Here is a 44564-nt window from a genome sequence, read left to right on the forward strand (position 1 = left end):
AAAAATCAATCCATTTTTTTCAAAAAGTCTTTGCATTTCAATAGGAATTCCATTACAATAGGGAACGATGCTAAAAATGACAGCTTTAACAGAAAGGATGATCTGCATGCTAGACGTTTTACTCGACGCAGTTCTTGATTCTCTGAAAACCCTGCCCTTCCTTTTCGGCGCTTTCCTTCTGATGGAAGCCGCAGAAAAGCATTATGGAAAACATATGGACACGATCCTGAAAAAATCCAAATGGGGCGGCCCTCTGGCCGGGTCCATTCTCGGCTGTATCCCACAGTGCGGTTTTTCCGTCATCGCCTCCAACCTCTACGCCGGAGGTCTGATCACACTCGGAACCCTTCTTTCCGTCTATCTCTCCACCTCGGACGAGGCCATCATTCTTCTGCTGGCCGATTCCAGCCGGGGAAACGATATCCTGAAGCTCATGGTCACGAAGGTCATCATCGGTATCATCGCCGGTTATCTCGTGGATCTGATCTTCTTCAAACAGCGCCAGGGACGGAATATGGATCAGATCTGTTCCGACTGCCACTGTGAGGAAGAAACCAGTATCCTGAAACCGGCCCTCCATCACACCGTTCACCTCTTCGTCTGGCTTCTGGCTCTGACCCTGATCCTGAACGTCGTCATGGAAGTTGCCGGCGCAGACCGGATCTCCGCCTGGCTTCTGGGAGACACAGTGTTCCAGCCGGTTCTGGCCGCTCTCATCGGCCTGATCCCCAACTGTGCGGCCTCCGTAATCCTGACCCAGCTTTACTTAAGCGGAGCCATCAGCTTCGCCTCCGTCGTGGCCGGGCTCTGTACCGGCGCAGGCGCGGGCCTTCTCGTGCTTTTCAAAATGAATAAGGACAGAAAAGAAAATTTAAAGGTGCTCGGCCTTCTCTATGTGATCGCCGTCATCGCAGGAATTGTTCTCGAACTCTTCGCCTGAAAAAAAGGCTGCCTCTCCATGATCGTGGAAAGGCAGTTTTTTTATCTTTTTATTTTTCCCAGCGTCCGGAGGCTCCGCAGGGCAACACCAGACCGGTCTTTGTCACCGGCAGGCCGATTTCCTGGGAATCCACATGGCCGCCGAAACGTTTCAGCTCCGTGGAGAGCATGTAGGTCAGCACCGCGGGAGCCAGCCCTGTGGTGTAGGAATTGACCAGGAAGAACAGCGGGGCGTCGCTGAGGATCTGGGTGCAGAGTTTGATGAAATCGTAGATGGAATCCTCGATCTTCCAGATCTCGCCTTTCGGTCCTCTTCCGTAGGAGGGCGGGTCCATGATGATGCCGTCGTAGTGATTTCCGCGGCGGATCTCCCGCTCCACGAATTTCATGCAGTCATCCACCAGCCAGCGGATGGGCGCCGCCTCAAGGCCGGAGGACTTCGCATTCTCTTTTGCCCAGTTTACCATACCCTTGGAGGCGTCCACATGAGTCACAGCCGCTCCGGCTGCCGCTGCCGCCAGCGTCGCTCCGCCGGTGTAGGCGAAAAGGTTCAGCACCTTCACCGGACGGCCGGCGTTTTTGATTTTATCGGAGAACCAGTCCCAGTTCACCGCCTGCTCCGGGAAAAGTCCCGTATGTTTGAAGCTGAAAGGTTTTAGGTTGAAGCGGAGATCTTTATAAGCGATCTCCCACTGTTTGGGAAGATCGAAAAACTCCCACTCTCCGCCGCCCTTACTGCTTCTGTAATAATGGCCGTTCATTTTCCGCCAGCCCGGAAGGTCCTTCGGCGTATTCCAGATGACCTGGGGGTCCGGCCGCACCAGGAGATAATCTCCCCAGCGCTCCAGTTTTTCCCCGCCTGAGGTATCCAGCACTTCATAATCTTTCCACTGATCCGCAATCCACATATCTTTATCCTTTCTCTTTAACTGATCTCATTCTGTGTCCCAGTGACGTTTTTTGCCCGGAACCAGTAAGTATAGAAATCTTCATAGCCTAATGTTGTATACAGATGTTTCGCGTGAACATTTCCCTTCACCACCTGAAGGTAGGCATGCTCTGCGCCTTTCTTTTTCGCCTCAGAGAGAATCGAGCTGCAGATACAACGGCCCAGTCCTTTTCTCCGGCAGCTGGCGTCCACATAAATCGCATAAAGTCCCACATGGCCACGGTCCAGAATGCCCAGTCCCACAGCCACCGTCCGGCCATCAATCTCCACGCTGGCCACAATGGTCTCCTTCGGAATCGCCTTAAACATAGAAGGAACGATCCGGCGAAGCGTCGGATTGGAGGTGCCGTTTAAACGGAACAGAGAGTTGATCCACTCCTCGGTGATCCGGTCCCGGAGCTGCACGATCGTCTCGTCAGGGTAATAAATCGAAGACGGCAGCCCGGAATTCCTTCCATAATATTCATACTCCACAGAAAGAGGCTCATAGGCGTTGAGCTTCTTAAGGTCCATCGTCATCACTTCCGTGGTGTGCTGGATCTCATAGCCTCTCTCTTCCAGCATCCGGTCAAAGGCAGGATCCAGAAGAGGACTGATCTTGAAAATGGCCGGCGTATGGTAGTTGGCATACATGGCCTCGCAGTAGGCCACCTTTTCCTCCACAGGAATGGAAGAAGCCCCTACCTGCTGCACGCTGTTGGTCCGGTGTGTATAATTATGAGAAAACCGTATGAGCCAGCCGTCGTAGAGCTCGATCTTGTGAGACGGCCAGGCATTCAGTGAGATCTCCTCGATGAGTTTCATATATGCTTCACGATTCACGCTGCGTTCCTTCTTTCTTTCGGAAATGTTATCTCAAAAGCCTTATCGTGCAGGCACGAACGGCTCTTGAAGCTTTGAACCTTAGTATCTTAGTATAATGTAAAAATCCTCGAGAATCAATATAAAACTTGACCTTCTCCCCTTATTTTGGTACAGTGAATACAGCGTGCCGGCAAGAGCTCTTTGCTTCTCTTCCGGCGCACGCGTGATACAGAAAGTCTGCCGCTCTGCGGCGCTGCATTGACAAGGAGGCCTGATACTATGCGGTTAGGTTTTATTGGCTGTGGAAATATGGGAGGCGCCATGGTCAGCGGGATTCTGAAAAAGCAGCTTCTCGCCAGTGAAGATATGATCGCTTCCGCTCTCCATGAAGAATCCAGAAAGGCTCTGCGGGAAAAATTCGGAATTACAGTCACCTCAGACAACTCTGAGGTCGCTGCCTTCTCCGATATTCTTATTCTGGCGGTGAAGCCCCAGTTCTACGCGGAAGTCATCCATGAAATCCGGGAAATTGTCCAGCCGGATACCCTGGTGGTATCCATTGCTCCGGGCAAGACCCATCAGTGGCTTGAGGAACAGTTCGGCCGCCCGGTGAAAACCGTCCGGTGCATGCCAAACACCCCGGCCATGATCGGTGCAGGAATCACCGGCGTTGCTCCGGGAGAACAGGTCACGGAAAAAGAGACCGCGCAGCTTCTCCGTCTTCTCTCCGCTCTGGGAGAAACAGAAATCGTTCCGGAACGCCTCATGGACGTGGTGGGTTCCGTCAGCGGCTGCTCTCCCGCCTATGTCTTCATGTTCATTGAAGCCATGGCAGATGCGGCGGTGGCCGACGGCATGCCGAGAGCCCAGGCTTATCATTTTGCAGCCCAGGCTGTCCTTGGCAGCGCGGAAATGGTGCTCAAAACCGGCAGACATCCCGGTGAACTCAAAGATATGGTATGCTCCCCGGGCGGTACCACCATCGAGGGCTTATCCGTTCTGGAGGAAAAAGGCATGCGAAGCGCCGTCATCGACGCGCTCCGGGCCTGCACCAGAAAAAGCAAAGGAATCTAATAAGGAGGAACTTTTCAAAATGGAAAGAAAAATCGCATGGGAAAAATATTCCCAGGAAGAGATGGACAAAGTATTTACATTTGCAGAAGATTACCGTCAGTTCTTAAGCCACGGCAAAACCGAGCGTGAGTGTGTAAAAATAGCAGTGGCTGAGGCAAAGGCTCACGGCTACGAAGACCTGAATGACGTCATCGCAGCCGGCAAGACCCTGAAGGCCGGCGACAAAGTTTACTCTGTCTGCATGGGCAAAACCCTTGCCATGTTCCAGATCGGTGAGGAACCCCTGGAAAATGGTATGAACATCGTTGGAGCCCACATCGACTCCCCGCGTATCGACCTGAAACAGAATCCGCTCTATGAGGATAACGACATGGCTATGTTCGATACCCACTACTACGGCGGAATTAAGAAATATCAGTGGGTAGCTCTTCCGCTGGCTCTCTACGGCGTTGTTGCGAAAAAAGACGGCACAACCGTAGATATCGCTATCGGTGACGACCACGGCGATCCGGTATTCGGAATCTCCGATCTGCTTCCTCATCTGGCCCGTGAGCAGATGGCAAAAACAGCTGCCAAAATCATCGAGGGTGAGGATCTGAACCTGCTGATCGGCAGCATCCCTGTAAAGGGTGAGGAGAAAGAGGCGGTTAAGAAAAACATCCTGGCTATCCTGAAAGAAAAATATGACATCGAAGAGGACGATTTCATCTCCGCAGAACTCGAGGTTGTTCCCGCAGGTGCTGCAAGAGACTACGGCTTCGACCGCAGCATGATCATGGGCTACGGCCACGACGACCGCGTTTGCGCTTACCCGTCCTACAAGGCAATGTTCGAGCTTGGAAGCGTAAAACGTACCGCTGTCTGCCTGCTTGTTGATAAAGAGGAAATCGGAAGCGTCGGCGCTACCGGAATGACCTCCTTCTACTTCGAGAACACCGTTGCCGAAGTCATCAATGCCTGCGGCGATTACAGCGATATCAAAGTAAGAAGAGCCCTCAATAACTCCCGTATGCTCTCCTCCGATGTCAGCGCGGGCTTCGATCCCAACTATCCCTCCGTTATGGAGAAAAACAACTCCGCATTCCTTGGCAAGGGACTGACCTTCAACAAATACACCGGTTCCGGCGGAAAGAGCGGTTCCAACGATGCCAACGCCGAGTACGTTGCCCTGGTTCGCAAAATCATGGACGACGCTGACGTGACCTGGCAGACCGCAGAGCTCGGTAAAGTCGATGTAGGAGGCGGCGGAACCATCGCTTACCTTATGGCAAAATACGGCATGAACGTGATCGACAGCGGCGTTCCCGTACTGAGCATGCACGCTCCCTGGGAGATCATCAGCAAAGCCGACCTCTACGAGGCCCTGAAAGGCTATATTGCTTTCCTGAACGCTTAATGCCATAACAAAAAGACCTTCGTTCCTTACGTTCTGTAAGGCGAAGGTCTTTTTTTGAATTACTTTTTTAATTCCTGTAGAACTTCTTCTACACAAGCCACGGTGTCTTCTGCCTGGCAGACATTTTTCACCAGCTCATTGATGGTTTCAGCCAGTGCAGCTTTGTCGATTCCGACGGAGGCTGCCAGCTTTGCAGCATATGCGGCTCTTGAGACACAGTAACAGAAGCTTCTGGCGTACTGTTTATTATACTGAACGGTACCGCAGACTTCCACCATTCCTTTTTTCTTGATGGAACGCAGCATGTTCAGAATATATTCCTGATTCCAACCGTGATCTTTGCTCAGTTCGGTCAGCTCTACGCTGGTGAGCGGACGGTTTTCGACCCAGAAAATATTCATCAGATCTTCTTCGCTCGGTGTCAAAACAAATGGTTTCTTCATTTCATGTCCCTCCTGATTAGTCCACAAATCTTCCTACCCGTCCCCTATTATAAACAGTCTTTTTTCTTTTGTCCACAAAAACCTCACAACAATTCCCATATCTCTTGACTTTTTTGTCACTTCCATGGATAATAGGAATCAAAGGATCGGTGTTCTCTTCGGACACTCCTATTTTTTTTGATTTTTTCTTTCTACAGATGAAAAGGAGGTTATTTTTTGGACAAACAACATGAAAATCCCCTGGGCGTGGAACCGATCAACCATCTGATGGCCCGCTTCGCCATTCCCAGTATCATCGCCATGCTCGTGAGCGCCCTCTACAATATGGTAGACCAGTTCTTCATCGGCCACAGCGTCGGCATGCAGGGAAACGCTGCCACCAACGTCGCTTTCCCCCTGACCATCACCTGCACCGCGGTCTCCCTGCTCTTCGGCATCGGCGGCGCGGCCAACTTCAATCTTTCCATGGGCCGGAAAAAGCCCGAGGAGGCAAAGCACTTTATCGGAAATGCCATTTTCCTCATGCTCTCTTTCGGAATCACTCTCTGCCTTCTGGTCTTCCTTTTTCTGGACCCGCTTCTGAAGCTTTTCGGAGCCACATCAGATATCCTGACTTACTCCCGGACCTACACTTCCATCACGGCCTTCGGTTTCCCCTTTGTAATCCTGGCCACCGGCGGTTCCAACCTGGTCCGGGCCGATGGAAGCCCTAATTTTTCCATGGCCTGCACCCTCATCGGCTGCCTCATCAATCTGGTTCTGGATCCGCTCTTTATCTTTGTCTTCCATATGGGAATGGCAGGAGCGGCCTGGGCCACAATCATCGGTCAGATCATCTCGGCTTCCATGGTAATCTGGTACCTGACCCGCTTTAAGACCGTGAAGCTTACCTTAAAAGAACTCCGTCCCAGAGCCTTCGCCTGCCGCCGGATTCTTTCCCTTGGAATGGCACCCTTCCTGAATCAGCTGGCTATCATGATCGTACAGGTGGTCATGAACAACGTCCTGGTATTCTACGGCGGCCAGTCCGTCTACGGAAGTGAGATTCCGCTGGCCTGCGCCGGTATCATCAGCAAGGTAAACATGATCTTCTTCTCCATCTCCATCGGTCTCTCCCAGGGTATGCAGCCCATCGCGAGCTTCAACTACGGGGCGGAGAATTACGGCCGTGTCCGAGAGGCCGTCATCAAGACCATGACCGCATCCACGCTGATCTGTACCGTGGCCTTCATTCTGTTCCAGCTGTTCCCCAGACAGATCACCGGCATCTTCGGTTCCGGAAGCGAGGAATATTTCATCTTCGCCAGCCGGTATTTCCGGATTTTCCTGTTCTTCACCTTCCTGAACGGCATCCAGCCCGTGGCCGGAAACTTCTTCACCGCCATCGGCAAACCGGTTTACGGAATCTTCATCTCCCTGACGAGACAGATTCTCTTCCTGCTGCCGCTGATCCTGATTCTTCCGCAGTTCTTCGGCATCGACGGTGTCCTCTATTCTGCTCCCATCGCAGACTTCATGGCTGCCGTCCTGGCCTTCTTCCTTACTTTCAGGCAGTTAAACAAACTGGGAAAATGATCGCCCTTAAAAAATCCCACATGCAGAGTTTTTTCGTTCCCTGCATGCGGGATTTCTTTGTATACACGCTTTATACCGTGTATACAAGACCGTTTTAAGCTTCTTCCAGCATCTCATTCATGAGGTACATTCCTGCGATATCCGTCACCGGCAGGGAAAATACCACCGCCCGAGCCTTTGTCTGAAGGCCGGCATGATCCATGATAGAGCGCATAATCTCATTCTTTTTCTCCTGACGGGCCACGATGAGAACCATCTCTTTTTCCGCCACCAGGCTGACTCCCAGGAATTTCTCCGCTTTGTCCGTGCCGGTCCCCTTGGCGTGAATAATGGTGCCACCGGCCGCATGAACCTTTCTCGCCGCATCCATGACCAGCTCCGTGTATCCCTGATTGGTGATCGCCACCAAAAGCTCATATTTCGTTTCCTTCAAGGCACTTTCCTCCCCTTTGACAAATTCCTGTCCCTCAGTAAAAAACTCCAGTGTCTTTCTGCCTCCCACGCTGCTGAAGGGAATCAGAAACACGATGCCGGAACCCGGAAGATCGATGCGGAACTGCCGCTTCAGAGCGGGCAGGAACCGCTCATAATTTTTCCCTGTAACCGTATGAAACAGAAGGCTTCGCTCTCTTCCGCCCAGGCCGAAGAAATCCCGGATCTCGCTGGAGGCTGTTCCGTGGCCGAGGGTCGTAAGGGAAACCTCAAGCCCCTGTTCCCGGTAAAAATTCAGAAATTTCTTTTCCAGCTTTCTGTCTGTGATCGTCACCATCAGATATAAAGTATCCATTCCTCACCTCCGTCGTTACAGTTCAATGATTGCGTCGTCTTCGAGATACTCAAGGCCGTTTCCGGTCGTGCTGGATACAGGATTCTTCTGCTTCTTGAGCCTGTATACAAGACCCAGGATCTGGATTGTGATAAGCGGTGTCATGGCTACCATGGCCACCACACCAAAGGCATCCGTCACCATATTTCCGCCCACTGCCATGCAGGCTCCCTGGGCAAAAGGAAGCAGGAAGGTCGCCGTCATCGGACCGGAGGCCACTCCGCCGGAGTCAAAGGCGATCGCCGTAAAGATTTTCGGCACAAAGAAGGAAAGGCCGATGGCAATGCCGTAACCCGGAACCAGGAAATAAAGAATCGGAAGGCCGGTGAGGACGCGCACCATAGAGAGGGCCACAGAGGCCGCCACGCCAAGGGAAAGGCTGATTCCCATGGCTTTCGCCGGGATCGCGCCGTCGGTGATCTCCTCCACCTGATGGTTCAGCACATAGACTGCAGGCTCCGCTTTTACAATGAAATAGCCCATGAGAGCTCCCACAGGAACGATAAGCCAGTTGGCCGAAAGGCCCGCCATGGCCTGACCGAGATACCGGCCTGCCGGCATAAAGCCCATGTTGGCTCCCGTCATGAAAAGTACCAGCCCGACGTATGTATACACCATACCAATGCCGATCCGCTTCAGTTCTTTCCCCGGAAGCCGCTCAGAAAAGAGCTGAAAGAGACCGAAGGCAAGCACAATCGGAAGGAGGGAAATCATCATCTCCTTTAAGTATACAGGAAAGCCTCCCAGAAACTGCTTTGCCAGCTCCATGGAATCCTCGATGTTTTTCATGGCCTCCAGCTCATAGTTTCCCTCTGCCGGATGGTAGATCATGCCGAGGACCATCACCGCAAGAATCGGACCGATGGAGCAAAGACCGACGAGACCGAAGCTGTCGTCAGCCGCATGCCGGTCGTTTCGCACTGCTGAGATACCGATACCCAGAGCCATAATAAAAGGTACCGTCATCGGTCCCGTCGTCACGCCGCCGGAGTCAAAGGCCACCGCCCGGAAGCCCTCCGGCACCAGAAAGGCCAGAAAAAAGACCAGGGCGTAAAAGCCCACCAGCATCACCGGAAGGGCGATACCAAAGAGCATTCGCAAAATCGCGATCGCCAGGAAAACGCCGACTCCCGCCGCCACAAAGAGGATCAGCACCTCATTTGGCACCGAGGGCACCAACTCCGCCAGAACCTGAAGATCCGGCTCCGAGACTGTGATGATCACTCCCAGGAGGAAAGCCAGCACCAGAACGACCCAGAGCTTCCGGCTTTTTGTCATAGCCGGGCCCACCCGTTCACCGATGGGCGACATGGCCATCTCCGCTCCCAGATTAAAGAACATCATTCCTACCGTCAGAAGCACCGCTCCGGCAAGGAAGCAGAGCAGGATTCCCGAGGGCACCGGCACCAGCGCAAAGCACAGCACCAGGACAATCCCCGCAATCGGCAGCACCGCCGCCGTTGATTCTCTCAGTTTCTCCAGAAGTTTTTCTGTATACTCTCTCAAACCATCCCTCCGTTTCTTGTTGTTTTACAGAACTTATCCGTTCTGCGTGTTTTTCAGTCTCGCATCGTGCTCTCCAGCACCGCCATATCCAGCGGTTTGGAGATATTGGCGTTCATTCCCGCGCAAGGCTGTTGTTCACATCCTCCACAAAGGCATTGGCCGTCATGGCAATGATCGGGATTTCCCTGCCCAGCTCGTTCTCTCCGCTTCGGATCAGCCGCGCTGCTCCAGATCCGATTGACTTCTTTTTCCAGATCCTTGAAGAAAAACGGCCGGGAAAGCTTTCCGCTGACATCGGTCTGTCTCCAGCGGTTCTCATCTTTCGATAAGAACAGGAGCTTTAAAGGTTCCATCTTCGCATCTTCTTCCTGATCTATGGTAAGATCCAGGCAGATACGCACGCAGCTTCTTTAAAACGTTATGCTTACCGGATATCGTAGACGCTCCGGATCTTTAAGCCTTCCGTATTTCCGGAAAGCACACGGATCTTCCGTGTGCCGGGCTGCATATCGAAGTAATTGTCCTCCAGCAGCAGCCGGTCTTCCTCATTTTTGATTTCCACGCTTCTCGCGTAAGCGTCAGAGGTGACGATAAGGTACTCTCCCTCTGTCTTCACAGTCAGCTGCGGATTGCGGAAATGAAAATGCTTCGGTGCACAGAAGAGAACACTGCCGTAAGACACGGTCTCTCCCTTTTCCAGAAGCTCATAGGAAACGTATTCCTCGTGAATATCTGCCTCCGGAAACTCATTCTTCCCGATCCAGACGGAGGAAAGGGCCGGAACGGTCAGCTCCTCGCGGCCTTCTTTTTCCACGGTTCCGTCTGCCCGGCAGAGTCTCCAGATCACCTGAACCTCTTTTTCTTCCATGGTCTCGTTGACCACACAGAAGGTTGCTGATTTTTTCAGCTCGAAGGGTTCTGCATTGACGTTCGTATTCTGGCTTAAGATACCCTCCTCCTGGCAGGAGATCATGAGGGGGGCAAAGAAACGTTTCGCATAATACTGGACGGCTTTCCAGCGGCCTTCATAGTCGATCATGGCCCAGCTTGCCACCGGCCAGCAGTCGTTGAGCTGCCAGATCACGGTTCCCATGCAGCGGCCCCGGTTTCTCCGGAAATGCTCCACGCCGTAGCGCATGGCCTCTGCCTGAAGAAGCTGGGACGCATAGAGAAGGGTGTCAAAATCGTTGGGATAGAGGAAGGTCTGGCCCAGGTAGTTCATGATCTTTCCGTTTGCAGACTGATTTCTCTGGTGTTTCTCCATGACATAGGAGAAAATGTTCCGGTCCCCGGGCTCGGTGAAGGTCTCGACGGTCTTTAAGGACGGGAAGGACTGGAAACCAAACTCGGAGAGATAGCGGAAATAGAATTTCCGGAACTCTGTGATCGGCTTGTTTCCATGCCATACATCCCAGTAATGAACATCACCGCGGTTCTCATCATTGGGTGCATCGAAACCGCCGCCTGAGGAGGGGCTGGCGGGCCAGTAGAAGGTATCGGGATCGTAGACCTCCAGCACCTTCGGAATGATGTACTCGTACATTTTGAAGTAATCGCTGAGCTGGGAGGGCTTCTTGCACCAGCCCGCGGTATCGCCTGCGATAAACATCTCCATCTCGTTGTTTCCGCACCAGAGGCCCAGAGATGCGTGATGACGGATACGCTTCACATTGTCGATGAACTCCTGGGTGATGGTCGCTTCAAATTCTTTCGTGAGATCATAGGAACAGCAGGCAAACATGAAGTCCTGCCATACGATCAGACCAAGCTCATCGCAGATATCATAGAAGAAATCGTCGGGATAATAGCCGCCACCCCAGACACGGATGCAGTTGAAATGGCAGTCCCGGGCATCGGTGAGAAGCTGACGGGTCCGTTCCGGCGTCACTCTCGGAAGCACGTTGTCCTCAGGGATATAGTCGGCTCCCATGGCAAAGATCCGGACGCCGTTGACCTCATGGCAGAAGCACTCGCCCCACTGGTCTTTTTCCCGTGCCACGGTCATGGTCCGAAGACCGATCCGTTTCTCCCAGACATCCAGGATCTTTTCCCCGTCCAGAAGCTCGATCTTCACGCCGTAAAGATTCTGTTTTCCGTAGCCATTCGGCCACCAGAGCTCGGGCTTCTCCACATGAATGGAGGCCGGGCTGTTCCCGTAAACCTCGCTCTTTCCCTCCGGTGTAGTCAGGGTCACGCGGTAAGCAAAGGGCTCCGGGCTCTCCGTTACCGTCTCTGTCCCCACAAAAAGGGCTAAATCTACCTGTCCATCCACATGTTTCTGAGAAATCCGCACATTATCAAATCTGGCCTTCGTGATACCGAGAAGCTTCACCTCACGAAAGATTCCTGCATCCGGAAGGCGGGGACCCCAGTCCCAGCCGAACATGCAGTGGGCTTTCCGGAGTCTGGAGCAGCCCTTCATCGCATCGGAGCAGTCCACGGAAAGAGGATCTTTTTCGTAGGAATCATAAATATAGTTCACCGGAGACCGAAGAATCACGCGAAGCTCGTTTCCCTCGGCTTTCAGAAGCTCCTTCACATCAAACTCCCACTCCCGGTGCATGTTTTCCGTGTCGCCGAGATGGGTTCCATTGAGATAAATTTCTCCCAGCGTGTCGATGCCGTCAAAGTGAAGCACCGTACGGTCTGCCTCCCGAAGCGCTTCTTCCGCATCAAAGGTGGTGGCAAACTCAAAATCCTGCTTCATCAGGTTCAGCGCTTTTTCCTCGTTGTCCCTGTAAAACGGATCTTCCATCTTCCCCGCATCAAGATACGCCTGATAAACACTCCCCGGAACCTTCGCCGGAACCCAGTCATTTTCCTGGAGGCTATGCATCTTCCATCCTGTTTTTAAAGTTTTTGCTGTCATACAGGTCTTTTCCCCTCTCTTATGATTTTTCGCGTCTGCAGCGGCGCTTTTGAAAAAATCATAGCACAGCCTTTTTCAATTTACAAGAAAATCATCCTTCCTCCATCGGCACATATTTTATTTTTTGTATCCGATCATTCCTGCAAGCTTAAAATCTTCCATATGATGGCGGATCAGATAATCAATGTAAGACATAATCACATCCGCTGCCAGCTTATAACCGCAGGCCGTCATATGACCATTATGGAAAAACAGTTTTCTGAACTCTGCATCCTGAACAGGACCATACTGATTCAGGTCAATCACATAGGTATTGTCAAACAGCTTTGCCATCTCATGCAGCAGAGCCGCATGAGATGCTTTTTTCTGCTCGTTTTCATCTTCCGGATTCTCTGTATCTCTTGGCATCGTCACCAGGAAAAATTTTGCCTCCGGCTGAATCGTCTTCAAACGCTGGATAATCTTTGCATAGTCCCCCGCAAAGGTATCTTTGTTTTTCGTCCTGTCTTCCAGGCAGATATCTGCTATGGAGCCAACTTCTTCCTCTTTTCCGAAAAGATCATTATCCCCCAGCGCAATGATATAAGCCTGGCAGGCTTTCTCCGGATTCCAGAAATCATTTTCCTCTGCAAAGCTCTCATTGTACCAGCTTGCTGTCATTCCGCCCCTTGAAAAATTGTAGACCTTGCTTCCCGTGGTATAAGAAATAAACTGTCCCCAGGAATACTCATAGAGATCATAATAACTTTTTGTTCCATCCTCATTGACAATCTCATATTCTCCGGAAGAAAGGGAATCTCCCACGCAGCCGATCCGGCGGAAAATCCCGCAGAAGCCTCCGTCTTTTACCAATGTATCCAGTGGCTTTTCTTTTTCATCCGTTATCCAAAATGCTTTCATTCTTCTTCTCCTCCATACAGCCGGACATCAAACAGTCCGGCAAAATCCTGGCCCCAGATATCCTGAAGAACCACTTTTACCTCTGCTCCATCGGCACATACTCCCGCTCTTTCATGATGCTCTTATAAGCCGGTCGGATGATCTTGTCCATGTTGATGAGTTCTTCGATGCGGTGGGCACTCCAGCCCACGATTCTGGCCATGGCAAACATCGGGGTGTAGAGCTCCAGGGGGATGTCCAGCATGCTGTAGACGAAGCCGCTGTAGAAATCCACGTTGGCGCTGACGCCTTTGTAGATCTTCCGCTTCTCGCCGATAATCTGGGGAGCCAGGCGCTCAACGGCGGAATAGAGCTGATAGTCGGCTTCCCGGCCTTTTTCATGGGCAAGCTTTTCCACGAAAGTCTTAAAGATCTGGGCTCTGGGATCGGAAAGAGAATAAACCGCATGCCCCATGCCGTAGATGAGGCCGCTCCGGTCAAAGGCTTCCTTATCCACTATTTTTTCGAGGTAGGAACGGATCTCACCCTCGTCCGCCGTATCACCCACATGCTCCCGTATGTCGTTCATCATCCGAACGACCTTGATGTTGGCGCCGCCGTGCTTCGGGCCTTTCAGGGAAGAGAGAGCCGCCGCGATGACGGAATAGGTATCGGAGCCGGAGGAGGTGACCACGCGTGTCGTAAAGGTGGAGTTGTTTCCGCCGCCGTGCTCCATATGGAGGATCAGGGCCGTATCAAGAACCCTAGCCTCCAGCTCCGTATATTTCTGATCCGGACGAAGCATATAGAGGATGTTTTCTGCTGTGGAGCGGTTCGGGTCGGGGCGGTGGATGTACATGCTCCCCCCCAGATCGTAGTGATTGTAGGCATGATAACCGTAAACGGCCAGCATCGGGAAGACGCTGATGAGGCTCATGGACTGGCGGAGCACATTTTCCACCGAGTTATCGGAAACCCTGTCGTCGTAGGAGGCCAGCGTCAGCACGCTTTTCGTCATGGAGTTCATGATATCCTGGCCCGGCGCTTTCATGATGACGTCCCGGGTGAAGTTCTGCGGAAGTCTCCGAAGCTCGTTAAGCTCTTTGCAGAAGGCATCGAGTTCCTCCCGGTCCGGAAGCTCTCCCATGAGAAGAAGGTAGGCCACCTCCTCAAAGCCCCTGTCTCCGATGCCATTTACCAGATCATTGATCTCATAGCCCCGGAACCAGAGTTTTCCGTCGCAGGGAACGGACTTTCCGTCCATCACCTTGCTGGATTCGATCTTTGAGATGTTGGTCAGACCCGTGAGGACACCTTTTCCGTTGAAATCACGGAGTCCTCTCTTGACGCCGAACTCATCGAAAAGATTCCTTTCAATCTTGTCCTCCGTCATACAGCAGGCTGCTTTTTCCTTAAAATATGCATCATTCATCCGCTTCTCCTCCTTTTTCCTGATTGTTCATAAGATTCAGTTCATCCCGAAGGACGCTCTCCAGCTCCAGCATGAGCCGGTCCAGCTCTCTCGCCTTCTCTCTGCCGAAACGGTCAATGACATGCTCGTAAAAGCGCACTGTGATATCCTGCTGTTCTTCCAGCTTTTTCTTTCCGTAATCCGTCAGGGCCACATAGGAAGCGCCGAGCCGTTCGTCGCTCTCCCAGCGAATGTAGCCTTCCTCCTCAAGTTTTGTAAAGATCGGGGAAAGTCTTGCCGCCGGAACATTGAGCCACTGGGAAATGTCCTTCACATAGAGACGGTTTTCTGCCCCTTCCAGGGCGGAACGATCTTTCAAGACAGAGAGAATCGTAAACTCCAGGCTGTTCATGACACGGTTCAGGCGGTCCAGAGGGATGCTCTGGAAGGAACTGTTCCGGACGGCCATTTTTCTCGCCAGCCAGTGAATGTTTCCGGACTCCGGCATCAGGGCGTACTCTTTTTTCTCGGCGGGAGCCGCTTCCACGGAAACCTCCATGGTTCTGCCCGTCTCTCCAGCGCTGCCACTCACGAGAAGACTGCACTCTTTCGCGTCCCGCCCCTGGCAGAACACTACATAACTCTCCGTCACAGGAATGCCAAACTCCGGATCCATGCCGTAGAAGATCCCGTCCTCTCCCTGGACTTCCACCCAGGAGTGGAGGCTTGTCTTCCCCGGAAGGATACCCGTCACATATCTCGCCGTGATTCCGTCCATATGGCAGAGGGCCAGCATGATCTGGGCAAAATCGCGGTTGCTTCCGTAGCCACGGCCGGCCACCTGATCTGCAGTCAGAAGACCTTCTTTTTCCGCCTCTTCTCTTTTTTTCAGTTTCCGTTTCACAAAACCGGCAATCCAGAGCGCACGGTCCCGTACCTCGCCCTCCGGCAGATTCAGCTCTCCGTACCACTCACCGAGATTCTGCCCCACCTCCGTGTAGGGGGATGAGATCCGGTAAAGCATCTCATGATTTTCCGGCTTCCGGTTATATTTCTGGACCTGAACGGTGCCCTCTGCTTCATAGGAAAACTCTCTGTGAGGCTTTGCCATGTAGCCCAGAACATACTGATTTTTTGCATCGTCCATCCGTTTTTTGACCATACAGTCCTCCGGCAGGATCTCTTCCTTCAGTTCTGTGATTCTCTGGGTCTCATCGATTCTCGGCAGGCACTTCAGCTGGAAATATTCATCTGCCACCGGCTTTTCGTACTGTATCTTTATCTTCAGTTTATATGCAATCCACTCCATTTCCACCGTTCCTCTCTTTCGTCCATTTTCCGATTTTTAATTATTATACTCATAAAAAATTTTCTTGCAATAGAAGTTATGGTAATTTTAGAAACTACCCAAAGATTTAAGCGGTGGCTCTTGTACGCAAAAAAGCCGCCGGAAGCGGCCCTCTCGGGTCAGCCTCTCGGCGGCAGCTTTTGTATTTTCAGTTGGATTACTCTTCAGTCTTCTCCTCAGTTTCTGCAGTCTCTTCTGCATCGTCCTCGGAAAGGTCATCTGCAGCTTCCTCTGCTTCGGAAGTTTCTGCCTCCTCTGCAGTCTCCTCTGCTTCATCCTGAATGTCATCCTCGTAGAGATCGTCGTCATCCAGCAGCAGATCATCATCGTCGTCGTATTCCTCGACCTCGGTGTTAATCTTGATGTTGCGGTAACGCTTCATACCGGTACCAGCCGGAATCAGTTTACCAATGATAACGTTCTCTTTCAGACCGATCAGCGGGTCGATCTTACCCTTGATGGCAGCTTCGGTCAGAACCTTGGTGGTCTCCTGGAAGGAAGCGGCGGACATGAAGGAGTTGGTAGCCAGGGATGCCTTGGTGATACCAAGCATAACCTGTTTTCCTTCTGCCGGCTCTTTGCCTTCTTTGATCATAGCCTCGTTGACATCCTCGAACTCCAGAGAGTCTACCAGGGTACCCGGCAGGAACTCGGTGTCTCCGTTGTTCTCGATACGGATCTTCTTCAGCATCTGGCGAACCAGAACCTCGATATGCTTATCACTGATTTCTACACCCTGCAGACGGTATACACGCTGTACCTCACGGAGCATGTAATCCTGAACGGCACGAACGCCTTTAATTCTCAGGATATCATGGGGATTCACGCTACCTTCGGTCAGCTCATCACCGGCCTCCAGAACAGCGCCGTCCATGATCTTGATACGGGAACCGTAGGGGATCAGGTAAGTCTTGGAATCACCGTCTTCCGGATTGGTAACGATGATCTCACGTTTCTTCTTGGTATCTTTGATGGTGGCCACACCGGCGATCTCCGTGATGATAGCAAGTCCTTTCGGCTTACGGGCCTCGAAAAGCTCCTCGACACGGGGAAGACCCTGTGTGATATCTCCACCTGCCACACCACCGGTATGGAAGGTACGCATGGTCAGCTGGGTACCCGGCTCACCGATGGACTGTGCAGCGATGATTCCGACAGCCTCACCAACCTGTACCGGCTCACCGGTAGCCATGTTGGAACCGTAACATTTTGCACAGATACCGATATGGGAACGACAGGTCAGGATGGTACGGATTTTCACCTGCTCCAGGGGATTTCCGTTCTCATCTACGCCTTCCTTCATGATTCTTGCAGCTCTCTTCGGAGTAATCATGTGGTTGGCTTTTACCAGAACCTCACCGTCTTTGTTGCAGATAGTTTCGCAGGAGAAACGGCCTGTGATACGCTCCTGCAGGTTCTCGATCTCCTCTTTTCCGTCGGTGAAGGACTTCACATACATACCCGGAATCTCATCACGGTCTACAGCACAGTCCATCTCGCGGATGATCAGATCCTGAGATACATCAACCATTCGTCTGGTCAGGTAACCGGAGTCTGCGGTACGAAGAGCGGTATCGGACAGACCTTTACGGGCTCCATGTGCAGACATGAAGTATTCCAGTACGTCAAGACCTTCACGGAAGTTTGATTTGATAGGCAGCTCGATGGTGTGACCGGTTGTATCGGCCATCAGTCCTCGCATACCTGCCAGCTGTTTGATCTGTTTATCGGAACCACGCGCTCCGGAGTCAGCCATCATGAAGATGTTGTTATATTTATCAAGACCGCTCAACAGAGCTTTGGTCAGCTTGTCATCGGTATTCTTCCAGGTCTCAACAACCTCTTTGTAACGCTCTTCCTCGGTGATCAGACCACGTTTGAAGTTGCGGGTGATGCGGTCCACGGTATCCTGGGCCTCTTTGATCATCTGCGGCTTCTGAGGCGGCACGGTCATATCGGAAATGGATACGGTCATTGCTGCTCTGGTGGAATATTTGTAACCCATGGCTTTGATGTTATCCAGCACCTCAGCGGTCTTGGTTGCTCCGTGGGTGTTGATAACTTTCTCAAGGATCTGTTTCAGCTGTTTCTTACCTACATGGAAGTCAACCTCGAGCTTCATGGCATTTTCCGGAATGGAACGATCTACAAAGCCCAGATCCTGCGGCAGAATCTCGTTGAAGATGAAACGGCCGAGAGTAGACTCAACAGTTCCCTGCTGGATGGTTCCGTCAGCCATCTTCTTCTGCATACGAACTTTGATTCTGGTCTGGAAGGTCAGGATCTTGTTCTCATATGCGAGAATTGCCTCGTTGATGCTCTTGAAGTATTTCCCCTCACCGATGGAACCCGGTCTCTCCTGAGTCAGATAGTAGATACCAAGGACCATATCCTGAGAAGGAACGGCTACGGGGCCACCATCAGACGGTTTCAGCAGGTTGTTCGGGGAAAGCAGCATGAAACGGCACTCGGCCTGAGCCTCTACAGACAGCGGCAGATGGACAGCCATCTGGTCTCCGTCGAAGTCGGCATTGAATGCGGTACACACAAGGGGATGCAGCTTAATAGCACGACCCTCTACCAGGATCGGCTCGAAAGCCTGAATACCCAGACGGTGAAGTGTAGGAGCACGGTTCAGCATTACCGGATGCTCTTTGATGACGTCCTCAAGGACATCCCATACCTCCGGCTGAAGGCGCTCTACCATCTTCTTGGCATTTTTGATATTGTGAGAAGTACCGTTGGCAACCAGCTCTTTCATTACGAAGGGTTTGAACAGCTCGATGGCCATCTCTTTGGGCAGACCACACTGATAAATCTTCAGCTCCGGTCCTACGACGATAACGGAACGTCCGGAATAGTCTACACGTTTACCCAGAAGGTTCTGACGGAAACGTCCGGATTTACCTTTCAGCATATCGGAAAGAGATTTCAGCGCACGGTTACCCGGTCCTGTTACCGGACGGCCGCGGCGGCCATTATCGATCAGGGCGTCTACAGCCTCCTGGAGCATACGTTTCTCGTTGCGGACGATGATTTCCGGAGCGTGCAGCTCGAGCAGACGTTTCAGACGGTTGTTTCTGTTGATGATTCTGCGGTACAGATCATTCAGGTCGGAAGTAGCAAAACGGCCTCCGTCCAGCTGCACCATGGGTCGAAGATCAGGCGGGATCACGGGGATCACGGTCATGACCATCCACTCGGGTTTGTTTCCGGACTCGCGGAATGCCTCCACAACCTCCAGACGTTTGATGATTCTTGCTCTCTTCTGACCGGTGGACTCCTTCAGGCCTTTTTTCAGCTCCTCGGATTCCTTCTCCATGTCGATGGCTTCCAGAAGCTCTTTGACAGCCTCTGCACCCATACCTACACGGAAACGGTCGCCCCATTTATCATAGGCTTCCTGGTACTCTCTCTCGGTGAGGACCTGTTTGTAAGCCAGATCGGTGTCACCTTTGTCGAGAACGATATAGTTTGCAAAATACAGAACCTTCTCCAGTGTTCTCGGAGACAGATCCAGCATCAGACCCATACGGCTCGGGATACCCTTGAAATACCAGATATGGGAAACCGGAGCAGCCAGTTCGATATGGCCCATACGCTCACGACGCACACTGGCCTTGGTAACTTCAACGCCGCAACGGTCGCAGACTACGCCTTTGTAACGGATCTTCTTGTACTTACCGCAGTGGCACTCCCAGTCCTTGCTGGGTCCGAAGATACGCTCGCAGAACAGACCGTCACGCTCGGGTTTCAGAGTTCTGTAGTTGATGGTTTCCGGCTTGAGCACCTCCCCGTGGGACCATTCTCTGATCTTTTCCGGGGATGCCAGGCCGATTTTGATTGCGTCAAATGTAATCGGCTGATAACCGTCATTTTTAACTGATTCAGGCATGTATGGTTCTCCCTTCTCTATACTACCTCTTACGATTTTCCCGCCGGCCGCCTTACTCAGACAGCCGGACGGTTCCATCCTTTTTCTTACTCTTCGTCACCGCTATCCAGGGATTCATCGAGATCTACATATCCGTCGTCGTCACTGTCATTGGACTCGTCTACGTCTACCAGATCTCCGTCAGAAAATTCCTGTTTGGTATAACCGTCGAATTTCTCTTCGCCGCGGTTATAATCATGATCACCCTCGATTACAGAACGGAGGTCTGTATCGCCGTAATCAATGTTTTCCATGATCTCGACTTCTGTATGATCCTCACGGAGCACTCTCACATCCAGTCCAAGAGACTGCAGCTCTTTCAGCAGAACCTTGAAGGACTCGGGGATACCCGGAGCCGGGATATTCTCGCCCTTGATGATGGCTTCGTAGGTCTTCACACGTCCGACTACATCATCGGATTTAACAGTCAGGATCTCCTGCAGGGTGTAGGATGCACCGTATGCCTCCAGGGCCCAAACCTCCATCTCTCCGAAACGCTGTCCTCCGAACTGTGCCTTACCACCCAGAGGCTGCTGGGTAACCAGGGAGTACGGGCCGGTGGAACGTGCGTGGATCTTATCGTCTACCAGGTGATGCAGTTTCAGGTAATGCATGTGTCCGATGGTTACCGGGCTGTCGAAATACTCACCGGTACGACCGTCACGAAGTCTTACCTTACCATCTCTGGAAAGGGGAACTCCTTTCCAAAGCTCGCGGTGATCTCTGTTCTCATAGAGGTAATCCATAACCTCCGGAAGCAGCTCTTCCTCGTGTTTTGCTTTGAACTCTTCCCAGGACAGGTTCACATAATCGTTGGCCAGATCCAGGGTATCCATGATATCTACCTCGTTTGCGCCATCGAATACCGGTGTGGCGATATTGAAGCCCAGAGCTTTGGCAGCAAGGCTTAAGTGAATCTCCAGCACCTGTCCGATATTCATTCGGGACGGCACACCAAGGGGGTTTAGAACGATATCCAGCGGACGACCGTTGGGCAGGAAAGGCATATCTTCCACAGGGAGTACTCGGGAAACTACACCCTTGTTACCATGACGGCCTGCCATCTTATCGCCGACGGAAATCTTACGTTTCTGTGCAATGTAAATTCTTACGGACTGATTTACTCCCGGAGGAAGCTCGTCGCCGTTTTCTCTTGTGAAGACTTTGGCATCCACAACGATACCGTAAGCGCCGTGTGGAACCTTCAGGGAGGTATCTCTTACCTCGCGGGCCTTCTCACCGAAGATAGCTCTTAAGAGTCTCTCCTCTGCGCTCAGCTCGGTCTCTCCCTTCGGAGTTACTTTTCCGACCAGGATATCACCGGCACGGACCTCAGCACCAATACGGATGATTCCGCGCTCGTCCAGATCCTTCAGAGCCTCGTCGCCGACACCCGGAACATCACGGGTGATCTCTTCCGGTCCGAGCTTGGTGTCACGGGCTTCTGCCTCATATTCATCAATATGAACAGATGTATAAACATCGTTCATGACAAGTCTTTCGCTTAAAAGAACAGCATCCTCGTAGTTGTAACCTTCCCAGGTCATGAAACCGATCAGCGGGTTCTTACCAAGAGCAAGCTCTCCATTGCTGGTGGAAGGACCATCTGCGATTACCTGTCCTTTTCTTACCTTCTCGCCCTTAAAGACAATCGGTCTCTGGTTGTAGCAGTTGCTCTGGTTGCTTCGGGAGAATTTGGTCAGATGATAGGTATCCTTGTTTCCATCTTCTCTCTTGACAATAATTTCCTTGGAGGTGGAGCGCTCTACCACACCAGCGTTCTTTGCTACGACGCAGACACCGGAATCAACGGCTGCCTTAACCTCCATACCGGTTCCTACAACAGGAGCCTCGGTGGTCAGAAGCGGCACGGCCTGACGCTGCATGTTTGATCCCATCAGAGCACGGTTTGCATCATCGTTCTCCAGGAAAGGAATCAGGGCCGTTGCCACGGAGAACACCATCTTCGGGGATACGTCCATGTAGTCGAACATCTTACGCTCGTACTCCTGAGTCTCCTCACGGTAACGACCGGATACGTTCTTCTGGATGAAGTGACCTTCCTCGTCCAGCGGGGTGTTAGCCTGTGCTACATGGTAGTTATCTTCCTCATCAGCGGTCATATATACAACATCCTCGGTAACGCGGGGATTGTTAGGATCAGTTTTATCGATCTTGCGGTAAGGAGCCTCTACGAAACCGTACTGGTTGATTCTTGCATAGCATGCAAGAGAGTTAATCAGACCGATGTTCGGTCCCTCAGGGGTCTCGATGGGGCACATTCTTCCGTAATGAGAATAGTGTACGTCTCGAACCTCGAATCCGGCTCTGTCTCGGGACAGACCGCCAGGACCAAGGGCAGACAGACGTCTCTTATGAGTCAGCTCACCAAGCGGGTTGTTCTGGTCCATGAACTGGGACAGCTGGGAAGATCCGAAGAACTCTTTGACAGCTGCGGTAACCGGCTTGATGTTGATCAGGGACTGCGGGGAAATGTTATCCTGATCCTGGGTGGTCATACGCTCACGAACGACTCTCTCCAGTCGGGAAAGACCGATGCGGTACTGGTTCTGAAGCAGCTCACCTACGGAACGGATACGACGGTTACCCAGATGGTCGATATCGTCGTCATTTCCGATGCCGTACTCCAGATGCATGTTATAGTTGATGGAAGCGATGATATCCTCTTTCGTGATATGCTTCGGAATCAGCTCATGGATGCTGTCATGGATGGCTTCTTTGATGGAATCCAGATCGTCATTTTCTTCCAGAATTTTTTCAAGAACAGGATAATATACTGATTCTGTAACCCCAAGCTCTTCCGGATCTACGTCCACGAAGCTCTTAAGGTCAACCATCAGGTTGGAAATAACCTTGATCTTGCGCTCCTCGCCCTGAATCCAGAGATAAGGAACTGCTGCGTTCTGGATCTTGTCAGCCAGATCGCGATCTACCTCGGTACCTGCCTCTGCCAGGATCTCGCCGGTGGTGGTGTCGATGACATCCTCTGCCAGCGTATGTCCGCAGATACGGTTTCTGAGGTGAAGCTTTTTGTTGAATTTGTAACGTCCAACCTTTGCCAGGTCATATCTTCTGGGGTCGAAGAACATGCTGGTGATCAGGCTCTCTGCGCTCTCTACTGCCAGCGGCTCGCCCGGACGGATCTTCTTATAGAGTTCGAGAAGACCTTCCTGGTAGTTAGTGGCCGTATCCTTTGTCAGGCTGGCCAGAATCTTGGGCTCCTCACCGAAGAGCTCGATGATCTCCGGGTTGGTGCCAAAGCCGAGAGCACGGATCAGAACAGTGATGGGAACTTTTCTTGTACGGTCTACACGCACATAGAAAATGTCATTGGAGTCCGTCTCATATTCCAGCCATGCACCACGGTTCGGAATTACTGTACAGGAATACAGCTCTTTTCCTAATTTATCGTGTGCGATTCCATAGTAGATACCCGGTGAACGAACCAGCTGGCTGACGATTACTCGTTCAGCGCCGTTGATCACGAAAGTACCTGTGTCAGTCATAATGGGAAGATCACCCATAAAGATCTCATGCTCGCTTACTTCGCCGTTCTCTCTGTTGTGAAGACGTACACGAACTTTCAGCGGAGCTGCGTATGTGGCATCCCGCTCCTTGCACTCTTCAATAGAGTACTTCACATCATCTTCGCACAAAGTAAAGTCCACAAATTCCAGGCTGAGCTTTCCACTATAATCCTCGATCGGAGAGATGTCATCAAAAACTTCCTTCATTCCTTCATCAAGAAACCACTTGTAGGAATCCTTCTGAACCTCAATGAGGTTCGGCATTTCAAGTACCTCTTTCTGTCTGGAATAACTCATACGGAAGCTTTTGTCACTCTTCACTGGACGTATTCTGTTTTTCTCCATTGACGTTTCACCCCTGTTCTTTCTATATATAAAATATCAAATTGATTCTCCCATTTTTGGGCATACTTATCCCGTCTGGGTATACTCCTACACAATAGTGCATTGTTTACTGTACCACAAAAAAAAATCAATGTCAAGTTCTTTTTGATTTTCGGAAATTTTCGAAAAATTCATCCATATGAGACGGTTTTCTGCCCCGTTTTTCCGTCATTTTTCCCATAAGAAAAAGAAAGACAGCCACCCTCTCACGCTTCCGCCCTCGGAATGACTGTCTACCTAATTATATATGCGCCCTTACTTGCAGAGATCCGCAACCACCTGATTGATGACTTTTCCGTCGGCCTTGCCCTTGAGCTCGCCCATAACAGCCTTCATGATGGCGCCTTTGTTCTTGGTGGCGATGACGTCAGCGAATTTCTCCTCGATGACTTTCTTCACTTCCTCAGGAGAAAGCTGCTTCGGAGCGTACTGGCTGATCACATCGTAGCGGAACTGGTACTCTGCCTTTAAGTCCTCTCTGGCTACGGGGCAGGTATCGATCTGCTCTTTTACGGTCTTCAGCTCTTTTAAGATCACCTGATCTACCATACTCTCGGGAATGTCATCCCGGCAGCCTGCGTCGATGCCGGCTTTCTTTGCTGCGGATACCAGAGAAGAGATCGCTTCTTTTCTCTCTTTATCCTTTGCCTTCATAGCTGCTACCATGTCTTTTCTCAGTTCCTCGATCGTCATTGATTTTTCCTCCTGTCATGATTATTCGTATTCCCGTACGGAATAAATTTTGGAACAAAAGTAAAAAGCGGCCATGGATCGCTCCACAGCCGCCTGAACTTTCAGCTTCTTGAAAAATTATTTCAGGGTAACTTTTGCTCCCTCAGCCTCAAGTTTGGTCTTCATCTCCTCAGCCTCTGCTTTGGAAACGCCCTCTTTAACTACCTTCGGAGCGCCGTCAACTACCTCTTTAGCCTCTTTCAGACCAAGACCAGTAGCCTCACGAACTACTTTGATAACTTTAACTTTGTTCGGGCCAACCTCGGTCAGCTCAACGTCGAACTCAGTTTTCTCCTCAGCCTCAGCTGCGCCAGCGCCAGCTGCTGCTACAACAACACCTGCTGCTGCAGATACGCCGAACTCTTCCTCACAAGCTTTTACCAGGTCGTTCAGCTCAAGTACAGATAACTCTTTAATCGCATCGATAAATTCTGCGGTAGTTAATTTTGCCATTTTATTTTCCTCCTGTAAATATGGTATTTTATACGGTCTGACGATCAGACAGTTCCGTTTACTTGCAGATGATTAAGCCTCTGCGGGAGCTTCGCCGTCTTTCTCAGCGATCTGTTTAATAACACGAGCAAAGTTTGCAATCGGGGACTGCATACTTCCAAGAAGTCTTCCAAGAAGAACCTCTCTTGCCGGGATATCAGCCAGAGCTTTGATACCAGCCTCATCGTAGTACTTATCCTCTACGACACCAGCTACCAGTTTGATAGCTTTTACATCTTTTGCATATTTTGCAAGGATTCTTGCCGGAGCAGTTGCGTCATCTTTGGAGATTGCAAGTGCGTTCGGTCCATCCAGGTGTTTGCAGAGCTCTTCACAAGCAGTTCCCTTGAATGCAAAGTTCATCATTGTATTCTTGTAAACTTTGTACTCAACACCAGCTTCTCTCAACTCTTTACGAAGAGCAGTATCCTGCTCAACGGTGATTCCGCTGTAAGTAGCAAGCACAACAGACTGTGCGCCCTGGATCTTGCTGCTGATCTCTTCAACAACCGGTTTCTTCAGTTCTACTTTTGCCATGATTGGTGCACCTCCTTATAGATTTTGTGCAGTCAGGCGACTGCATGATCCTGACCTCTCGGTCGGGTGTACCGCCGTAAAAAAACCTCCCTGTTACCAGAGAGGACCCAAGTCAATCATACAATCAACTCTCCTCGGCAGGCGTTTTCATCCTTATGCCTTGCGGCACCTGCTGTCTTCGGCAGTTTTCTATTGCATTATAGTACACGGTGCCGGGTATGTCAAGCACTTTCTTTAATTTTTTTATAAAAGAAGAACCGCTTCCCAGCAAGCTGGAAAACGGCTCTAAGTTTCGCTGAATCTTATGCAAATTTAGCGGTATTCAGTTTCACACCCGGTCCCATGGTCGGAGCGATGGTAACGCTCTTCAGGTACTGACCCTTCAGGGTGCTGGGACGAGCTTTGATAATTGCATCCATAAGCGTCTGGAAGTTGTCGCGTAACTGCTCTTCGGTAAAGGAAGCTTTTCCGATGGGCACATGAATGATATTGGTCTTGTCAAGTCTGTACTCGATCTTACCTGCTTTGATATCCTGAACGGCTTTGGTTACGTCCATGGTTACGGTACCGGCTTTCGGGTTCGGCATTAAGCCTTTGGGTCCGAGAACACGACCGAGACGTCCAACAACACCCATCATATCCGGGGTAGCTACTACTACGTCGAAATCAAGCCAGCCTTCGTTCTGGATCTTCGGAACCAGCTCCTCAGCGCCTACAAACTCAGCGCCTGCAGCTTTTGCTTCCTCAGCTTTGGCATTCTTTGCGAATACCAGGACACGAACGGTTTTACCAGTTCCGTGCGGCAGAACAACTGCACCACGGATCTGCTGGTCAGCGTGACGTCCGTCACAACCGGTTCTGATGTGAGCCTCGATGGTCTCGTCAAATTTTGCAACTGCTACTTTTTTCACTAAAGCAACTGCTTCGTCGGTATCGTAAAGGGTTGCGCGGTCGATCGCCTTAGCAGCCTCTACGTATTTCTTTCCTCTGTTCATACTAAATTACCTCCTGGTGGTGTTTGCGGGAATATCCCTCCCACGTATCGTTATTGTCTACAATCAATTTCACTGACTAAACTAAATTAGTCCTCTACAGTGATACCCATGCTGCGTGCGGTACCAGCGATCATGCTCATAGCGCTCTCGATGGTAGCTGCATTCAGGTCCGGCATCTTCATCTCAGCGATCTCACGGATCTTGTCTTTGGAGATGGTAGCAACTTTAGTCTTGTTGGGAACTCCGGAACCGGATTTCAGGTTGCAGGCTTTCTTCAGCAGAACTGCTGCAGGCGGGGTCTTGGTGATGAAGCTGAAGCTTCTGTCCGCATATACAGTGATGACAACGGGGATGATCAGATCGCCCTTGTCAGCGGTTCTGGCGTTGAACTCTTTTGTAAACTGAACGATATTTACACCATGCTGACCCAGTGCAGGACCTACTGGCGGAGCCGGGGTAGCCTTTCCTGCCGGGATCTGTAATTTAATATAACCTGTTACTTTTTTTGCCATTTTAGGCACCTCCTATGTGGTATTGTCGGGGGTTTCCCTCCCACTTCACGAAAGCGCGAATTTACTTTCGGAATTTACCTGTTACAACTTTTTCACGTCGGTGAATGCTATCTCCACCGGCGTATCTCGACCAAACAATTCTACATTGATGGTAACCATCTGTTTGCTGTGGTTCATACTCTGGATGATGCCGACAGTATCTTTCCAGACACCACCGGTAATTGTGACGGAATCGCCTTCCTGGAAGTCCACTTCCAGTTCCCCGGGCTGAATGCCCAGCGGCTGCATTTCCTCTTCGGTCAGCGGAACCGGCTTTGATCCAGGACCAACGAATCCGGTAACACCGCGGGTATTTCTAACCACATACCATGTGTCATCGTTCATAACCATGTTGAGAAGCACATAGCCAGGAAACAGCTTTCTCTGAACCTGTTTCTTCACACCGTTGCGTACCTCCACAACATCCTCCATGGGGACCCGAACCTCCAGAATCTGATCTTCCAGATGGCGGTTCTCGATGGTTTTCTCGATGTTGGCCTTTACCTTGTTTTCATACCCTGAATAAGTATGAACTACATACCAGTTTGCTTCTGCCATATCTTCACCCTTGTCCTTATTATTTCACTAAGAAATCAATACCGTATTGTACCACGAAGTCAACGACGGCGATCAATACACCAAGTAAGATAGAAACAACTGCGACAGCAAGAGTCTCTTTACCGAGCTCTGTTTTGTCCGGCCAAATGATTTTATGAAACTCAGATTTCAGACCGTCAAACCAGCTCTTTTTCGGAGCTTTGGCTTTCGTCTTCTCAGCCTTAGCAGAATCTCCCATATCATTCACTCCCTTGCGTAGTTCCTACCGGAAATTACTTGGTTTCTTTGTGTAAAGTGTGAGTCTTGCAGAATCTGCAGTACTTCTTAGTCTCCATACGTTCGGGATGAGCTTTCTTATCCTTCATCGTATTGTAGTTTCTCTGTTTACACTCAGTGCATGCCAATGTGATCTTTACGCGCACAACCTCCACCTCGCCTTCTTAAATTTCATTTGCTGTTCGATGTTTTTTAGGCATAAAAAAAAGACCTACTTCCATTCGCTCGTCTATCTTACCATAGTCCATGTGGGGAAGTCAAGTCTTTTCTTTACTTTTTATTTACCCAGGAAATTTTCCGCCACTTCTTTGCCGAAAGGCGTGCCGGCAAGGCCACCCAGGCCCGTCTCCTTAAGGCTGCTGTTCATCTGGTCGCCCACCTCTTTCATGGCATCGATGACCTGATCCGGCGGGATCCGGCTCTCAATACCGGCAAGGGCCATATCCGCGGAGGAGAGGGCATTCATGGCTCCCACCACGTTTCGTTTCACGCAGGGCACCTCCACAAGCCCCGCCACCGGGTCACAGACCAGGCCGAGCAGGTTCTTGATGGCCATGGCCGCCGCGTGGATGATCGCTTTTTCGCTGCCGCCGTGAAGAGCCACCAGAACCCCCGCCGCCATGGCGCTGGCCGTACCGATCTCTGCCTGACAGCCGCCGCTGGCTCCGGCGATATAGGCTCTGGCCGCGATGACCTGGCCAATGCCCGCCGCCGTATAGAGAGCGTCGAGAACTTTCTCCTCCTCCGGCTCATATTTTTTCACATAAGGAACGAGAACCGCCGGCAACACGCCGCAGGCCCCGGCTGTGGGAGCCGCCACGATCCGCTTCATACAGGCGTTGCACTCGCCCATCTTGAGGGCTCCTGCGATGACCTGCCCTGCGAAGGCTCCGCTTAAGGGTTCATGCTCCGCCAGATATTTTTCCATAATGCCGCCCTGACCTCCCACGAGACCGCTCCTGGAACGCTCGTTTTCCTTATAACTTCCCGCCGCGTCCCACATGGCCTGCCAGAGAGCGGCCATCTGTTTTCTCGAATCCTCCCGGGTGACACCTCTCTCGTTGAGATCGTCCTGAAGTACCGCCTCGCAGAACGGAATCCTGTCTTTTTCGCAGGTGTCAAGGATCTCCTGCAATGATGTAAACGCCATGATCATTTTCCCCCTGTACTGATATATGTCACCTTCAGGATGCCCTTTAAGCTCTGAAGGATATTGAGCACGCTTCCGTCGATCTCCTGGTCAAGCTCCACCACCATGACGGCCCGGCCGCCTCTCCGGTCACGGTAAACGGACATCGTCGCGATGTTGATGGAGAGCATCGAGAGCATCGTCGTCACTTCCGCCACGCGGCCCGGCTGGTCCACATGGTTCACGACGATCGTCGGCATCTCGCAGGTGCAGTTGAGCTCGATGCCGTCCAGCTCGTTGATCATGATCCGGCCGCCGCCGAGGGAACAGGCCTGGACCTTCCTCTCCCGCCCGTTTTTTCCTTTTACATGAAGAACCACGGAATTGGGATGGGCTCCCTTGAGATCTGCCGTCCCAAAGGTAAACTTCATGCCTTCTTTTTCCGCGATGGCAAAGCTCTCCGGAATCCGCATATCATCCGGCTCCATGCCGAGAAGCCCGGCGATGATGGCCCTATCGGTGCCGTGGCCTTTTCCCGTGGCGGCGAAGGAACCGTACATACGGATATCCGCCTCCACCGGCTCCGCCCCCAGAAGCTTCCTTGTCATCAGTCCGATCCTTGCGGCCCCCGCCGTGTGGGAACTGGATGGTCCCACCATCACAGGACCGAGAATGTCAAAAATGTTCATTTTACTGCCCTCTTTTTCTATAGTTTTTGTCTTTCCCGCCGTCTGTTTCCCATTCTAACACAGGCCGCCTAAAAAAAGAAGTCCGGATTCTTCTTTTCCGGACTTCTCTGAATTATTTTTCAATTAAGCAGACATCATATTTTTTCAGCACCGTTTCTTCTGTAAGATCTGTTCCTTTCAAGAGGTCTTTTCTGCCTGCGAAAACAGCCGGAAGCTTCTGCTCTTCGTCCTTAAAGTTCATGACAAAGTAGAGCTTTTTCTCACCCTGCTGCCGGCAGATGACCTCAAGACCGGTCTCTTCCGGAATGAGGCTTTCCACGCCGGCTTCCTCAAGAGCCATCTTAAGAATATGGGCTTTTCCAGCCTTCTCCAGCTGGGTGCCGATGTAGTAAACGCGGCCTTTTCCGAAACGGTTCCGGGCTGCTGCCGGTTCTCCCGCATAGAAATCTTCCTCATAGACGCCAAGGCTCTCCGCACCCTCGAGATGCATGCGCTCGCAGACGAGATTACAGGAGTAATGCGTTCCGTCCATGGTCACGCCGTTCTTCTGCTCCGGAGCCAGGGCGTCGATCTCCTCCACCCAGAGGCCGGCCATTTCCCGTAAAGGTCCCGGATAACCGCCGAGATATACGTTGTCGGACTGGTCCACAATACCACTCATATAGGTGGTCACAAGGATGCCGCCCTCCCGGACGAATTTTTCCAGGGATTCCTTCATGTCTTCTTTTACCATATATAAAACGGGAGCCACGATGATCTGGTAGCGGCTGAAATCCGCGTCCACAGGAATCATGTCCACGGGGATATTTTTGTCATAGAAGTATTCATAATAGGAATGGATCTGATCCTCATAGCGAAGGTCGATGGAGGGTCCGCTGGTGTACTCCAGGCCCCAGTAGTTGTCCCAGTCAAAAATGATGCCCGCTTTCGACTCGTTCCGGCTGCCGGGGATCAGGCCGCTTAAAGCCTCCAGCTCTTTTCCCAGCTCCTGCACTTCCCGGAAAACTCTCGTGTCCTCGGTTCCCGCGTGGCTGATGACTGCGCCGTGGAATTTCTCGCAGGCTCCGCGGCTTCTCCTCAGCTGAAAGAACTGGATCGTATCCGCGCCGTGAGCGACAGTCTGCCAGCTCTGGGCCCGCATCTGGCCTGGGCGCTTCAGGGAGTTGTAGGGCTGCCAGTTCTGCTGGCTCGGCGTCTGCTCCATCAGCATAAAGGGAGCATTTTTCAAGCCCCGCATCAGATCGTGACGCATGGCCGTGAGACTCCAGGGCGTGTTGTAGGCCGGGTAGTTGTCCCAGGAGACGATATCCATCTCTTTTGCCCATTTGAAATAGTCCAGCTCTTTATAAGTACCCATGAGGTTTGTGGTGATGACGGCCTCTTTGTCGTATTTCCGGATAGCGTCCCGCTCGTCCATGTAGTTCTGAAGCATGCTGTCAGAATTGAACCGCTTGTAGTCGATGGAGAGACCGGCAAAAGCGCTCCGCTCATCCCAGAGACCCTCGCTTAAGGAGTTCGGCGCTACGATCTCCTCCCAGTCGTAGAAGGTGTGGCCCCAGAACTCGGTGTTCCAGGCCTTGTTCACTGCATCCAGCGTGCCATATTTCTTTCTCAGCCAGATACGGAAGGCTTTCTCGCAGTTTTCACAGTAGCAGGTTCCGCCGTACTCGTTGCTCACATGCCAGCATTTCACATGGGGATTGGAGGCATAGCGCTCGGCAAGCTTCGCTGCCAGAGCCACGGAATACTTCCGGAAGACCTCGGAGTTCGGGCAGGCATTGTGGCGCTGACCGAATTTGTGGCGTCTGCCCTCGTAGTCCACGCGCTCAACCTCCGGATATTTCCTGGCCATCCAGGCCGGAAGGGCTCCTGTGGAGGTGGCGAGCACGATGTCGTAATCCTCTTTGTTCAGCATCTCGATGATCTCATCCAGCTCGGAAAAATCGTAAGTTTCCTCGGAGGGCTGGATTTTTGCCCAGGAAAATACATTGATCGTGGCGCTGTTGATGCGGGCATCCTTAAAAATCCGCATGTCCTCCTTCCAGACTTCCTTCGGCCACTGATTGGGGTTGTAATCGCCCCCGTACAAGATACGTTTGATTTCTTTTCCCATAAGTGATTTCCTCCAGTCTTAACGAATGTTGGCGTAAAGCCCCCAGTCCTGATCATTGGCATAGGGATCGAAGAAGGCCGCTCTCCGGTCGTTGACTTCAAGCGGATAGACGTAAGCGCAGGAAGCCCTTCCGTCCGTAAAAAACAGCGGAAGAACGCCGCGAATGGATGCCTCGCCCCGTCGAATCCAGTTCTCGTCCTTTAAAATTTCCCCGTACATTTTAAACACTTTTCCCGTGAGGGCGCTCCAGTAATGGGGGAAAGTATCCCCGTAATAGCGCCTCTTGCCGAACCAGTAGCCGTCCCAGTGACGGATAGCCACCTCGTTCAGGTGATAGTCGGGCTGCATGCCGTTGAACAGTTCCAGAATCTCTACCTGCCTGGCTCCTTCGTCCAGATATTTCTTGTCCCCGGTCAGGAGATACACTGATAATATCACATCCGCCGCCGGAGCTACAATAGACTGCTCGTAATTTACCTCGGAAGCGGGGTAATTTTTTCCCACCTCGCACAGATGGTCTGCATGGTCCACAAAAAGCTCCAGCAACTCGTCGTATTCCTTCTGCCAGCCTGCCTTTTTGAGTTCCCCCATGACCAGCGTGACCGGCAGCTCGATGGGATAAAATTTCCTGCCGCCTTCCTTATAATAATGCCGGATAACCTGACAGCTGTATCTCAGATCTTCATCCTGTTTCCAGAGGCGGTAAATTTCCGCAAAAAAGGTCGCAGCCCAGGGAGCATTGTAGAGCCGTTTGAAACTGTCATCCATTCCTGCGTCGTTACAGGTCTTTCCAGTCTCCACATCTACCAGTTCCCGTTTCACATAGGTGAGATATTTCTTCAGGCTCTCCTCCAGCTCCGGCTGGCTTCCAGTTTTTTCGCCCTGGAGGAAGCGAGCCATGAGAACGCCCATTCCGATCCGCTCCCGGCCGCCGTTGAAATCATTTTCCGGTCGGTAAATCTGCCGCTCTTCCTCGTTGTCGTAGATGAGATAAGCGCCCTTCAACATTCCTTCTTTTTCATACTGCTGGTGCTCTGCAATAAAATGGCAGCGCTTTTCTGTCAGGCTGTGAATCTCTTCCTGCACGAACAGACGACAGCGCGTATGTACCTGATCCGCTGCGATCTCGAAGACTTTTTCACCGGGCTCTGCTGCGGTGAAAGTATAAGTGTAAATGCCATCCTCCTCGGTCAGAGCCTCTCCATTTACGGATACCTGTTCCGCCTGGAAAGCCGGACGGATCGTGAGCACGCTTTTCTCTCCGGGAAACAGCACATAGCGATCTGCCCGGACATCCACGAAATGAGGATTGTACTCCCCTGCTTTTTTGAGGAAATCCTCTTTTCCCTCATGAGGGAAAATCACCCAGCGGATGACCTTCTCCTCCCCGGCCTCCAGCTCCATGCCTTCGGGATGCAGATAAAAACAGCCGCGGTCATTGCTCTGGCGGAGAAGATTCCGCCGGACGCTGTAGGCCGCGAGGCTTCCCTCCGTCACTACCATGCCAAGATGGGGCGCTTCCCCTCCCATCCGGAGAGCGCAGATCCAACTCACATCCTTTCCGCAGAAAAGATGGGTGTGGCAGCGTCGGATAAGGCTGGTCTTGCTGTCCTCATACTGATCCGGCACCGGAAAGGAAATCTGGATATCTTCTATATTTGTAAAATAAGGCTTTTTCCCTTCATTTTTGATCCGGATCTCCGTCCGGACCACATCGCCCTCCCGGACACTGGCGCTTGTCGCGGAGAGCTCCTCCGGCACGCCCACCTCCCCATAGGGAAAATCAGGCCGGACCCAGTTCATTTCGTAGGGGTCGTTTTTGAATATCAGTTCTTTCATCATCTTTACTCCTTTACTCCTCCAAGGGTGATTCCGCTCACAAAATATTTCTGTAAAAACGGATAGATACACAATACCGGTACCATGGAAATGAAGATTTTTGCTGCGTTCATGGTGGTATTGGACATCATGGATGCCTGCTTGATCTGCTCCGCGGTCATGGTGGATGTGTCCACCTGGAAAATCAGCTGCTTGATATAGGTCTGCAGGGGATAATATTTCTCTCCGGTGGAAAGAACCAGACCCTGGAAAAAGTCATTCCACTGGGTTACGATCGTGAACAGAGCGATGGTGGCCAGCACGGGTTTGGAGAGAGGCACCACCACCCGGGCCAGAATATACCAGGCTCCCGCTCCGTCCACCATGGCGGCTTCCTCCAGCTCTTTCGGGATCTCCTGGAAAAAATTTACCATAAGGATCAGGTTAAAAACCGGGATTCCGCCGCAGACAGCCAGGCCGAAAACACTGTTGGTCAGGCCATATTTTTTCATGACCATATACCAAGGGATCGTTCCGCCGGAAAACAGCATGCAGAAAACAAACATCCACAGGATCACATTCCGGGCCGCAAATTCCTGTTTCGTCTTCGCCAGGGGATAAGCCGCCATGGTAAGCACCGGAAGGGTGATCACCAAGGAGAGTATAACCCTTTTTACAGAAACAAAAAAGGATACAAAAAACGCTTTTTCACCCATAATTTCTTTGTATGCCTGAAGGGTGAAGCCCACGGGCCAGAAAGTCACAAGACCGGCCTCCGCCGCCTCCTTGGAACTGAAGGAAACGGCCAGATTATAAAGAAGCGGGAGCAGACAGCTTAAGGCCAGAATGACCAGGATCACCACAAAGAATCCCTGAAGTATGCGGCTTCCCACTGTTTTTTTCTCTACCATATGAAAACCTCCTCAGAAAATGCGATAGTTTGCTTTTTTATACGCAATGAGATAGGACAGCGAGATCATTAGAAAACCGATGACGGATTTCAGCAGTCCCACAGCCGTTGCCAGGGAGAACTGAAGATCATTTAAGCCCACCCGGTAAACCCAGGTATCGATGATATCGCCGGTGGAATAAACAGCCTGATTGTAAATGTTGTAGATCTGATCGAAGCCCGCGTTGAGGATATTTCCCAGAGCCAGGATCGTCATAAGCACGATTACCGGCTTGAGTCCCGGCAGCGTGATGTGCCACATCCGGCTCCAGCGCCCTGCCCCATCAATGGCTGCCGCCTCATATAAGGAAGGGCTGATGCCGGTGAGGGCCGCCAGATAGACCACGGCGTTAAAGCCAAATTCTTTCCAGACATCGGTACCGATGGCCAGGGTCCGGAAAAGCTTTGAGATTCGAAAAAAAGCGATGGGCTCCATTCCAAGAGCAGAGAGTACCATGTTGACCGGGCCGTAGAGGCCGAACACATCCAGAAGGATACCGCCCATAATAACCCAGGAAATGAAATGCGGCAGGTAAACGACTGTCTGAATGCAACGCTTGAAGGCCACATTTTTGATCTCGTTGAGGAGCAGGGCGAAGATCACCGGAACCAGCACATTCAGAAGAAGCTTGCCCACGGCGATGACAATCGTATTGGTAAAAATCTGAGAGACGTCTTTGAGCTGAAACATATACTCAAAATTTTCCAGTCCAATGAATTTGGAACGGAAGATTCCCTTGCCCGGGTTGAAATCCTGAAAGGCCATGATGATGCCGAACATGGGAACGATATTGATGAGAACCATCCAGACCAGCGCCGGGATCACCATGATACAGTAGGCTCCTTTTCTGGATTGAAAGATATTCTTTTTCTGCATAAGGCTTTCCTTTCTGAAAAAGGGTGTTCGGAATATTTTGCATCCCGTCCACCCTTTTCCTGTGATTTATTTCTCTGTCAGTGCCTGTACTTCCTCTGTGATCTCAGCTCCGCCCTCAGCGTTCCACTCTTCTACGAAGGTGTCAAAAGCTTCGATGGGCTCCTCGCCGATGATGATCTTCAGGAAGGTCTCGTCCTCTTTTTTCTTCAGGTTGGTCCATTTGCGCTCCATGGTCTCTGTCTGGGTGTAGGTGATACTGTACACTTTATTTACAATTCCTTCCGCGGAAGCTTCTTCCACAGCGGAAGATCCCATCAGCAGGGAGTAAAGTCTGCCGAAGTTGGTGTTGTCGGTGTTCCATTTTTCAATACTCATATCGTCATAGGGCGCTTCCAGACAATCTGGCAGAGCAGCCAGATCTGCCTGTAAGAGTTTGTAGTTCAACGGATCAAATTCCGGAACCTCTTCACCTTTCATCTCTGCATTGAGAGCCTGAACAGAATAGGTATTTTCATCCAGCGGTGTGATAACGACACGTCCGGGATAATAGCTGAGGTCCAGATCGGTCTCTGACTGGAAGGTTCCCTCATTGACACGGAGATAATTATTCAGAAGGAAAGCTGCCTCCGGATGCTCGTAGCCTTTCCGTACGACACAGTAGGAACCGCCCACACCGGCAAGCTTCGCATACCACTGACCGTCTGCTGCGAGAGGAGCCGCATAAGCTTTCCACTCCATATCCGGCTCGTTGGCAATGCCGTCTTTTACATTGTAGCCATGCCACCACGGGGAGAAAAGGATGCCGACTTTACCGCTCTTCCAGGCCTCGTCTGCGTCTTTCCGGACACCCAGCTCCTGATCGAGGATTCCGTCCTCATACATCTTATTCAGCTCTGCCAGGGCTTCTTTCGTCTGCTCTGTCGTGGAGCCATAGACCGCCTTTCCCTCTTCATCCTGCACCCAGTAGCCCGGGTAAGCCTGATATGCCTGGAAAATACCGTCGAGATTGTTCAGGTTGTTCGTGGAAAGAAAGGTGTTGTAAACCGCGCCGTTGATCGTCGGACCCACGATACCGATGGTGTTTTCTCCGCCCATCTTATTGTCCACGAAGGCTTTTGCCACCGTTTCCAGCTCCTCAATCGTGGTTGGCGCTTCCAGTCCCAGCTCATCCAGCCAGTCCTGACGAATCCACATGAGCACATAGCCGTCGGCCTCCACCTGCACGCTGGGGAGCGCCAGAAGCTTGCTGTCATAGGTGGCGTTTTCCAGGGCCTTTCCGTCTGTGGAATCGATGTTCTGCTTGATGATATCGCAGGCGTAAGTGTCGTAATAGTCCGTGAGATCCTCCAGCATATCGGACTGAGCCAGCTTCCGGAACTGCTGCTCGTTCACCACCAGAATATCCGGAATGTCGTTGGCTGCGATGGCCAGATTCAGTTTTTCATTATAATCGGAAGAGGAAGCGGACCATTTTACGGAAATATCAATGTTCATATTGTCTTTGATAAACCGGGTATAATAGTTGTCTGTGGCTGAATCGCCCTCCGGCATGGTGATGGTCGGATTGATGGACTGCACGATCTCCACCGTTACCGGATCCTCATATTTTCCCAAAGGACTTACCGCTCCGCTTTCATCCACCGGAAGATTTTCCTCTGCATGTACGCCAGTGGCTCCGCTCAGGGCCATCAGGCAGGCAAGACTTAAAATGACCATTTTTCTTTTCATTCTCGTTACCTCCCATACGTTCTTGGTTTTGTTGATGAGCCTATTATAGCGTTTTTTCCGCCAGATTCAGACTCACTTTTCCCACCGGAACGAGGACTTTTCTCTCCTGTTTTTTCCGAAATATCATAAAAGTGAACCCTTTCGTAAAAGCAGTCCACCTTCCTCTATTGACAAGGATTTTCCGTCAATTATAATAAAACTATATCATAAAACGGGAGGGAGTTTATGAAAATCTCATTAAAAATGCGGGTCTTTATCGTATTTTTCGGCGTGCTTTTTCTGCTAGTCGGCTCTTATCTTTTCACCGTCACGCGCTTTATCACCCGCTTCACCACCAAGCAGCTGAATGATGATTACAACAGCCTTCTTCTGGAGGTCAGCGAGACGATGCAGAACCTTCTCTGGAATCTCACCCTGACTTCCGGCCAGCTTCTGGACAATGACGAGATTCAGGATACGATCCTCGCCTATCAGTCCTCTTCCTCACCCTACATTCGTCAGGAATACTACTCTTCCTTATTAAAAGATATCACGATGCTGACCATGGCAAACAGCGACGTTTCCCTGCTCTATCTCTACGACAATGAGGATGAGGATTTTATTTTCAGCAGCTTTCCCGTTCAGGAAAACAGGACCGGCGAACTTCCCGTGCTCTACGAAAATTCCGCCTTTGTCTTCTGCGGGCCCTGCTTCAGCCAGAGCAACTACAACGGCAATCCGGTACTGATCTTAAACCGTACGGAAACCCTTCCCAATGGAAAAAACGTCACCCTCTCCATCGAGTCCGGCTTCTACTCCCTGACCCGCCTTCTGGAGATCGCCTCCCGGAAAGAGGCTTTTCTCGCCGTCACCGGCGCTTCCGAAGAGCTCCTTTACACCAATCTTCCTTCGGCTTCTTCCGCACTTCCGGCTCTCCTGGAAAAAGGAAAAAACGCCGATTACCGGAGCCTCACCAAGGAAATGTCTCAAGGCTGGAAAGTCTCCCTCATCCTTCCGGACCAGATCTATATCCGGGATTACTATCATTCCCTCCGGGATGTCCTTCTCTGCACGCTGTTGATCGCCGTCCTCATCGGCGCTCTGGCCTTCTATTTCTGGAAGAGCGTCTACACGCCGCTGCAGCTTTTCGACCGGCAGCTGGAGGAGCTTCTCACCGACGATTTTGACGCTTCTGCCATGCATTCGTCCATTCCTGAATACGAACATCTCCTCGGAAAAGTCTCAAAGCTCCAGCGCCAGATCCAGGAGATGATCCAGAAAATCATCCGTCAGGAACAGGTCAACACCAAGACCCAGACCGAGAAGCTCCGGGCCCAGATCAACCCGCACTTTCTTTTAAACACCTTAAATACCATGCACTGGATGGCGCTTATCAACAAACAGCCGGAGATCGATTCCATCACCCAGACCCTCTCCCACCTCTTAAGCTACAACCTGGACAAGGACAACGTCTCCACCAATCTGGAACGGGAGCTTTCCGCCCTCCAGGAATATGTCCAGCTTCAGAAAGTGCGCTACGATTTCCGTTTTGAGATCCTGCGGCCTGAAAACGGAGAGCCGCTGAACTATCCCTGCCCCAAGTTTCTTCTACAGCCCCTGGTGGAAAACGCCCTGAAACACGGCTACCTTCCTGGTATGGAAATCCGGATCGCCGTCAGCGTCGGCGAACGAATCTCCGTCACCGTCAGCGACACCGGTTCCGGCATGAAAACGGAGACCGCAGCCGCCATCAACGCCCAGTGGCAGGGCGCTCACTCGGAAGCCCTTCCCGCCTTCGGAATCGGCCTTTCCTATGTCATCCGGAGTCTCCATGAATTTTTCTCGGAGGACTGCTTTTTTGAAGTGCAGAGCGAGGAACAGAAAGGAACGACGTTTTTGATAGAAATACCCAAACAAAAAGGAGCTGGATATTATGCTGAAAATTCTGATCATTGATGACGATATGCTGACACGAAAGGGCATCCAGATGCTGATGCCCTGGGAAAAACATGAAATGAAGATCGTTGGAGAGAGTTCCAACGGACAGGAGGCCCTGGGTTTTCTGGAAGATCATGCCGTGGACCTGGCCCTCGTGGATCTCGATATGCCGGTCATGGACGGAATGACCTTTATCGAAAAGGCCTCAAAGCTCTATCCCGACCTCAACTATGTGGTCCTGACGGTCCACACGGAATTTGAATACATTCAGGGAGTGCTGCGGGCCGGGGCTATCGACTACATTGCCAAGACCCAGTTTGACAAAGAAAATTTTGATCAGATCTTGGACCGGATCTCCGCCGCCATCCAGAAAAAGACGGCCGCTTCCGCTTCTCTTAATTGGAAAGAATGTAAAATTCTCTATCCTGCTCTCTTCGCCCTGGTCACTGTGGACACAGAAAACGAGGAGATGGTATTTCAATTTCTGGAAATGAATAAATTGAATGAAGAAAAGGATTTGTATGAACTGCTTCCCGGCGTCTGGGTCTTTCCTTCCGAGAAGAACAGTTTCTTTTTTCCGGAAAATTTCACCAATTCCATGCTGCTCCACATTCAGGATGTGGCCGAGATGACTTACGCGGAGCTCGGAAAACTACTGCGCTCCTACGTCCGCAATCTCTTTTTCTACGATTACCGACCCATCCACGCCGTAAACGAGAAGCACGCCTACGAGCTCCAGGAAAAGATCTCCATCCATCATACGGAAAGCATCGAAGCTCTGAAAAAGGAATGGCTCTCCCTGAACTGGGTTCACGAAAATTTCCTCTTCGATCAGATCCGCTTCGATTTAAAGAACAGCAGACTAAAACCCGCCAGCCTGTACCATCTGCTCCTTTCACTGGAAAATGTCTGGAACTCTGCGTACAGCGAGCTGACCGGCAACGCCATCCAGCTTCCCGCCGTCTTCCATAACTGGACCGAGGTGGAAAACTGGCTTCTGGCTGTGTATAAAAAAACAAATTATTTTCAGGAAAATTCGAGATACTCAAGCGCCGTCACCCGAAGCATCCTGAATGTGAAAAACTTTGTGGACGCCCACTATCAGGAGCCCATCGACTCCACGGAAATCGCTCGGAACGCCCAGATGAGCTACGGCTATTTCAGCCGCTGCTTTCATGATATCATCGGCGTCTCCTTCAGCGACTACTGCAGCCAGATCCGGATCTCCCACGCCAAAGAGCTGCTCCTTAACACGGACAAGACTGTCCAGGAGATCGCTTTTCTTACCGGCTACAACAACGAAAAATATTTCAGCCGCATTTTCAAGAAACTGACGAACGTAAGCCCCAGTGAGTTCCGGAAAAACGCTTAAATCTGAAGAATTCGTCCCATCTTCGCGGAAGTCCGGTGGGAGATAGAGATCACCGTGCGGTTTTCGGAGACTCGTTTCAGGGCATCGAGGACTTCTTTCTCGGTCTCGGCATCCAGGTTGGCTGTGATCTCGTCGAGGAGAAGAAGGTGCGGTTCTGCGGCTGCGGCTCTCGCGATGGAGAGGAGCTGCCATTGACCCTGGGAGAAAAGCTCCGGCGTGCAGACTGTATCGTAACCTTTTTCCAGACTCTCGATGGCCCCGGAAAGGCCGGTGAGCGCAGCTGCGGCCCGCACCTGTTTCTCGGAAATTTTTTTATCATAAAGGGTGATCTGATCCCGGACGGTTCCCGGCACCATGTGGAAGGACTGCTCCACATAGCCGAAGAGTTTCCGCCGGTCTTTTTCCCTGATTTCGGAGGAGGGAACGCCGTGGATCGTGACACTGCCCTTCTGGGGTTTGTAAAGACCGAGGAGCAGCTTCATGATTGTGCTCTTTCCGGCTCCGGTCCGGCCCGCCAGAGTGACCTGATCGCCATCCAGCACCTGGAAGCTTAAGCGATCCAGCACCACATGTTCGTCGTAACCAAAGGTCACGTTTTTCAGTTCTACAAAGGGCAGTTTTTCCTGCATCTTCTGTTCTTTTTCTTCTAGAGGCTCTTTCTCCTCCAATTCGAAAAATTCATTGATCCTGTGGATGCCGGCCAGGGCAGACTGGATCGTCTGAATCTCCATGCCAAGGCTCTCCACCGGGCCGAAAATCTGGGAAATATAGTTGATGACAGCCACGGCTGTTCCGGCTGACATACCGAAGAAGGCCAGAACTTCCGGATTTCCGCTGGCGGAAAGGAGCATGACAACGGCTACCACAATCGCATTCAGAATCAGGATCACCGGTGAATAGACGGCGTCATAGAAATTCGTCCGCTCCATAGCCTGATAGCTCTCGCCGATGTACTGGTCGTAACGCTCTTCCATATAATTCTCTTTGCCGAGGCAATGGATCGTCCGGATGTTGTGCAGGGTCTCCGGCACATGGGCGGAAGCCCGGCCAACGGCTTTCCGGTTCGCGATCTGGGCTGCCAGCATATTTTTCTGCACATGTCTCGTAAACCCGAAGAGGAACGGAAGGATCACGAGCAGAACGAGGGTCAGACCGCAGTTCTGAAACCAGATCACGACCAGAATGCTGACGATCTTGCAGGCGTCCGCAAACATGCTGATGATACCTGAGGTAAAGAGATTTTCCACGGTGTCCACATCACCGACAAAACGGGAAACCAGCGTACCCGGCTCCTGCTGGTTGATGCTGTCCGCCGTGAGGTTCACAAACTTTTCCATCAGCCTGCTTCTTAAGGCGTGGGTGATCTTCTGGCCGAAGACCGTGAGAAGTCCTTCTCTTGCTGACTCCAGAAAACCAGTCAGCGCCAGCATGAGAAAATAAAGAACGATGAAGGGCACGGAAACGCCTGTCCCCGCCGTGATGGTATCGACGATCTTCGCCAGAATCAGCGGAGGGATCAGCGTCGCAACGACGGCGCCCACAACGGCTACAACAATGCCCAGAGAAAGCCATTTCTGCTTTTTCACGGTGTCAAAGATTACATTTCTGACCATTCCTTTTTGTTTCATGACTCTCTCCCTCCTTTCTCTTCCTGCTCCTCAAAGAGTTCCCGGTACTCCGGCACTTCCCGGAGCAGATTTTCGTGAGTATCTACCTTCGCCTTGCCATTTTCCATCCAGATGATCTGATCCATCTCCGGAAAAAGATAGAGCCGATGGGAAATCAGAAGCACGATGTTATCTCTGACAAGCTCTTTTAAGTTGGCAAAAATCTGTCTTTCTGTGGTCTTATCAAGGGCTGAGAAAGGATCGTCCAGAATCAGCACCGGCTTTTTATGGCAGAGGGTTCTGGCCAGTGCCAGCCGCTGTCCCTGTCCGCCGGAGAGGCGCACGCCGCCGTTTCCAACGAGGGTCTCTGTTCCATCTTCCATTCCGGCAACTTCCTGATCCAGGCAGACGGCCTTCAGGAAATCGTCCACATTTTTGTTCTCACCCATCAGAATGTTGTTTTTCACGCTGTCGTTGAAAAGCTCCGGATCGTGGCCAAGATAGCCGATGGTTCCGGTGCGCTCCGTATCCCTCATCGCGCGGAGTTCTTTTTCATCACAGGAAATGCTTCCCTCATAGGGATATTCGCAGAGGAAAACTTTTCCCAGCGTGGATTTTCCACAGGCCACAGAACCCGTGATACCAATGATCTCGCCTTTTTTCGCCGTAAAGGAAATGTCATCCAGGATCTTCTTTCCGTCGGGATAAGCGAAGTTGACATGTTCCACTTTGAGCTCCCGGCATACTTTTTTCTCCTGAGATCTGTCTTCTTCCGGCTCCTCCTTCGGCGCCATCAGAGGCTTGATGCGGTTCCAGGAAACCTGGGCCTTATGTACGGCATTGAAAAGCTTCGCCGCGCTGGAAGACTTGACGGAAAGCTTCACAAAACAGGCCAGGAAGGTCGTGAAAGCGGCGATACTCCAGCTTTTCCAGCCGGTTCCCAGCACATTTTTCTGACCGAAACAGAGGATAAAGAGCAGGCCTGCCATAGAAATGACCCGGTAAACCGGCGGCATGGCTGTGTTCCAAATATTTGCTTTTATCGCTGATTTTTCGTAGGCGGTAAGGTCAGCTTCATAGGCTTCCTGCCGTTCCTTCTCACAGCCGAACACCCGGTAGGTGATGGCATTCTGGGCCCGGTCCAGGGTTGCCGCGCTTAAAAGCCCGGACTGTTTCTTATAGGCTGCGCCCGTGCGCTGGATCATTTTTTTCATTTTCTCCGCCGTAATATAGGAAATCGGCGGGAAGAGCATGCTGAGAAGCGCCAGCCGCCAGTCATAACAGAGAAGCATGAGCGCGTAAGCTGCCAGAGCAACGCCCGTATCGAAGATCTCCGTCGTGAACTTCCGCATGCCCTCGGCACAGTCGTCCACGTCTAGGATCGCTTTGGTCATCACATCGCCTTCGCCCTCTTCCTTTAAGCTGGCCCGGCTCTTTGTAACGAGGCTCCGGTAGAGCACCTGCTTCATCCGACGGTTGACGTTGTTGGCGAAACGCCTCACATAGAAACGTTTCACATATCTGGAAACCTGTACGATGGCGATGGCCGCCACATAACCCAGCACCAGGCTCAACATGGCGGCAGTCTCACTGTTTCCGTTCAGGATATCCACCAGGCAGCCGGTCATTTTTCCTTCAAACCAGGGTCCTGCCAGAAGCCCCAGGTTGTAAATGAGACCGGACAGAGTAATCAGGACAAGCACTTTCCACTCCAGCCTGAAATAGGCCAGCACCCGGTCCGACTGAAACCGTTCCTTTTTCATCACTTCTCCTCCTCTTCCAAAAGCTTCGCCACATCTGTAAAGCCCTTCTGCCGCTGCCGTTTGGACTTCCAGTAGAGCGTATCAAGAGTCTTACAGAAGGCTTCTTTTTCCTCCCCGGGAAGCTCTGACAGAAGCCATTCATAAAAGACCGTCTCGATGTGGGCCTTGGAATTTTTCAGTTTTTCCGCCTTTTCCGTGGCGTAGAGAAGCTGGCTTCTGCCGTCCTCCGGGTTCGGCTTCCGGACAAGATAGCCTTTTGCTTCAAGACTCGCCACCCGCTTGGCCGCCGCTCCCTTGTCAATCTTCAACGTCTCCCGGACCTTCGTCTGGGTGATTCCCGGATTGTGGCGAACCAGATGGATCACATCAAATTCCGCGGTCCCCACTCCCTCTTCCTTCATGGTCTGCACCGTAAACTTGCTGACCTCCCGGGCGATCTTTGTCATTTTTCTTTCCGTGGCATCCATAAATATCTCCCTTCTCTCCTGCGAGCACACATCTAGTACAGTGAAAATTAAGTATCTGCTATATTGACGCAGGATGATTTCTTCATATGCAAGGCGGAGGAATGAGGCG

General features: G+C 51.5%; 36 protein-coding genes and 1 other annotated feature. Of the genes, 6 read left to right on the plus strand and 30 right to left on the minus strand.

The annotated features are described in order from the left end of the window. Positions 1–106 precede the first annotated feature (106 nt). Positions 107–940 carry a putative manganese transporter gene (locus LKD71_RS05565; RefSeq protein ID WP_227614668.1) on the plus strand — a complete coding sequence of 278 codons (834 nt, stop codon included), beginning with the start codon at positions 107–109 and terminating at the stop codon, positions 938–940. Positions 941–989: 49 nt separating this feature from the next. Here the strand turns inward: LKD71_RS05565 and LKD71_RS05570 are convergent, their stop codons facing one another. Next, positions 990–1847: a class I SAM-dependent methyltransferase gene (locus tag LKD71_RS05570; RefSeq protein ID WP_227614669.1), complete on the minus strand. Its 858-nt coding sequence runs from the start codon at positions 1845–1847 to the stop codon at positions 990–992. A 17-nt stretch (positions 1848–1864) separates the two neighbouring features. Next, positions 1865–2710 carry a GNAT family N-acetyltransferase gene (locus tag LKD71_RS05575; protein ID WP_331466391.1) on the minus strand — a complete coding sequence of 282 codons (846 nt, stop codon included), beginning with the start codon at positions 2708–2710 and terminating at the stop codon, positions 1865–1867. A 261-nt stretch (positions 2711–2971) separates the two neighbouring features. On the opposite strand from LKD71_RS05575, the gene proC reads away from it, so the two are divergent. Together proC and LKD71_RS05585 are read left to right on the plus strand one after the other, a co-directional pair. After that, positions 2972–3766 carry a pyrroline-5-carboxylate reductase gene (gene proC, locus LKD71_RS05580; RefSeq protein WP_178045402.1) on the plus strand — a complete coding sequence of 265 codons (795 nt, stop codon included), beginning with the start codon at positions 2972–2974 and terminating at the stop codon, positions 3764–3766. Between the two features lie 19 nt (positions 3767–3785). After that, complete coding sequence (locus tag LKD71_RS05585; protein ID WP_227614670.1) at positions 3786–5162, plus strand: aminopeptidase; 1377 nt, start codon at positions 3786–3788, stop codon at positions 5160–5162. Between the two features lie 59 nt (positions 5163–5221). On the opposite strand, the gene LKD71_RS05590 is transcribed toward LKD71_RS05585, so the two are convergent. Beyond that, positions 5222–5605, minus strand: coding sequence for a BlaI/MecI/CopY family transcriptional regulator (locus tag LKD71_RS05590; protein ID WP_227614671.1), 384 nt, complete (start codon positions 5603–5605; stop codon positions 5222–5224). A 267-nt stretch (positions 5606–5872) separates the two neighbouring features. On the opposite strand from LKD71_RS05590, the gene LKD71_RS05595 reads away from it, so the two are divergent. Continuing rightward, positions 5873–7180, plus strand: coding sequence for an MATE family efflux transporter (locus tag LKD71_RS05595; RefSeq protein WP_227614697.1), 1308 nt, complete (start codon positions 5873–5875; stop codon positions 7178–7180). 94 nt (positions 7181–7274) lie between these two features. Here LKD71_RS05595 and LKD71_RS05600 read toward each other — a convergent pair whose 3' ends face one another. The 24 genes from LKD71_RS05600 to LKD71_RS05715 all read right to left on the minus strand — a co-directional run bounded on the left by LKD71_RS05600 (position 7275) and on the right by LKD71_RS05715 (position 37329). Beyond that, the gene (locus LKD71_RS05600; RefSeq protein WP_178047009.1) at positions 7275–7967 is read right to left on the minus strand and encodes a P-II family nitrogen regulator; all 693 of its coding nucleotides are present in this window, start codon (positions 7965–7967) and stop codon (positions 7275–7277) included. A 15-nt stretch (positions 7968–7982) separates the two neighbouring features. After that, positions 7983–9512 (minus strand): DUF1538 domain-containing protein, encoded by a 1530-nt coding sequence (locus LKD71_RS05605; RefSeq protein WP_227614672.1) that lies wholly within the window; start codon positions 9510–9512, stop codon positions 7983–7985. 53 nt (positions 9513–9565) lie between these two features. Further along, positions 9566–9913, minus strand: coding sequence for a hypothetical protein (locus tag LKD71_RS05610; RefSeq protein WP_227614699.1), 348 nt, complete (start codon positions 9911–9913; stop codon positions 9566–9568). A 23-nt stretch (positions 9914–9936) separates the two neighbouring features. Then, positions 9937–12381 (minus strand): beta-mannosidase, encoded by a 2445-nt coding sequence (locus tag LKD71_RS05615; RefSeq protein ID WP_227614673.1) that lies wholly within the window; start codon positions 12379–12381, stop codon positions 9937–9939. A 117-nt stretch (positions 12382–12498) separates the two neighbouring features. Further along, the gene (locus LKD71_RS05620; protein ID WP_178047006.1) at positions 12499–13281 is read right to left on the minus strand and encodes an SGNH/GDSL hydrolase family protein; all 783 of its coding nucleotides are present in this window, start codon (positions 13279–13281) and stop codon (positions 12499–12501) included. A gap of 76 nt (positions 13282–13357) precedes the next feature. Further along, positions 13358–14692: a citrate/2-methylcitrate synthase gene (locus LKD71_RS05625; protein WP_227614674.1), complete on the minus strand. Its 1335-nt coding sequence runs from the start codon at positions 14690–14692 to the stop codon at positions 13358–13360. Next, positions 14685–15980, minus strand: coding sequence for a transglutaminase domain-containing protein (locus tag LKD71_RS05630; RefSeq protein ID WP_227614675.1), 1296 nt, complete (start codon positions 15978–15980; stop codon positions 14685–14687). The genes LKD71_RS05625 and LKD71_RS05630 overlap by 8 nt, the downstream gene beginning before the upstream one ends. A gap of 196 nt (positions 15981–16176) precedes the next feature. Further along, positions 16177–19914, minus strand: a complete 3738-nt coding sequence (rpoC, locus tag LKD71_RS05635) for a DNA-directed RNA polymerase subunit beta' (protein ID WP_227614676.1) — start codon at positions 19912–19914, stop codon at positions 16177–16179. 86 nt (positions 19915–20000) lie between these two features. Then, positions 20001–23846: a DNA-directed RNA polymerase subunit beta gene (gene rpoB / locus LKD71_RS05640; RefSeq protein ID WP_227614677.1), complete on the minus strand. Its 3846-nt coding sequence runs from the start codon at positions 23844–23846 to the stop codon at positions 20001–20003. A gap of 294 nt (positions 23847–24140) precedes the next feature. Then, positions 24141–24578: a GatB/YqeY domain-containing protein gene (locus tag LKD71_RS05645; protein WP_227614678.1), complete on the minus strand. Its 438-nt coding sequence runs from the start codon at positions 24576–24578 to the stop codon at positions 24141–24143. A 117-nt stretch (positions 24579–24695) separates the two neighbouring features. Beyond that, a complete protein-coding gene (rplL, locus tag LKD71_RS05650; protein ID WP_117764355.1) occupies positions 24696–25070 on the minus strand; it encodes a 50S ribosomal protein L7/L12 in 375 nt (124 codons plus the stop codon). Between the two features lie 72 nt (positions 25071–25142). Next, positions 25143–25646: a 50S ribosomal protein L10 gene (gene rplJ / locus LKD71_RS05655; RefSeq protein ID WP_227614679.1), complete on the minus strand. Its 504-nt coding sequence runs from the start codon at positions 25644–25646 to the stop codon at positions 25143–25145. Positions 25647–25716: 70 nt separating this feature from the next. After that, positions 25717–25846, minus strand: a sequence feature (ribosomal protein L10 leader region). 102 nt (positions 25847–25948) lie between these two features. Then, the gene (gene rplA / locus LKD71_RS05660; protein WP_227614680.1) at positions 25949–26641 is read right to left on the minus strand and encodes a 50S ribosomal protein L1; all 693 of its coding nucleotides are present in this window, start codon (positions 26639–26641) and stop codon (positions 25949–25951) included. A gap of 86 nt (positions 26642–26727) precedes the next feature. After that, positions 26728–27153 (minus strand): 50S ribosomal protein L11, encoded by a 426-nt coding sequence (rplK, locus tag LKD71_RS05665; RefSeq protein WP_178045382.1) that lies wholly within the window; start codon positions 27151–27153, stop codon positions 26728–26730. 81 nt (positions 27154–27234) lie between these two features. After that, positions 27235–27750: a transcription termination/antitermination protein NusG gene (nusG, locus tag LKD71_RS05670; protein ID WP_178045383.1), complete on the minus strand. Its 516-nt coding sequence runs from the start codon at positions 27748–27750 to the stop codon at positions 27235–27237. 19 nt (positions 27751–27769) lie between these two features. Next, on the minus strand, positions 27770–27988 hold the full coding sequence (gene secE / locus LKD71_RS05675; protein WP_178045384.1) for a preprotein translocase subunit SecE: 219 nt from the start codon (positions 27986–27988) through the stop codon (positions 27770–27772). 34 nt (positions 27989–28022) lie between these two features. After that, entirely contained in the window at positions 28023–28172 is a 150-nt protein-coding gene (gene rpmG / locus LKD71_RS05680) for a 50S ribosomal protein L33 (protein WP_117764415.1), read from the minus strand. Positions 28173–28303: 131 nt separating this feature from the next. After that, on the minus strand, positions 28304–29176 hold the full coding sequence (sdaAA, locus tag LKD71_RS05685) for an L-serine ammonia-lyase, iron-sulfur-dependent, subunit alpha (RefSeq protein WP_227614681.1): 873 nt from the start codon (positions 29174–29176) through the stop codon (positions 28304–28306). Positions 29177–29178: 2 nt separating this feature from the next. Beyond that, the gene (gene sdaAB, locus LKD71_RS05690) at positions 29179–29844 is read right to left on the minus strand and encodes an L-serine ammonia-lyase, iron-sulfur-dependent subunit beta (RefSeq protein ID WP_178045386.1); all 666 of its coding nucleotides are present in this window, start codon (positions 29842–29844) and stop codon (positions 29179–29181) included. A gap of 112 nt (positions 29845–29956) precedes the next feature. Next, positions 29957–31957 (minus strand): beta-galactosidase, encoded by a 2001-nt coding sequence (locus LKD71_RS05695; RefSeq protein WP_227614682.1) that lies wholly within the window; start codon positions 31955–31957, stop codon positions 29957–29959. 18 nt (positions 31958–31975) lie between these two features. Then, positions 31976–33799: a hypothetical protein gene (locus tag LKD71_RS05700; RefSeq protein ID WP_227614683.1), complete on the minus strand. Its 1824-nt coding sequence runs from the start codon at positions 33797–33799 to the stop codon at positions 31976–31978. 2 nt (positions 33800–33801) lie between these two features. After that, entirely contained in the window at positions 33802–34686 is an 885-nt protein-coding gene (locus LKD71_RS05705; protein WP_227614684.1) for a carbohydrate ABC transporter permease, read from the minus strand. Positions 34687–34698: 12 nt separating this feature from the next. Then, positions 34699–35601, minus strand: a complete 903-nt coding sequence (locus LKD71_RS05710) for an ABC transporter permease (RefSeq protein WP_227614685.1) — start codon at positions 35599–35601, stop codon at positions 34699–34701. A gap of 66 nt (positions 35602–35667) precedes the next feature. After that, positions 35668–37329 carry an extracellular solute-binding protein gene (locus LKD71_RS05715; RefSeq protein WP_227614686.1) on the minus strand — a complete coding sequence of 554 codons (1662 nt, stop codon included), beginning with the start codon at positions 37327–37329 and terminating at the stop codon, positions 35668–35670. Between the two features lie 225 nt (positions 37330–37554). Between LKD71_RS05715 and LKD71_RS05720 the strand changes: the two genes are divergently transcribed. Both LKD71_RS05720 and LKD71_RS05725 read left to right on the plus strand, forming a co-directional pair. Then, positions 37555–39264: a sensor histidine kinase gene (locus LKD71_RS05720; protein WP_227614687.1), complete on the plus strand. Its 1710-nt coding sequence runs from the start codon at positions 37555–37557 to the stop codon at positions 39262–39264. Beyond that, positions 39242–40618: a response regulator transcription factor gene (locus LKD71_RS05725; RefSeq protein ID WP_227614688.1), complete on the plus strand. Its 1377-nt coding sequence runs from the start codon at positions 39242–39244 to the stop codon at positions 40616–40618. The genes LKD71_RS05720 and LKD71_RS05725 overlap by 23 nt, the downstream gene beginning before the upstream one ends. Here LKD71_RS05725 and LKD71_RS05730 read toward each other — a convergent pair. From LKD71_RS05730 to LKD71_RS05740, 3 genes are read right to left on the minus strand one after another with little or no spacing between them, the layout of a single operon-like run. Further along, the gene (locus LKD71_RS05730; RefSeq protein ID WP_227614689.1) at positions 40615–42246 is read right to left on the minus strand and encodes an ABC transporter ATP-binding protein; all 1632 of its coding nucleotides are present in this window, start codon (positions 42244–42246) and stop codon (positions 40615–40617) included. The two genes, LKD71_RS05725 and LKD71_RS05730, sit on opposite strands and share 4 nt — an antisense overlap. After that, positions 42243–43988: an ABC transporter ATP-binding protein gene (locus LKD71_RS05735; RefSeq protein ID WP_227614690.1), complete on the minus strand. Its 1746-nt coding sequence runs from the start codon at positions 43986–43988 to the stop codon at positions 42243–42245. The genes LKD71_RS05730 and LKD71_RS05735 overlap by 4 nt, the downstream gene beginning before the upstream one ends. Then, positions 43988–44455 (minus strand): MarR family winged helix-turn-helix transcriptional regulator, encoded by a 468-nt coding sequence (locus tag LKD71_RS05740; RefSeq protein ID WP_227614691.1) that lies wholly within the window; start codon positions 44453–44455, stop codon positions 43988–43990. The genes LKD71_RS05735 and LKD71_RS05740 overlap by 1 nt, the downstream gene beginning before the upstream one ends. Positions 44456–44564: the final 109 nt, after the last annotated feature.

Source organism: Fusicatenibacter faecihominis (genome assembly GCF_020686945.1).
Classification (GTDB): Bacteria; Bacillota; Clostridia; order Lachnospirales; family Lachnospiraceae; genus Limivivens; species Limivivens faecihominis.

Excerpts from the sequence above, each read along its gene's own strand:
- LKD71_RS05595 (WP_227614697.1), top strand. The coding sequence starts at position 5,873 with ATGGCCCGCTTCGCCATTCCCAGTATCATCGCCATGCTCGTGAGCGCC.
- LKD71_RS05705 (WP_227614684.1), bottom strand. The coding sequence starts at position 34,686 with ATGGTAGAGAAAAAAACAGTGGGAAGCCGCATACTTCAGGGATTCTTT.
- proC (WP_178045402.1), top strand. The coding sequence starts at position 2,972 with ATGCGGTTAGGTTTTATTGGCTGTGGAAATATGGGAGGCGCCATGGTC.
- nusG (WP_178045383.1), bottom strand. The coding sequence starts at position 27,750 with ATGGCAGAAGCAAACTGGTATGTAGTTCATACTTATTCAGGGTATGAA.
- LKD71_RS05565 (WP_227614668.1), top strand. The coding sequence starts at position 107 with ATGCTAGACGTTTTACTCGACGCAGTTCTTGATTCTCTGAAAACCCTG.
- rplJ (WP_227614679.1), bottom strand. The coding sequence starts at position 25,646 with ATGGCAAAAGTAGAACTGAAGAAACCGGTTGTTGAAGAGATCAGCAGC.
- LKD71_RS05570 (WP_227614669.1), bottom strand. The coding sequence starts at position 1,847 with ATGTGGATTGCGGATCAGTGGAAAGATTATGAAGTGCTGGATACCTCA.
- rplA (WP_227614680.1), bottom strand. The coding sequence starts at position 26,641 with ATGAACAGAGGAAAGAAATACGTAGAGGCTGCTAAGGCGATCGACCGC.
- LKD71_RS05615 (WP_227614673.1), bottom strand. The coding sequence starts at position 12,381 with ATGACAGCAAAAACTTTAAAAACAGGATGGAAGATGCATAGCCTCCAG.
- rplK (WP_178045382.1), bottom strand. The coding sequence starts at position 27,153 with ATGGCAAAAAAAGTAACAGGTTATATTAAATTACAGATCCCGGCAGGA.
- LKD71_RS05730 (WP_227614689.1), bottom strand. The coding sequence starts at position 42,246 with ATGAAACAAAAAGGAATGGTCAGAAATGTAATCTTTGACACCGTGAAA.
- LKD71_RS05590 (WP_227614671.1), bottom strand. The coding sequence starts at position 5,605 with ATGAAGAAACCATTTGTTTTGACACCGAGCGAAGAAGATCTGATGAAT.
- sdaAB (WP_178045386.1), bottom strand. The coding sequence starts at position 29,844 with ATGAACATTTTTGACATTCTCGGTCCTGTGATGGTGGGACCATCCAGT.
- LKD71_RS05740 (WP_227614691.1), bottom strand. The coding sequence starts at position 44,455 with ATGGATGCCACGGAAAGAAAAATGACAAAGATCGCCCGGGAGGTCAGC.
- rpoB (WP_227614677.1), bottom strand. The coding sequence starts at position 23,846 with ATGGAGAAAAACAGAATACGTCCAGTGAAGAGTGACAAAAGCTTCCGT.
- LKD71_RS05625 (WP_227614674.1), bottom strand. The coding sequence starts at position 14,692 with ATGAATGATGCATATTTTAAGGAAAAAGCAGCCTGCTGTATGACGGAG.
- rplL (WP_117764355.1), bottom strand. The coding sequence starts at position 25,070 with ATGGCAAAATTAACTACCGCAGAATTTATCGATGCGATTAAAGAGTTA.
- LKD71_RS05600 (WP_178047009.1), bottom strand. The coding sequence starts at position 7,967 with ATGGATACTTTATATCTGATGGTGACGATCACAGACAGAAAGCTGGAA.
- LKD71_RS05645 (WP_227614678.1), bottom strand. The coding sequence starts at position 24,578 with ATGACGATCGAGGAACTGAGAAAAGACATGGTAGCAGCTATGAAGGCA.
- LKD71_RS05630 (WP_227614675.1), bottom strand. The coding sequence starts at position 15,980 with ATGGAGTGGATTGCATATAAACTGAAGATAAAGATACAGTACGAAAAG.
- LKD71_RS05715 (WP_227614686.1), bottom strand. The coding sequence starts at position 37,329 with ATGAAAAGAAAAATGGTCATTTTAAGTCTTGCCTGCCTGATGGCCCTG.
- rpoC (WP_227614676.1), bottom strand. The coding sequence starts at position 19,914 with ATGCCTGAATCAGTTAAAAATGACGGTTATCAGCCGATTACATTTGAC.
- LKD71_RS05720 (WP_227614687.1), top strand. The coding sequence starts at position 37,555 with ATGAAAATCTCATTAAAAATGCGGGTCTTTATCGTATTTTTCGGCGTG.
- secE (WP_178045384.1), bottom strand. The coding sequence starts at position 27,988 with ATGGGAGATTCTGCTAAGGCTGAGAAGACGAAAGCCAAAGCTCCGAAA.
- LKD71_RS05585 (WP_227614670.1), top strand. The coding sequence starts at position 3,786 with ATGGAAAGAAAAATCGCATGGGAAAAATATTCCCAGGAAGAGATGGAC.
- LKD71_RS05710 (WP_227614685.1), bottom strand. The coding sequence starts at position 35,601 with ATGCAGAAAAAGAATATCTTTCAATCCAGAAAAGGAGCCTACTGTATC.
- sdaAA (WP_227614681.1), bottom strand. The coding sequence starts at position 29,176 with ATGGCGTTTACATCATTGCAGGAGATCCTTGACACCTGCGAAAAAGAC.
- LKD71_RS05620 (WP_178047006.1), bottom strand. The coding sequence starts at position 13,281 with ATGAAAGCATTTTGGATAACGGATGAAAAAGAAAAGCCACTGGATACA.
- LKD71_RS05700 (WP_227614683.1), bottom strand. The coding sequence starts at position 33,799 with ATGATGAAAGAACTGATATTCAAAAACGACCCCTACGAAATGAACTGG.
- LKD71_RS05725 (WP_227614688.1), top strand. The coding sequence starts at position 39,242 with ATGCTGAAAATTCTGATCATTGATGACGATATGCTGACACGAAAGGGC.
- LKD71_RS05735 (WP_227614690.1), bottom strand. The coding sequence starts at position 43,988 with ATGAAAAAGGAACGGTTTCAGTCGGACCGGGTGCTGGCCTATTTCAGG.
- LKD71_RS05695 (WP_227614682.1), bottom strand. The coding sequence starts at position 31,957 with ATGGGAAAAGAAATCAAACGTATCTTGTACGGGGGCGATTACAACCCC.